Source organism: Saccharibacter floricola DSM 15669 (genome assembly GCF_000378165.1).
GTDB lineage: Bacteria > Pseudomonadota > Alphaproteobacteria > Acetobacterales > Acetobacteraceae > Saccharibacter > Saccharibacter floricola.
In genome coordinates this window covers 1-57671 of the sequence record NZ_KB899336.1, presented here as the reverse complement: position 1 = coordinate 57671, position 57671 = coordinate 1, and the positions used below count along the sequence as shown (strand labels likewise).

At 52.6% G+C, this 57671-nt stretch carries 51 protein-coding genes; 28 read left to right on the top strand and 23 right to left on the bottom strand.

All coding sequences use genetic code 11. The annotated features are described in order from the left end of the window. The first annotated feature begins 127 nt into the window (after positions 1-127). Positions 128-2263, top strand: coding sequence for a ComEC/Rec2 family competence protein (locus F457_RS0104830; RefSeq protein ID WP_018980009.1), 2136 nt, complete (start codon positions 128-130; stop codon positions 2261-2263). A gap of 2 nt (positions 2264-2265) precedes the next feature. Here F457_RS0104830 and nth read toward each other — a convergent pair whose 3' ends face one another. Further along, positions 2266-2925, bottom strand: a complete 660-nt coding sequence (gene nth / locus F457_RS0104825) for an endonuclease III (protein WP_026294203.1) — start codon at positions 2923-2925, stop codon at positions 2266-2268. A gap of 170 nt (positions 2926-3095) precedes the next feature. On the opposite strand from nth, the gene F457_RS0104820 reads away from it, so the two are divergent. Further along, positions 3096-4931 (top strand): ABC transporter ATP-binding protein, encoded by a 1836-nt coding sequence (locus F457_RS0104820; protein ID WP_018980007.1) that lies wholly within the window; start codon positions 3096-3098, stop codon positions 4929-4931. 140 nt (positions 4932-5071) lie between these two features. Continuing rightward, positions 5072-5818, top strand: a complete 747-nt coding sequence (locus tag F457_RS0104815; protein ID WP_018980006.1) for an aspartyl/asparaginyl beta-hydroxylase domain-containing protein — start codon at positions 5072-5074, stop codon at positions 5816-5818. A gap of 38 nt (positions 5819-5856) precedes the next feature. Here F457_RS0104815 and F457_RS0104810 read toward each other — a convergent pair whose 3' ends face one another. Beyond that, complete coding sequence (locus F457_RS0104810; protein ID WP_018980005.1) at positions 5857-6996, bottom strand: type III PLP-dependent enzyme; 1140 nt, start codon at positions 6994-6996, stop codon at positions 5857-5859. Positions 6997-7453: 457 nt separating this feature from the next. On the opposite strand from F457_RS0104810, the gene F457_RS0104805 reads away from it, so the two are divergent. Next, a complete protein-coding gene (locus F457_RS0104805; RefSeq protein WP_018980004.1) occupies positions 7454-8443 on the top strand; it encodes a YihY/virulence factor BrkB family protein in 990 nt (329 codons plus the stop codon). 25 nt (positions 8444-8468) lie between these two features. On the opposite strand, the gene F457_RS12195 is transcribed toward F457_RS0104805, so the two are convergent. Continuing rightward, positions 8469-8903 carry a septal ring lytic transglycosylase RlpA family protein gene (locus F457_RS12195; RefSeq protein ID WP_245539113.1) on the bottom strand — a complete coding sequence of 145 codons (435 nt, stop codon included), beginning with the start codon at positions 8901-8903 and terminating at the stop codon, positions 8469-8471. A gap of 130 nt (positions 8904-9033) precedes the next feature. On the opposite strand from F457_RS12195, the gene aroQ reads away from it, so the two are divergent. From aroQ to accC, 3 genes are read left to right on the top strand one after another with little or no spacing between them, the layout of a single operon-like run. Then, entirely contained in the window at positions 9034-9483 is a 450-nt protein-coding gene (gene aroQ / locus F457_RS0104795; protein WP_026294202.1) for a type II 3-dehydroquinate dehydratase, read from the top strand. Next, positions 9480-9944, top strand: a complete 465-nt coding sequence (locus F457_RS0104790; RefSeq protein WP_018980001.1) for an acetyl-CoA carboxylase biotin carboxyl carrier protein — start codon at positions 9480-9482, stop codon at positions 9942-9944. The genes aroQ and F457_RS0104790 overlap by 4 nt, the downstream gene beginning before the upstream one ends. Further along, positions 9944-11293, top strand: a complete 1350-nt coding sequence (gene accC, locus F457_RS0104785) for an acetyl-CoA carboxylase biotin carboxylase subunit (protein WP_018980000.1) — start codon at positions 9944-9946, stop codon at positions 11291-11293. Before F457_RS0104790 ends, accC begins: the two co-directional genes overlap by 1 nt. Before the next feature lie 39 nt (positions 11294-11332). Here the strand turns inward: accC and ccmB are convergent, their stop codons facing one another. Then, a complete protein-coding gene (gene ccmB / locus F457_RS0104780) occupies positions 11333-11980 on the bottom strand; it encodes a heme exporter protein CcmB (protein ID WP_040920831.1) in 648 nt (215 codons plus the stop codon). 17 nt (positions 11981-11997) lie between these two features. After that, complete coding sequence (gene ccmA, locus F457_RS12190; protein ID WP_018979998.1) at positions 11998-12597, bottom strand: heme ABC exporter ATP-binding protein CcmA; 600 nt, start codon at positions 12595-12597, stop codon at positions 11998-12000. A 162-nt stretch (positions 12598-12759) separates the two neighbouring features. On the opposite strand from ccmA, the gene F457_RS0104770 reads away from it, so the two are divergent. Further along, entirely contained in the window at positions 12760-13509 is a 750-nt protein-coding gene (locus F457_RS0104770; RefSeq protein ID WP_018979997.1) for an amino acid ABC transporter ATP-binding protein, read from the top strand. Beyond that, entirely contained in the window at positions 13506-15080 is a 1575-nt protein-coding gene (locus F457_RS0104765) for an ABC transporter substrate-binding protein/permease (RefSeq protein WP_018979996.1), read from the top strand. The genes F457_RS0104770 and F457_RS0104765 overlap by 4 nt, the downstream gene beginning before the upstream one ends. On the opposite strand, the gene F457_RS12185 is transcribed toward F457_RS0104765, so the two are convergent. Both F457_RS12185 and F457_RS0104755 read right to left on the bottom strand, forming a co-directional pair. Then, a complete protein-coding gene (locus F457_RS12185) occupies positions 15074-15994 on the bottom strand; it encodes a hypothetical protein (RefSeq protein ID WP_018979995.1) in 921 nt (306 codons plus the stop codon). The two genes, F457_RS0104765 and F457_RS12185, sit on opposite strands and share 7 nt — an antisense overlap. Before the next feature lie 10 nt (positions 15995-16004). After that, positions 16005-17288 carry an AAA family ATPase gene (locus tag F457_RS0104755; RefSeq protein ID WP_018979994.1) on the bottom strand — a complete coding sequence of 428 codons (1284 nt, stop codon included), beginning with the start codon at positions 17286-17288 and terminating at the stop codon, positions 16005-16007. A 248-nt stretch (positions 17289-17536) separates the two neighbouring features. Between F457_RS0104755 and rimP the strand changes: the two genes are divergently transcribed. The 9 genes from rimP to F457_RS0104710 all read left to right on the top strand — a co-directional run bounded on the left by rimP (position 17537) and on the right by F457_RS0104710 (position 28742). Beyond that, positions 17537-18172 (top strand): ribosome maturation factor RimP, encoded by a 636-nt coding sequence (gene rimP / locus F457_RS0104750; RefSeq protein WP_018979993.1) that lies wholly within the window; start codon positions 17537-17539, stop codon positions 18170-18172. A gap of 37 nt (positions 18173-18209) precedes the next feature. Then, complete coding sequence (nusA, locus tag F457_RS0104745) at positions 18210-19784, top strand: transcription termination factor NusA (RefSeq protein ID WP_018979992.1); 1575 nt, start codon at positions 18210-18212, stop codon at positions 19782-19784. A gap of 67 nt (positions 19785-19851) precedes the next feature. Beyond that, positions 19852-20421: a DUF448 domain-containing protein gene (locus tag F457_RS12180; RefSeq protein ID WP_245539112.1), complete on the top strand. Its 570-nt coding sequence runs from the start codon at positions 19852-19854 to the stop codon at positions 20419-20421. 15 nt (positions 20422-20436) lie between these two features. Beyond that, positions 20437-23199: a translation initiation factor IF-2 gene (gene infB, locus F457_RS0104735; protein ID WP_018979990.1), complete on the top strand. Its 2763-nt coding sequence runs from the start codon at positions 20437-20439 to the stop codon at positions 23197-23199. Continuing rightward, the gene (rbfA, locus tag F457_RS0104730) at positions 23196-23639 is read left to right on the top strand and encodes a 30S ribosome-binding factor RbfA (protein ID WP_018979989.1); all 444 of its coding nucleotides are present in this window, start codon (positions 23196-23198) and stop codon (positions 23637-23639) included. Before infB ends, rbfA begins: the two co-directional genes overlap by 4 nt. Positions 23640-23648: 9 nt before the next feature. Beyond that, entirely contained in the window at positions 23649-24626 is a 978-nt protein-coding gene (truB, locus tag F457_RS0104725) for a tRNA pseudouridine(55) synthase TruB (protein ID WP_018979988.1), read from the top strand. After that, positions 24610-24879, top strand: a complete 270-nt coding sequence (rpsO, locus tag F457_RS0104720; protein ID WP_018979987.1) for a 30S ribosomal protein S15 — start codon at positions 24610-24612, stop codon at positions 24877-24879. Before truB ends, rpsO begins: the two co-directional genes overlap by 17 nt. A 213-nt stretch (positions 24880-25092) precedes the next feature. After that, positions 25093-27240 (top strand): polyribonucleotide nucleotidyltransferase, encoded by a 2148-nt coding sequence (gene pnp / locus F457_RS0104715; protein ID WP_018979986.1) that lies wholly within the window; start codon positions 25093-25095, stop codon positions 27238-27240. Between the two features lie 74 nt (positions 27241-27314). Further along, entirely contained in the window at positions 27315-28742 is a 1428-nt protein-coding gene (locus F457_RS0104710; protein ID WP_018979985.1) for an NAD(P)H-dependent flavin oxidoreductase, read from the top strand. An 83-nt stretch (positions 28743-28825) separates the two neighbouring features. Here F457_RS0104710 and F457_RS0104705 read toward each other — a convergent pair whose 3' ends face one another. The 4 genes from F457_RS0104705 to F457_RS0104690 all read right to left on the bottom strand — a co-directional run bounded on the left by F457_RS0104705 (position 28826) and on the right by F457_RS0104690 (position 33238). Beyond that, entirely contained in the window at positions 28826-29248 is a 423-nt protein-coding gene (locus tag F457_RS0104705) for a DUF1489 family protein (protein WP_018979984.1), read from the bottom strand. A gap of 12 nt (positions 29249-29260) precedes the next feature. Further along, the gene (hemW, locus tag F457_RS0104700; RefSeq protein WP_018979983.1) at positions 29261-30421 is read right to left on the bottom strand and encodes a radical SAM family heme chaperone HemW; all 1161 of its coding nucleotides are present in this window, start codon (positions 30419-30421) and stop codon (positions 29261-29263) included. A gap of 6 nt (positions 30422-30427) precedes the next feature. Next, the gene (locus F457_RS0104695; protein ID WP_018979982.1) at positions 30428-32401 is read right to left on the bottom strand and encodes a potassium transporter Kup; all 1974 of its coding nucleotides are present in this window, start codon (positions 32399-32401) and stop codon (positions 30428-30430) included. 141 nt (positions 32402-32542) lie between these two features. Continuing rightward, positions 32543-33238, bottom strand: coding sequence for a YggS family pyridoxal phosphate-dependent enzyme (locus F457_RS0104690; RefSeq protein WP_018979981.1), 696 nt, complete (start codon positions 33236-33238; stop codon positions 32543-32545). 54 nt (positions 33239-33292) lie between these two features. Here F457_RS0104690 and F457_RS0104685 point away from each other — a divergent pair, with 54 nt between their 5' ends. Beyond that, on the top strand, positions 33293-34615 hold the full coding sequence (locus tag F457_RS0104685) for an RsmB/NOP family class I SAM-dependent RNA methyltransferase (RefSeq protein WP_018979980.1): 1323 nt from the start codon (positions 33293-33295) through the stop codon (positions 34613-34615). A 47-nt stretch (positions 34616-34662) separates the two neighbouring features. Here the strand turns inward: F457_RS0104685 and F457_RS0104680 are convergent, their stop codons facing one another. Beyond that, positions 34663-35700 (bottom strand): cysteine synthase A, encoded by a 1038-nt coding sequence (locus tag F457_RS0104680; protein ID WP_018979979.1) that lies wholly within the window; start codon positions 35698-35700, stop codon positions 34663-34665. Between the two features lie 64 nt (positions 35701-35764). On the opposite strand from F457_RS0104680, the gene F457_RS0104675 reads away from it, so the two are divergent. Beyond that, on the top strand, positions 35765-36151 hold the full coding sequence (locus F457_RS0104675) for a rhodanese-like domain-containing protein (RefSeq protein ID WP_156809348.1): 387 nt from the start codon (positions 35765-35767) through the stop codon (positions 36149-36151). A 2-nt stretch (positions 36152-36153) separates the two neighbouring features. Here the strand turns inward: F457_RS0104675 and F457_RS0104670 are convergent, their stop codons facing one another. Together F457_RS0104670 and F457_RS0104665 are read right to left on the bottom strand one after the other, a co-directional pair. Continuing rightward, complete coding sequence (locus F457_RS0104670; RefSeq protein ID WP_211209035.1) at positions 36154-37065, bottom strand: DUF2272 domain-containing protein; 912 nt, start codon at positions 37063-37065, stop codon at positions 36154-36156. A 164-nt stretch (positions 37066-37229) separates the two neighbouring features. Continuing rightward, on the bottom strand, positions 37230-38213 hold the full coding sequence (locus F457_RS0104665) for an aldo/keto reductase (protein ID WP_018979976.1): 984 nt from the start codon (positions 38211-38213) through the stop codon (positions 37230-37232). A gap of 163 nt (positions 38214-38376) precedes the next feature. Here F457_RS0104665 and F457_RS0104660 point away from each other — a divergent pair, with 163 nt between their 5' ends. Both F457_RS0104660 and F457_RS0104655 read left to right on the top strand, forming a co-directional pair. Continuing rightward, the gene (locus tag F457_RS0104660) at positions 38377-39384 is read left to right on the top strand and encodes a CobW family GTP-binding protein (protein WP_018979975.1); all 1008 of its coding nucleotides are present in this window, start codon (positions 38377-38379) and stop codon (positions 39382-39384) included. Positions 39385-39395: 11 nt separating this feature from the next. After that, positions 39396-40445: a WD40 repeat domain-containing protein gene (locus F457_RS0104655; protein ID WP_018979974.1), complete on the top strand. Its 1050-nt coding sequence runs from the start codon at positions 39396-39398 to the stop codon at positions 40443-40445. A gap of 59 nt (positions 40446-40504) precedes the next feature. Here F457_RS0104655 and F457_RS0104650 read toward each other — a convergent pair whose 3' ends face one another. The 5 genes from F457_RS0104650 to F457_RS0104630 form a co-directional block, all read right to left on the bottom strand. Continuing rightward, positions 40505-41419, bottom strand: a complete 915-nt coding sequence (locus tag F457_RS0104650) for an SPFH domain-containing protein (RefSeq protein ID WP_018979973.1) — start codon at positions 41417-41419, stop codon at positions 40505-40507. Between the two features lie 22 nt (positions 41420-41441). Then, the gene (locus tag F457_RS12175) at positions 41442-42803 is read right to left on the bottom strand and encodes a chloride channel protein (protein WP_083912717.1); all 1362 of its coding nucleotides are present in this window, start codon (positions 42801-42803) and stop codon (positions 41442-41444) included. A 202-nt stretch (positions 42804-43005) separates the two neighbouring features. Beyond that, the gene (locus F457_RS0104640) at positions 43006-43944 is read right to left on the bottom strand and encodes a cation diffusion facilitator family transporter (RefSeq protein WP_018979971.1); all 939 of its coding nucleotides are present in this window, start codon (positions 43942-43944) and stop codon (positions 43006-43008) included. A 7-nt stretch (positions 43945-43951) separates the two neighbouring features. After that, the gene (locus tag F457_RS0104635; protein ID WP_018979970.1) at positions 43952-45001 is read right to left on the bottom strand and encodes a cation diffusion facilitator family transporter; all 1050 of its coding nucleotides are present in this window, start codon (positions 44999-45001) and stop codon (positions 43952-43954) included. Between the two features lie 125 nt (positions 45002-45126). Next, the gene (locus F457_RS0104630; protein ID WP_018979969.1) at positions 45127-46338 is read right to left on the bottom strand and encodes an alginate lyase family protein; all 1212 of its coding nucleotides are present in this window, start codon (positions 46336-46338) and stop codon (positions 45127-45129) included. 151 nt (positions 46339-46489) lie between these two features. Here F457_RS0104630 and F457_RS0104625 point away from each other — a divergent pair, with 151 nt between their 5' ends. Both F457_RS0104625 and F457_RS0104620 read left to right on the top strand, forming a co-directional pair. Next, positions 46490-47107, top strand: coding sequence for a TIGR00645 family protein (locus F457_RS0104625; RefSeq protein WP_018979968.1), 618 nt, complete (start codon positions 46490-46492; stop codon positions 47105-47107). Further along, positions 47107-48711 carry an NAD(P)/FAD-dependent oxidoreductase gene (locus F457_RS0104620; protein ID WP_018979967.1) on the top strand — a complete coding sequence of 535 codons (1605 nt, stop codon included), beginning with the start codon at positions 47107-47109 and terminating at the stop codon, positions 48709-48711. The genes F457_RS0104625 and F457_RS0104620 overlap by 1 nt, the downstream gene beginning before the upstream one ends. Here the strand turns inward: F457_RS0104620 and F457_RS0104615 are convergent. Both F457_RS0104615 and F457_RS0104610 read right to left on the bottom strand, forming a co-directional pair. After that, on the bottom strand, positions 48708-49553 hold the full coding sequence (locus F457_RS0104615) for a fumarylacetoacetate hydrolase family protein (protein WP_018979966.1): 846 nt from the start codon (positions 49551-49553) through the stop codon (positions 48708-48710). The two genes, F457_RS0104620 and F457_RS0104615, sit on opposite strands and share 4 nt — an antisense overlap. Positions 49554-49570: 17 nt before the next feature. Then, the gene (locus F457_RS0104610; RefSeq protein ID WP_018979965.1) at positions 49571-50788 is read right to left on the bottom strand and encodes an MFS transporter; all 1218 of its coding nucleotides are present in this window, start codon (positions 50786-50788) and stop codon (positions 49571-49573) included. A 264-nt stretch (positions 50789-51052) separates the two neighbouring features. Here F457_RS0104610 and hemA point away from each other — a divergent pair, with 264 nt between their 5' ends. Next, positions 51053-52258: a 5-aminolevulinate synthase gene (gene hemA, locus F457_RS0104605; protein ID WP_018979964.1), complete on the top strand. Its 1206-nt coding sequence runs from the start codon at positions 51053-51055 to the stop codon at positions 52256-52258. 30 nt (positions 52259-52288) lie between these two features. On the opposite strand, the gene F457_RS0104600 is transcribed toward hemA, so the two are convergent. Both F457_RS0104600 and F457_RS0104595 read right to left on the bottom strand, forming a co-directional pair. Further along, entirely contained in the window at positions 52289-53989 is a 1701-nt protein-coding gene (locus F457_RS0104600) for a ShlB/FhaC/HecB family hemolysin secretion/activation protein (RefSeq protein WP_018979963.1), read from the bottom strand. A 20-nt stretch (positions 53990-54009) separates the two neighbouring features. After that, the gene (locus F457_RS0104595) at positions 54010-54735 is read right to left on the bottom strand and encodes a hypothetical protein (protein WP_018979962.1); all 726 of its coding nucleotides are present in this window, start codon (positions 54733-54735) and stop codon (positions 54010-54012) included. Between the two features lie 258 nt (positions 54736-54993). Between F457_RS0104595 and F457_RS12170 the strand changes: the two genes are divergently transcribed. The 3 genes from F457_RS12170 to purF all read left to right on the top strand — a co-directional run bounded on the left by F457_RS12170 (position 54994) and on the right by purF (position 57445). Next, a complete protein-coding gene (locus F457_RS12170; protein ID WP_018979961.1) occupies positions 54994-55290 on the top strand; it encodes a hypothetical protein in 297 nt (98 codons plus the stop codon). Positions 55291-55323: 33 nt separating this feature from the next. Continuing rightward, positions 55324-55905: a CvpA family protein gene (locus tag F457_RS0104585; RefSeq protein ID WP_018979960.1), complete on the top strand. Its 582-nt coding sequence runs from the start codon at positions 55324-55326 to the stop codon at positions 55903-55905. Between the two features lie 97 nt (positions 55906-56002). Further along, on the top strand, positions 56003-57445 hold the full coding sequence (purF, locus tag F457_RS0104580; RefSeq protein WP_018979959.1) for an amidophosphoribosyltransferase: 1443 nt from the start codon (positions 56003-56005) through the stop codon (positions 57443-57445). The last annotated feature ends 226 nt before the right edge of the window (positions 57446-57671 follow it).

Here is a 57671-nt window from a genome sequence, read left to right as displayed (position 1 = left end):
GGATTAATGAGTAACTTCCAAGAATAAACAGCGTCACGGTAGGGAATTTTCTCGTTACGTGTACAGTAGTCGCGAGAGATGGTGTGTCTATGAGACATAGAATGATAATGGGTCGTATACTGCGCTGATGGAAAGATGGCGCCAATGGGGTGAGACCGCTTTGGCGCGGCAAGGGCGGCGGCTTTTATGCTGGTTCCCGCTCGGGATGGCACTTGGCATCAGTGCTTATTTTACCCGTCTTCACGAGCCGTCGGGGTTTTGGTGCGTCGTGGTGGTTGTGCTCGGCTTGTGTGGTGCTCTGATCAGTATAGGCGCGTCGCGTTACCCGCTCTGGGGCCTGACGATGCGGGCTGGTGGTGCGGCGCTACTGAGTGTCAGCATGGGTTTTGTGTTAGCCATGATCCAAGCGCATCATCAGCCACAGATGCCTGAGCTCCCTCTTTATGCTGTCTGGACAGAAGGTGACGTGGCGCAGGTCAGTCACGTCCCTGCACGAGATGGGCGGGGTGACCGGGTGCGTCTCGTCCTTCAGCGGGTTCGTTTTGAAAGCCCGTGGTATGAGGGGCAGCCTCCGTTACAACGGGCTGTGCGTGTGACGTTGAAACAAGATGAAACATCGTTCCCTTCAACGGGGGATCATGTGCGTCTTCGGGTGCTTTTCCACACACCGCCTGCGCCGGTATGGCCTTACGGGCGGGATATGCAGCGGGAAGACTGGTTCTCAGGTTTGGCAGGGAGTGGTTCTTCTTTGTCAGCACCCGTGATTCTCTTTCATTCATCCCAGTACACGCTGAATCGTTGGCGAGAAGCGGTAGAAGCGCGGATTATGGCTGTTCTTCCTAATCAGAATGGGGCGATGATTGCCGCCGTTTTGGCTGGGGAAACCGGGGCCGTGGCGCCTCAAACACGGCAAGACTTTGCGGCGAGTGGTTTAGCGCATCTGTTGGCGGTGGCGGGTCTCCATCTGGGTTTGGTCATCGCGTTATGTTTTGCGTCTGTGCGTATGCTCTTGCTGCGTTCTGAACATGCGGCCTTATTCTGGCCTTGTCGAGAAATTGCCTTAGGGGCCGCCTTAGCGGTGGGCGTAGTTTATATCGTGCTGACTGGTTGTCATATACCGGGCCTACGTGCGTTGGCGATGGCTTTTTATGGCGCGCTCGCTTTTCAGTTGGGCCGTCGCATTCTCTCCCTGAGGGCTTTGGCTCTCGTGGCGATAGGGTTGGAGACGGTTCATCCAGCGATCGTGTGGGATGTATCATTTCAAATGTCGATGGCGGCCGTGATGGCCTTGATTGCGGGTTATGATGAGCTGCGGGAACCTTTAGCAAAGCTCAGGCAGCGTTCTTGGTTTTGGGCGCGTTGCGGGGTGCCGATAGGAATGTTGGCGCTCACGTCTATCTTTGCAGGTTGTGCGACGGTACCGGTCAGTATGGCCCATTTTGGAGCGTTTCAACCGTGGTTCGTTGTAGCGAATATGGTAGCTGTTCCTCTCATGGCGGTATGGATTATGCCGTGGGGTGTGGTGGTTCTGTTGCTGCTCCCGTTTGGCTGGGCGGGGCCTGCGCTGCATCTGATGGGATGGGGCGTTGAGGGTGTGCGTTTCTTAGCCTATGTGATGGCCCATATGCCGGGGGCGAGTGTGCCTGTCCCGTCATGGCCGAATTGGGGGCTTTTGCTTGAGATGGTCGGGCTTTCGGTTTTGTGCCTTTGGCGCGGGAGAGCCCGTTTCCTCGGTATTTTCGTGTTGGCGTTGGGTGTTGCGTCTGCGTGGATGGTGCCACGGCCTGTGATGCTGATGGCCCCTGATGGTCAGACGCTTGCGATCCGTACCGAGCATGGATGGATGATGGATCCGCCGACGGCCAATCCCTTTTTGCGTACAACATGGCAGCATGATGTGGGCATTGAGGCGCATCCTTTCCCGACGACATGTCAGCATTCTTTGTGTCGTGTGATGGTCGCCGGGCGGGTCGTCTTGTTGGATATGCGCCCACGTTATGAGGGCGCAACAGCCGTTGGGGGCGGGGTGTTATGCGCTGATGTCGCCCTCGTGGTAAGTCGCTCTGATGGGCAGAGGCTGTGCCCGTCTGTTCCCGTTTTAGACCGTGACTTTGTTTATGATAACGGCGCATGGGCGGTGTATCGGGCCGCTCATGGAGGCTTATCTGTTGTATCTGATCGCAGCGCGCGAGGAGAGCGGCCATGGGTGCCGCCTGTTGGGTCCAATGGTGTGCCGATGATACCGCTCGCTCGGGAAGAATAAACCTAACGTATTTTTTTAGTTGGAGGAGGGGTTAGCGCTTTGTCGGGGTTGAGGCACCATTCCGTGACGGGGCAGTGCCAGCATTCGGGGCTTCGTGCTTTACAGATATAGCGCCCCAGAAGAATGAGCCAATGATGGGAGGGGCGCAGCATCTTTTTGGGAATACGCGCAACGAGCTCTTTTTCAACCACCCGCACGTTTTTCCCCGGAGCGAGGCCCGTGCGATTGCTGAGACGGAAGATGTGGGTATCAACGGCCATCGTGTCTTGGTCAAAAGCGACATTAAGCACGACATTGGCCGTTTTGCGCCCCACGCCTGGGAGAGCTTCAAGAGAGGCGCGGTCAGAAGGAACTTCGCCTTGATGACGGTCGAGGAGCTGTTGGCACAGAAGAGCCACATTATGGGCCTTGGCCCGCCAGAGGCCGATGGTGCGGATATGACGGGCAATGCCTTCTTCCCCAAGAGCTGCCATCGTGCGAGGGTCAGGTGCTTCTTCAAAAAGGCCCTTGGTGGCTTTGTTGACGGATTTATCCGTGGCTTGAGCGGAGAGAACAACGCTGACGAGAAGCTCGAACGTATTACGGAAAATGAGCTCACTTTCTGCATCAGGATAGATGTGGGAGAGCGCCGTCATGAAAGACTTGACAGCTGTGCGGCTCATTATTTTTGGGCCGGTCGTGCGAGCGTTACGGGTTGAAGGCGCCACGATGTCGTCATCTCCATCACAAAAGAAAGCCGAGAGCATTACGGGATGGGCTTATATCATAAAAAATCGACGGCTTTAGGGATGATATGGCATAGAGAAGAGAATGGCCCAGAAAAGGAGTGTTTGTGTCACATACGCCTAATCATTCAGCACAGTTTCGCCAAAAGTCGGATCGTTCTACTGTCTCTTTTGGGGAAACGCTGCGTTTTGTGGTTCAGCGCTGGCTTAATCATCCAGCTCTGCTTAGCCGCACTCTTGGTGGTGTGGCATTGGCAACGCTTGCTGATATTTGCACGCCGCTTTTAGCGGGGCGTTTGGTCGGTGATATTTCCACGCCGGTTCATCAAGCTGAGCCGATGCGGCAGTCGTTGTTGCATGATGCGTTGCTTATGGTCAGCGGATTGCTGGTGTTAGGCCTCGTTGCGGTGATGGGGCGGCGGGTCTCTTACATAGGGATTAGCCGCTTTAGTCTGGCGATTATGCGCAGAACGCTGAGTGAGGCGTTTGCTCGTGTGCAGCGTTTCTCAGCAGATTGGCACGCCAACACCTTTGCAGGCTCAACGGTGCGCCGTCTGACACGCGGTATCTGGGCGATTGATACGTTAGATGACACGCTCCTCCTCCTTATTGTGCCGGAACTCCTCGTCCTCATAGGGACAACATTGGTGCTGATGGTTCGCTCTCCATTGATGGGGTGCGTCTTAGGGGGAGCGGTTGTGTTGTTTGCCTTTGTGTCTGTGCAGCTGGCGTTGCGTTACGTGGCGCCGAGTGCTCGGCTGTCAAACCAATGGGATACGAAAATAGGCGCGGCGCTGGCTGATTCCATCACCTGTAATAGCGTGGTGAAGGCGTTTGGCGCTGAACATCGCGAAGAGCGTCATCTCAGCCGTCTTTCGTTTTTGTGGAGCCGGCGTACATTGTGGAGCTGGGTGCGTGGAACCAATAGCGCGAATTTGCAGGCATCCTACACGCTGATCATGCGTGTCGTGATGATTGGTCTCGCTGTCTTCTTATGGTGGGAGGGTGAGGCTGGCCCGGGGGATGTGGCTTACGTGCTTACGATGATGTTCCTCATCCAAGGGTATTTGCGTGATCTTGGCCAGCAGGTCAGCCAAGTGCAGCGTTCGGTTAATGAGATGGAGGAGCTGGTAGCGCTCTTTCGTCTGACGCCGGGGGTGGAAGATAAGCCGGGGGCGCATCCTCTTCGCATCACGCAAGGTGGCGCGATTACGGTTCAAAATGTGACGTTCCGTTATCCTTCTCAAAAAGACCCGATTTATCGGGGCCTGTCTTTGGATATTCCTGCAGGGTCACGTGTGGCGCTCGTTGGGGCGAGTGGATCGGGGAAAACGACCCTTACTCGGCTTTTGCAACGTCTTTATGACGTGCAGGAGGGCGCGATTTTGATTGATGGGCAGGTCATCGCTGATGTTACGCAAGAAAGCTTGAGGAAACAGATCGCTCTTGTTCCTCAAGAGCCCATTCTGTTTCATCGTTCGCTTGCCGATAATATTGCGTATGGACGCCCAACAGCAAGTCGTGCCGAGATCATAGAAGCCGCGACGTTTGCCAATGCGAGTGCGTTTATTGAGCGCTTGCCTGAAGGGTATGAAACCATGGTGGGAGAGCGTGGCGTTAAGCTCTCTGGTGGGGAGCGCCAGCGTGTCGCGATTGCGCGGGCTTTTCTTACCCAAGCACCGATTATTATTTTTGATGAAGCGACGGCCAGCCTGGATTCAGAGTCTGAAAGCCTCGTGCAAGAGGCCATGAAACGTCTCATGGCGACGCGTACTGTTTTGGTTGTCGCGCATCGTTTGTCCACTGTGCGTGAATTGGATCGTATTCTCGTCTTCCAAAAAGGTGATGTTGTGGAAGATGGAACGCATAGTCAACTCATGTCCCAGCAAGGTGGTATGTACCGCCATTTAGTCGAGTTGCAGTCTCTTGAAGAAGAGAAATGATAAGATATAGAAAATATGCATGTCAGGCATAAGATATATTCCTTAATATAATAATAGAGTTTGTTCTATGATAGGAACCGTTTACGGATGTTAAACATGAATAGATAGTTTTATTGTAGTCCTTCTTAAGGAAGTTGACGATGAGTATAGGAAAAGAGAGTAAGAAAAAACGACCATTATTGGTGCGTATGGGGAAGAAATTACGCCCATTGGTGAATTGGATCATCGCGCGTGATTCATGCGTGCCCAATGAGCCTTTTGTGAAGAAGGATCTCTTCCCATGGGGGGGGGCTTTGGAGAAGGCTTACCCGCTTATTGCAGAAGAGTTTCGTGCTTTGATGGAAGCGCGTGAAAATGTGCCGGCCCTGAGGGAGCTGTCGCCTGATCATCGGCGTATTGCACCCGACCAGCGGTGGAAATCTTTTTTCCTGTTTGGGTATGGACTGAAAGTTCCTGAAAATTGTGCCAAAGCTCCGGTTACCGCTCAGCTTGTTGGCGGTATCCCTGGGTTATGTTCAGCACTTTTTTCTATTTTGGAGCCAGGAGGCGTTATTCCGGCTCATTATGGTGTGACAAAAGGTATGTTGAATTGCCATATGGGCATTGATGTTCCGAAAGATCCAAAAGACTGTTGGATTGAAATCGCCGGTCAGCGTGTTGCATGGAAAAATGGTAAGGCTTTCGTGTTTGACGATACCTATCGCCATCACGTGCGTAACAAGACTGATGAACTACGATGTATTTTATTTATTCAGTTTGAACGCCCTACGCGTGGGCTGGGGCGAATGATGCAAAAGATTTTTTTGAGTGGTGTTCGTCATTCTGCCTTTGTTCAAGATGTGAAGGCGAATATGAAGCGCTGGAACAAACATTTGCCATGCCAGTAAAGAGGCAGCCCCCTCTAAAGTGAGGGGGCTTCTGGGGCTTAAATGTAATATTCGTTCAAAGGAGCGAAGCCATTAAAGCCTGTTGAGCAGTACGTTGAGACATAGGCTCCGGTTGCGAGGATCAAAATTTTATCTCCCGATGCGAGTTCATCGGGGAGCGTCATGCGGTTTTTTTCATACATAACATCAACGCTATCACAGGTAGGGCCGGCGATGATGCAGGGAGACTGGCTGTGTGACGTGTCGTCATGGGGAGTGCGGAAACGATAGCGAATAGCTTCGCCTTCTGTTTCTGCCAGACCGCCGAAACGGCCAATGTCTAGATAGACCCAACGAGGGTCTGTCGGGGCGCCACCGCGGCGGCTTGTCAGGACGACCTCACTGCGGACAACACCAGCATCACCGACGAGGGCACGGCCAGGTTCTAGCATGATACGTGGTCTCTGGTGAGGGAAATGCTCTGATAAAGCCTGATTAATGGCGGTGGAGAAATAGTCTATATCAGGCACGCTTCTTGTGTAATGGCTTGGAAGTCCTCCGCCAATATTGAGCAGATCCAGAGCAAGGCCTTGGCTTTGAAGGCGCTGAAAAAGAGTGGATGCCTGTGCAATGGCCTGCTGATATGCTTCTGCCGATGTTTGTTGGCTGCCGACATGGAAAGAAAGGCCAGTGGCCTTAAGGTTTAGCTGTTCCGCTTGAAGCATCAGCTCATAAGCATGGTCAGTTGTTGTGCCAAACTTATCTGACAAAGGCCAATCCGCTCCTGTGTTGAGGACGGTTAACCGGCAAAAAACACGCGAATTTGGTGCATAACGTGCAATTTTATGAAGCTCTTCTTCACAGTCAAAGGCAAAGAGCGATACGCCAAGCTTGTGGGCTTCGCGCAGAGCATGCGTGTTTTTGACGGTATGACCAAAGGAGAGTTTTTCTGCGCTAATGCCAGCTGCGAGGCATTGCTGTATTTCCCCAAGAGACGCAACGTCGAAAAAAGCCCCGAGCGCGTTAAGGCGCTTTAAGATAGCTGGGGCCGGGTTGGCCTTGATGGCATAATAAATAGACGCACCATCAAAATGATGTTTCATCGTGCTGAACTGTTGCTCAACAGAATCAAGGTCAACGATAAGGCAGGGTGTTGCCGGATCGTTTTGAGTGAGAAAACGAGTTATTTTGGGAGTCATAATACTCACTTCCCAGAATCGTCCTGAAAAACGGGGAAAGGCCCCGCCAGGATGTTGCGAAACGGTCGAACGGACCGGCGAAGTCCTGTCTTAGAGCCTAAGGGTGCTTAGACAGCCTACAGGAGCCAGAACGCTTGACGTCGTTGCGTAACCGCGAGAGGGCCAGTGGCACGTGCGTTGCTGCGTGGAGTGCGTGAAAAGCCTATTCTCGCTAAGAATGCAAGTCTTGTGTAGTTCTTTTGCCATAAATTAAAACGATTTTTCTAAAACGGGGCCTTATTGTTTCTGTGACTGTTGTAACAAAGACCCCTTTTCTGCTCATTAAGTGTGCTTTTCTCGTTTCGAAAGTAAGGGTTTTCTTATCAAAAAATGAGTAATAGAGGAGTTCTGGTGCATTGACGAGAAATGATGGAACTCCAGCACAGAATAAGAGTGTGAACCATAGAGAGGATAATGCGTGTCGAGTGCAAATGACGTAAAACCAGATGCTCCACCACGACCAGCTGGTTGGCGGACTATTTGTCGTCAAATCTTGGTGCATACAGGAGACAGTCAGACGTCATTAAGTGCTGCTGGCTGCGCTTTCTATGCAACATTGTCTCTTTTCCCGGCTATAACGGCGCTTATCTCTGTTTATGGACTGGTGTTTGACATCCATACAGTTGAACCGCAGTTGAATATTTTAAGGAATCTTTTGCCAACATCGGCGTATTCGCTGATCGGTGATCGCATTCATACGCTGGTGATGGAGTCGCACTCCTCATTAACGTTAGGGCTGGTTTTTTCGTTGGCCATTACGATGTGGTCTGCAACGGCGAGTAGCCGGGCGATGCTGTCGGCTTTAAATATTACCTACCATACGAAAGAGACGCGCGGCTTTCTAAGCTTTCAATGTCTTGCTTTTGGCACCACGTTGATGGGTGTTTTAGGGGCTTGCCTCACCTTGGCTTTGATGGTGGCCGCTCCAGCTATTGCAGATTATTTGCCGCATTATCTGGAATATCTGGGAATAGATTTTAATCATATTCCTCCCGGGCTTCACTTTTTGGTGGAGAAGGGAACACCCATGATGGTTCATTGGCTTGCGCCTGCCATTATGCTGCTCTTTGTTTTTACAGCGATGACGGTTCTTTATCGGATTGCTCCCTGTCGTGATTGGACGTTGTGGCGCTTGATTTTCCCAGGTGCTTTGGTCGCCACGCTTCTTTGGGTCGTTACATCGCTCGGCTTTTCTTGGTATGTGGCACATTTTGCAAGCTATAGTGCCACATATGGGCCACTCGGAGCGGTGGCCGCTGTCATGATGTGGCTGTTTGTCAGCGCTTATGTCGTTCTTTTCGGTGGCGTGATTAATTCAGAGCTGGAAGAGCGAGCACGACGGAAATATATCAGGGCCGAAAAGGGGCTCTCTACAGAGGCAGCTTCTGATAAGGACACAGAGACCTAAGGTCTTTCGTGCCTCACTACAGTGCTTAAGAGTGCTTCTCTTTGATAGGGAGGCTAGGCCGTAGAATCGTGAGAGAGACCGGCACGACGCCATGCTTCATCATGCCAAGTTGTTCGGCTGCCCCACGGGAGAGGTCTATAATGCGGTGATGTGTAAAGGGCCCGCGGTCATTGATCGTCACGATAACGGAGCGATGGGTCTTGGGGGACTGAACAAGAACTTTCGTTCCAAAAGGGAGCGTGCGGTGCGCTGCGGTCAGAGCATGATGGTCAAAGCGCTGTCCCTGCGCGGTTCGTTTAGACTGAAAGACGCTCCCCCCATACCAGCTTGCTAAACCTGTCTGAACAGCACGTGCTGTGTGAGTGTTTTGCTGGTGTTGGCTCGCTTGTGCATATCCACTGCCCAAAAAGGCAGAGGCAGGAAGACCAGCAACAAGCAGGGTGTGGGTAAAGCGAACCACGGAAGCACGCCCTTTGGGAGGTCTAAAATGAGCGATCATGGAACAATTATACAACAAAACAGCACTTCTGTCATTTCCGTGTTAGAGTGTATCTTTCCTGAACGTGATGACGATGCTATCAGGTGCACAGATGAAACGACCCCTGATTGTGGTTCTCAATGGACCTAACCTAAATATGCTTGGCCTACGCCAGCCTGACATCTATGGCCATGCCACGCTTGATGATGTTGAGCAGGTGTGTATTCAGGCAGCTGAACGCCTTGATGTGGCGATTGATTTTCGCCAGACCAACGGTGAAGGGGAACTCGTATCATGGGTGCAAGAATGTCGTGGTCGTGCCAGTGGGGTTGTGATTAATCCAGCGGCTTATGGTCATACATCTATCGCATTGCTTGACGCGTTGCATGCGATTGAGTGCCCTGTGATAGAGGTGCATATTTCGAATATCCATCGCCGGGAAGCATTTCGCCATCATAGCTATGTTTCCCAGGCAGCCTGCGGGGTGATCTGTGGGCTGGGAGTGCGTGGTTACGCCCATGCACTTCAGGCGATGGCGGACATAATTGAAGATGAAGGATGAGCCGTATGCTCGTAGATAAGGAGGCTATTCGGGCGTTGGCCGATATCCTAACGGACACTGGCCTGACCGAAATTGAAGTCTCTGAGGCGGATAGCCGCATTCGTGTCGCACGTGAAGTGAGCGTGCAAGCAGCACCGCTCGCTGCGCCAGCGGCGGCTCCTGCCCCAGCACAAGCAGCGGCGCCTGCTGAGAGTGCGGCTCCAGCAGCGGCTGACCCTGCATCACATCCGGGGATGGTTCCTAGCCCAATGGTTGGCGTGGCTTATCTCTCGCCAGATCCGTCTTCTCCGCCTTTCGTTCAGGATGGTGGCAAGGTGACGGAAGGTCAGACGATTATGCTCATTGAAGCTATGAAGACCTTTAACCAGATCAAAGCTCCGCGCTCTGGTACGTTGGTAAAATACTGCGTCAATGCGGGAGAACCGGTCGAATTTGGGGCTCCACTGGCGATTATTGAGTGATGTTTTCTAAGATTCTCATCGCCAATCGTGGCGAGATTGCTCTCCGAATCCTGCGTGCTTGCCGCGAAATGGGGATTCGTACCGTTGCCGTGCATTCCACAGCGGATTCTGACGCGATGCATGTGCGCCTGGCTGATGAAGCGGTGTGCATCGGCCCGCCTAGCTCGCGGGACTCGTATTTGAATGTGCCGGCTATCTTGTCAGCTGCGACAATGACGGGTGCGGATGCGATCCATCCTGGCTACGGCTTTTTGTCGGAAAATGCTGAGTTTGCTGAGACGGTAGAAGCACACGGTATGGCGTTCATTGGTCCGACGGCTGAGCATATTCGGATGATGGGTGATAAGATTACCGCGAAGACGACCATGGAGGACCTCGGCGTGCCGTTGGTGCCAGGGTCGGATGGGGCTCTGGCAGACCTCAATGCGGCTCGCGATGTTGCAGAAAAAGTCGGGTATCCTGTGCTGATTAAGGCCGCTGCTGGTGGTGGTGGCCGTGGCATGAAGGTTGCCCATACGGCGGATGATATCGCTGAAGCATGGAGCGTGGCGCGCACAGAGGCTTTAGCAGCTTTCGGTAATGATGAGGTCTATCTCGAGAAATATCTTGATCGCCCTCGTCATATTGAGCTTCAGGTCATGGGGGATACGCATGGCCAGGTGGTTCATTTCGGAGAGCGTGACTGTTCGTTGCAGCGTCGTCATCAGAAGCTTCTGGAAGAGGCAGGCTCCCCTGTTATTACAGAAGAGCAGCGTAACCAGATTGGCCAGACAGTGACAGAAGCTCTGGCTCGCATGGGCTATCGTAATGCGGGAACGCTGGAATTTCTGTACCAGGATGGGCAGTTCTGCTTCATCGAGATGAATACGCGTCTGCAAGTTGAGCATCCCGTGACGGAGATGATCTGTGGTGTGGATTTGGTGCGTGAGCAAATCTTGGTGGCTGCTGGTGAAAAGTTGAGCTATCGCCAAGAAGATATCGTGCCGCGTGGCCATGCCATTGAATGCCGTATCAATGCTGAGGATCCGCTGACATTTGCGCCAAACCCGGGAACCGTGACCGTGTTTCATGCTCCCGGTGGTCTTGGGGTGCGGATGGATAGTGCTCTTTTTGCTGGCTACAAAATCCCTCCTTATTATGACAGCATGGTCGCTAAGCTGATCGTTCATGCACCAACACGGGCTGAAGCGATTTCTCGTATGAAACGTGCGTTGTTGGAATGCGTGGTTGAAGGGGTCAAAACAGTTATTCCCCTTCACCAGAAGATTTTGGATGATCCTGAATTCCAGGCTGGGGATTATACGATCCACTGGCTCGAAAATTTTGTGGCGCGCCAACAAGACGCGTAACAGCTCAAAGGCCGCTCTTTTATAGGGCGGCCTTTTTTCTTAGCGGCATGCTTCCCGCAGCCCTAAACCTGCCGCAAGGGGGCAGAGGGCGAGAGCGGCCAAAAAGACCCCTCCAAGAAGGCTTAATCCTGCTGATATTGAGTTTCCTAGTTGAACAGAATATGAGCTTGCCGCGCCGAAAATGAGAGAGGGCGTGCTTAAGGGAAGCACGAGCAGTGGCAGTAGAGCCCCGGCCCGGCGTGCTCCAAGCATCATTGCTGCAACCATACCGCCAATGAGGGAAAAGGTTAGACTGCCGAGGGCGAGGCTAATAAGCAGGATAAAAAGCTCTTGTGTGGAGAGGTGAAACATCACGCCGAGCAGAAGGCTGCTGAGTAAGACAGGAAGCCCGCTTGTGAGCCAATGTGTGATCATCTTACTCAGCGCAATCATGGACGTTGGCACAGAGCTCATCATCAAAAGATCAAGAGATCCATCCTCAAAATCAGCTGTGAAGAGCTTTTCAAGAGGCAGTAGACTTGCCAGCAGGGCACAGACCCAAATGATCCCTGGCCCCATATGGTGCAGCAGAAGGGGGGATGGGCCTAAGGCGAGGGGAAACAAACAGCCAGATAAGAGGAAAAAGAGCACAGAGCTCAGCGTGTCAGCACCGCTGCGGCGTGCGAGCAGCAGTTCTCTTTTGAGCATAGTGATGACATGGGGGCTCACCAACAGAACTCCTCGGATTGATGGGGCGTCAGTGTGAGTGTTTTGCCAGTAGGGAGGCAGAGAGGGGTATGAGAGATGACCAAGGCGGCTCCCCCTTGTTGGCAATGGCTTTGGATAAGTGATTCGACTTGGGTGATATGGGTGCCATCCATACTCGTTGTTGGTTCATCGAGCAGCCAAAGGGAGGCGGGATTCAGCAATAGCCTTGCGAAAGCTACTCGGCGTTGTTGTCCAGCGGAAAGATGGCGTGTGGGTGTATCACGCAATTTTTCCAAACCGAGAGCGCACAGGGCATCGGTGAGTTGGGCTTGAGGGGGAGAGGAAAACAGCGTGAGATTTTCGTAGACTGTTAAGGAAAGTTTGAGAGCATTGTGATGGCTCAACCAGCCGATGGCTGTGGGAGTGTCTATAGACCCTTTATCAAGAGGGCATAGTCCGGCAATAGCGCGGAGTAATGTTGATTTTCCAGAGCCATTCTCTCCTGTCACGAGGAGAGCTTCTCCGCTACATAAGGTAAGAGAAATATTATGAAGGACGGTTCTTTCCCCGCGTGAGACGCAAATATTCTTAAGTGATAGAAGAGGGGGTGGGATCATAAGTATGTTATAGAGGTCTGAGCTATAAGGAGAAAAAAGCCTTCTTCTTTAAAAGAAGGCTATGCGTAGGGTGGTGAATATCGTTATGGGAATATCACCATAGAGGCCCTGTGGGTCGTGTGCTTTATCGTGCGGTGAGAAGGAAAGCCAGAACTGACAGATATGGTGCTCCAAGCAAAGGATATACGAAAGTCCTTTGGTGATAATGACATATTACGTGGAATCTCCCTAGAGGTTGAACGTGGCGAGTTGATTTCCATCATTGGCCCTTCTGGCTGCGGTAAATCGACTTTTTTGCGTTGTCTCAATTTTTTAGAACATCCCGATGCGGGGAATGTGCGTATTGAAGATGTGGAGTTGACCAGTCCGCGTCATTGGCACCGGCGCGATGAAGCGCAGGCCCATCGGTTGCGGGCTCATGTTGGGATGGTTTTTCAGTCCTTTAATCTTTTTCCCCATCGCTCCGTGTTGGACAATGTCATGATGGCCCCGGTTCATGTGAAAAAGATGGATCATGAGGCGGCACGTCGTATCGCATGTGAGCTGCTAAAGAAGGTAGGGCTTGGGGCGGTGAAAGATCGTTATCCAGACCGGCTGTCTGGCGGGCAGAAGCAGCGTGCGGCGATTGCGAGGGCTTTGGCCATGCGCCCTTCCGTGATGCTGTATGACGAGCCAACGTCAGCTTTGGATCCGGAGCTTTCTGAGGAAGTGCTTTCCGTCATGCGCGCTCTTGATGAGGAGGGCATGACACAGTTGGTTGTAACGCATGATATGCGCTTTGCGCGCGCTGCGTCAGACCGGGTGCTGTATTTGGAAGAAGGGCAAATTGTGGAAAGTGGTGATCCGGACGTGATGTTTGCTAATCCACGCGAGGCCCGTACAAGACGCTTTCTACGGACATTGCTGTCATGACCCCAACAATAGCGCGCGCTTTAGGGCGGTTCATCGTGTGTGGTCTGCTGGTGCTCGGCAGTGCTGCGTCTGTACTGACATCACGTCCTGCTCAAGCAAGCTCGGCCTTAGTGGTGCCCGGAGCGCAAAATGAGCATGACCTTCCTTGGGCGTCAGATGGGGAAGCGAATGTCCCTTACGTGTTTCATGACCCCGCTCAAGAGGGACGTGTTACGGGATTTGAATATGAGCTGATGGGCGCTATTGCCCAGCATGTGCATCGCCATTCCCGCTTTATCCAAAATGGATGGGACGGCCTTATCCCCGGATTGTCTCGTGGGCTCTATGCCATGGTGATTGATGGCATTGAGATGACGCCGGAGCATAAGGAAGCGGTGCTGTTTAGCCATCCTTATTATGTGACATCTGATCGTATCATGGTGCGGCGTGATCAGCAGGGGTTGGAGAGCCTTGCCGCTCTTAATGGCCATGCAGTGGGGACGATCAAAAATACAGCAGCAGAGCGTCTTTTATTACAGCAAAACAACGTGTTCGTTCGTTCCTATGATGAAGAAACAAACCTTTTTTCAGACCTAAAAAATGGCCGTTTGGATGCGGTTCTGATTGATGAGCCGATTGCTCATTATTACGGTTCAGATGACATGAAGCTTGTGGGGCCGCCGATTGGAACGGTCGCTTATGGCATTGCATTCCCAAAAGACAATCCGGCATTGCGCGACGCGGTGGATCATGCTCTGACCACGTTGCAACATGATGGGACGTTGCACCGCATTTTAGCGCGTTGGAACTTATGGACGCCGCAAATGGCGGCCTATACGGGCGATAAAACGACGCTCGATATTAAGCCCCAGGCATGGGAAGACTACCGCCGTACCATGGAGAGTATGTCGGGGAGCTCTTTTCATGCGATCATGTATCGCTATGTAAGGTTCATTCCTCTGATTGGCCAAGGCGCGGTGATGACCCTAGCGGTTTCGGCTTTGGCGATGATTTTAGCGGTTGCCATGGGGGTCGTTCTCGCTTTGGGGCGGCATTATGGGGCAATTTCTATCAAGATTCTGTGCGGTACTTACGTGGAAATTGTGCGTGGTACACCGCTATTGATCCAAGTACTGTTTATTTTCTATGGGCTTCCCGCTTTTGGGATTCGTTTATCCCCTCTTGTTGCAGGGGTGCTGTCGTTGGGCTTTAATTATGCGGCCTATGAGGCTGAAAATTATCGTGCCGGCTTGCTGTCTGTTCCACGTGGCCAGATGGAAGCAGCGATCGCGCTTAATATGACACATTTTCAGGCGCTGCGCTTGGTCGTCGTGCCGCAAGCCTTTCGTACCGTTGTGCCCGTGATGACCAATGACTTTATCGCGCTTATTAAAGATAGCTCATTGGTCTCTGTTATTACGCTGACAGAGCTAAGCCAGACTTATATTCGCCTTTCCTCCACATATTACGATTATGTGGGGACGGGCTTAATGGTGGGACTGGCTTATTTATTGATTGGCCTCCCCTTTGTCCGCCTTGCGCGTATGGCCGAAAAGCGCCTTGGTCGCGTGGTCGGCCAAGGGCATCATTGAGGGGCCATCGGGTCACGGGTGGCTTCAACGGGCAGGAACTCAATGCTCTTAGGGTCGATGAAGGCTTGAAGCAGTCCTTTCTGCCAATAAGGCGCCCAATGAAGGATTTTATTGATGAATTCTTCAGCGACTGGATTGGCGGCGATCGTCTCTTTGCTCCAAACATCAGGTGGAGCGAGCATTTGATGCGTTTCGCGGTCTAAAGGTGAGAGCAAGACATCTTCAGTGGCTGTTTGGGCAAGTCCGTTTTTGGCGGCACTAATATGACGCCATCCCGTTACGATCATGAGAGGGGGGAGCGGAAAGCCGAGCTGTTGAACATGCGCGACGGCTTCAGCAATCAGCGGATTATTACTGACCATTCCTTTTTCCAGCACGGCATTGGCGACATACACACAATCGGCCATATCGGGTGCCTCTTGGTTGAGGTTCGTGTAATTGCGGTCATCATGGCATGGCGTAAGAAGACTTTCGACTAACTCTGCAGGCACAGGATTTTGGTTGGTTTGAAGGGTAATAAAACCCGTGACGGCGCCATGATCAGTGCGAATGAGGGCGAGGAAAGAGAACGCTGCACGATCGTTGGTTTGTGCGGCAAGTACGGGGTGCCACTGTCCTTCAGGTAACGGAAAGACATGTCCAGCTAATGGCGCACGGTCAGACACGCTTTGTGACGGGTCTAAATAAGCGACCTTGCCGCCTTCAGTGTCACCACCTCCCTCGGGGGGATGTGGGTGTGTTGTGTCTTTGGGTGGGGTAAGGAGAGGCGGCGCTTTGCCGGGTAGCCAGGGGGCGAGGTGTTTTAAGGAGGCAGTTGGCAGAAAAACCGCCATCGTTAAAGAGAGCGCGCTGATGATGAGGCAAGCACGCCAAAGGCCAGCACGATGCCAGAGGTGATAGAGGGAGGTCATCATACTCTGATCCTTATAAGCTCGTTTGGCCAAGGCGTGTATCGTGGGTGTCATCACTTTCCACGATAATTCGTCCATCATGGAAGGTGAGTTTAACGCGGCGTTTGCCTTGCTGTTGAGCCGCAATCAGCCCATCACTGATCATATCTTCAACGAAACGCAACAGATCGCGTACCGTGCTGATAACGTGACGTTCCTTATTGAGCGTGATCACGCGTTGCAATGGTGTGGGGTCCACCCCACCAGGAGGGAGGCGAAGGCCATATCCTTCGACCATCTGTTCCATTTCCAAAGCAGCAACGCGTGCCATATCGCGATCGCTCAGCGGGCGGAAGAGGAAGAGACGGTCAAGACGGTTGAGGATATCCGCTGGGAAATCCGCCCGGCGCAGAAGGGCAACGGCATCACTGCGTCTGCGCTCCGTATCGGGTGCAGAGGGTTCTGCACAATGGGAGAGGTCTTGTGCTGCAACAGTAGAGGTGAGGATGAAAATACACCGTTTGATCGAAAATGTTTCATGCGTGGCGTTGTCTTGAAGAGCGCCATCATTCCAAGCGGTGAGGAGCTTTTTCAGCACGGCTGAATGTGCTTTCTCAATATCTTCCAGCACAATAATAGAGGTTGGGTGTGCTTTAACCTGCCGTGTCAAAAGGCCCGGTGTTGCGGCGCCGGTGGGTGTATTAGGCGCCCCCCATAGCAGCGATAATGCATAAGGGCTTGAGAGATCGGTCACATCAAGAGTGAGAAGAGGCCGATCCATATGGCGGGAGAGCTGCTTGGCGAGATATTTCTTCCCGTTGCCAGCAGGCCCTGCGAAGAGGAAAATCCCAACAGGTTTGTCATGCACACGGAGCGCTAAGCGCCTGCGAAGCTGCTGGGCAATATCTGTGCAGATTGCGTCCTGTCCGATCACACGGGCGCGTAAGGACGTTGCCAGCTCTTCTGCATTAAGGGACGATTCGTGCTGGTCACGCACCATGATTTGCTCAAGGTGGCGACGATGCGTGAAAAGAGTGAGGAAAGAGGTCGTTACTGTTTTGCGGCGTTGTAACCCACGCTGGAGCAGACGGTCCGATGAACGGTCATAAAAAACGCCCAAGAGCGTCAAGGCGAACGTCACGACGCCAAGTGGTAGGTATAAAGGGCGCCCAGCATCCAAAAGAAAGGCGGCCCAATGAACGAGCAGGCGCCAAGAAAGATGGAGCATTAGGCTAAGCTGAAGGGCAAGAAGTAACAGAAATGTTACCATCATCAGCGGCATGGCTTTACTGAGTCGGGGAATAAGCGATGTCAGCATGATAAGTGATGGTCCGCCTCTGCATTCGATCCATGATGGGTGGAGAATATCGCATGATGGCATGCAATGTTAGAGTGCAGAAAGGACGATTTTTAGGAAATAAGCGTGGAATCGTGAAAAGTGAGAGCGGTGTGATAGCCTTAAAGAAGGAAAGACTTGCATCCTGTGAGGGCTTTCCGTATCAAGAAGACGTTTCCTTTCACTTCCGCTCTTTTGGGGGGTGGCCCTGACGGGCCGCCTTTTTTGTTTTGGACCAGACTCCTCATTCTTCTGACACAACGCTTCCAGCGAACGGGATTTTACGCTTAAGCGGTCTCGAAACGCGTATTGTAGAGCGGATTGCACCAACCCTTGAAGATATGGGTTTTGAACTGGTGCGCCTCTCTGTTCTCGGTCACGAAACGCCGACTGTTCAGGTCATGGCGGACCGTAGTAACGGTGCTCTTATCACTGTTGATGATTGCGAACAGATCAGTCACGCTGTTGGGGCTGTTTTGGATGTAGACGACCCGATTCCAGGGGCTTGGATGCTGGAAGTCTCCTCTGCTGGAATTGATCGACCCATGACGCGCCCTAAGGATTGGGAGCGTTATGCAGGCCATCTGGTGCGTCTTGAAATGGATGTCGCTATAGATGGTCGGAAGCGTTTTGCTGGGACGGTTCTTGGACTGCGCGGGCAATCAGCTCTTATCCGCTTGGATAATGGAGATGAAGTGCTTCTTCCTTTACTGGATATGCGCAAAGCGCGCCTTGTTTTGACTGATGAGCTGATTGAGGCGAGTGCCGCTCTTGCAGAAGCGTCAGAAGAGGGTGAGGAAGGAAAGAACGGCAAAAAGGGCCGTGTGCCAAAACTAAATCCTAAAAAGCCGGGGAAGAAGAACTGATGATGACCCGTCTGATGCTGGTTGGAGGTCCGATCTAATGGACACGTCTGTTACCCGTCCCGAACTGCTGCTCGTTGCTGATGCAGTATGCCGGGAAAAGAATATTGAGCGCGAGCAGGTTCTGGAAGCAATGGAACAGGCTATCCAGAAGGCTGGGCGGGCTAAATATGGGCATGAAAAAGATATTCGTGCTACGATCGACCGTAAAACAGGCGAAGTACGCCTGAGCCGTTGGACTGAAGCGGTCGAGACGGTTGAAAATGAAGATACACAGATTCCTTTGCATATCGCGCGGAAATTCCAGTCCGATATTCAAGAAGGTGAACATCTGATTGACCCGCTTCCGCCGATTGATTTTGGGCGTATTGCAGCCCAAACGGCGAAGCAGGTGATCGTGCAGCGTGTGCGTGAATATGAACGTAAGCGCCAGTATGATGAGTTTAAGGATCGCGTGGGCGAGATCGTCAACGGCACCGTCAAGCAGACGGAATACGGTAATCTGATGGTTGAAATTGGCCATGCAGAAGGGCTGTTACGCCGTGATGAGCTGATCCCTCGCGAGTCTTTTAGAAATTCCGACCGTATTCGTGCATATATTTACGACGTACGGGATGAGCCACGCGGCCCGCAGATTTTCCTATCACGGTCTCATCCAGGTTTCTTGGCGAAGCTTTTTGTTCAAGAAGTACCAGAGATCTACGATGGGATTATTGAGATTAAGGCTGTCGCACGTGATCCAGGCTCTCGTGCAAAGATGGCTGTTTTGTCTCGTGACACGTCTATTGATCCTGTCGGTGCTTGTGTGGGTATGCGCGGGTCACGCGTTCAGGCTGTTGTGGCGGAGCTTCAGGGTGAGAAGATTGATATCATCCCTTGGAGCCCACAAGCAGCAACCTTTGTGGTGAACGCTTTGGCACCAGCTGAAGTCTCCAAAGTGGTGATGGATGAAGATGCCGGACGTGTCGAAGTGGTGGTGCCAGATGAGCAGCTTTCTTTGGCTATTGGCCGGCGTGGGCAGAATGTGCGTCTTGCCAGCCAGCTGACGCGGTGGGATATTGATATTCTCACTGAAGCTGAAGAATCTGAACGACGTCAGGAGGAGTTCCGCAAGCGGACAGCACTGTTTGTGGATCATCTAGACGTTGATGACGTGATTGCTGGGCTTCTGGTAACAGAGGGCTATCACACGATTGAAGATCTCGCTTATGCCGAGCCACATGAGCTTCATGACATTGAAGGTTTTGATGAAACCGTCGCTGAAGAGCTCATGAATCGTGCCAACGAGTATCTTGAGGGACGTGAGCGTGCTCTTGATGAAGAGCGCAAGACCCTTGGTGTTACCGATGATATCGTGGCTATGGGTGCTTTTTCTCCAAAGATTCTTGTAGAACTTGGTGAAAAAGGCATTAAGACCTTAGATGATTTGGCTGACTTGGCAGGTGATGAGCTTGTTGAGATTCTTGGGAAAGAGCGTCTGAGCGAAGACGAAGCTAATGAAATCATTATGGCTGCACGCGCCCACTGGTTTGAAGGTGACGAATCGGCATCAGCTACAGATGGCGCTTCAGCTCAGAGCGAGACGCCTGAAGGTGGAGAATCGAGCAACGTCTAAGTGTCTTGATATTGATGACGGACCCTCAAGGAAGGGGGGTAAACACACTGTTTCCTTGAGGCGTTGCTTGCTAAGCCGTCGGCATGATCACCCTGAGAATATGCTACGCTTTGTCGTAGCGCCGGGCGGAGACATTGTGCCAGATTTGGCAGCGCGTCTGCCCGGTCGGGGCATGTGGCTCTGTGCTGATCGTGAGGTACTTGGCAATCCACAGCTTTCCCGTGTATTTGCGCGGGGAGCTCGCCGACAGGTAAAACTTCCTGAACATTTGCCCAACCTCGTTACTGAGGGGCTGGCAAAGCGTCTTCAGGATGGTATCAGTCTGGGGCGGCGAGCGGGTGAAGCCGTTTGTGGATTCCAGAAGTGCCGGGAGCGGATCGCTTCTGGTCAGGTTGGGGTTGTGATATGTGCGGCAGACGCCAGTCGGGATGAGCTTTCACGGTTGATGTCTGGGCACCGGGATGTGCCGGTGATTCAGCTAGAGAGCCGGGTGCTCGCTTCAGTCTTCGGACGTGACCATGCAGTTTATGCTGTTATGGCACCGGGGGCATTAGCGCGGCGTCTGATAACGGAATATAAGAGATTGACGGGGGTGATCGAAGGTTCGCTCCCAGGCCCACAGGGCACGGGTCAGTAAGGAACAGGCGGAACTATGAGCGACGGCAACGAGCGCAACCAAGACGGAAACCGGACTGGGGCTCCGAAAGAGGGGGCTCCTAAGAACGGGCAGAATAAAGGTGGGGGCCGCCTCTCTTTACGTCCATCGGGACGAAAAGAGGGGGGGCGCACCGTTGATGCAGGCTCTGTGCGGCAGAGCTTTAGCCACGGGCGATCAAAAGAGGTCCGGGTTGAGGTTCGGAAGCCAAAACGGCATAGCGGGGCTGGTGGTCGCGGTGGACGTGGGCCTATTGGTGCTCGCGGTCTAACGACATCAGAGCTTGAGAAGCGTCAGCGCGTTCTAGAGCAGATGAAGCAGCGGCAGATTGAAGAAGAAGCCGCTAAGCGTGAAGCTGAAAAGATTCGCATTCGCTCCGCTGCGGAAGAAGAAGCGCGCCTAAAAGCTGAGGCCGAGGCTAAGCAGGCGGAGGAGGCGTCCCAGGCGCGTGAAGCGGAAGCCGCTGAGCGTCAGAGCGAAAAGGAAGCTGCTGCTCTTCGACAAGCTGAACAAGCAGAGAAGCGTAAGGTTGCGCCGCCGCCATTGAAGCCAACGTCAACAGGTGGTGTGCAAATTGCTGAGCCAACGCAGCGTTTGCGTCCACTTGCTGAGCGCGCGATTATGCCGAGCCGGCCAGTGACGACACGTTCGAATGCTGCATCTTCGTCGTCCTCTTCTTCTTCCTCGTCGTCCTCTTCTACTTCGTCGTCTCGCAAGAGTGAGACGTTGCATTTGCGTGGTCGCAATGGCGGTGAAGATGATGGGCGCCGGGGTGGCGGTGGCGGCGGTGGTTCGCCACGTCGCTCTTCGCAGCAATCACGTCGTTCGCAGTCACGTCGTGGGGGTGGTAATCAGGATCGCCGTTCTGGTCGTATTGATGTGCGTGCCGCTATTGAAGGCGATGACGGCAAGACACGTTCTTTGGCCTCTGTACGTCGTCAACGTGACCGTGAGCGTCGTCAAGCTGAGCTAGAACGTCTTCGTTCTGACCAAGTGCGCGTTGTGCGTGATGTGACGGTGCCTGAGACGATTTCCGTCGGTGAGCTGGCAAATCGTATGGCGGTTCGTCAGGGTGAAGTGATCAAGACTCTGATGAAAATGGGTGTCATGGCGACAGCTGCCCAGAGCATTGATGCGGATACGGCCGAGCTCGTGGTCAATGAATTCGGTCATCGCGTAAAGCGTGTTTCCGATAGTGATGTTGAGCTGGGTCTTGAAAACATCACAGATCGTGAAGAAGATCTGAAGCCACGCTCTCCTGTTGTGACGGTCATGGGTCATGTTGACCATGGTAAGACCTCTTTGCTGGATGCGCTGCGTACCACAACGGTAACCGATGCTGAAGCAGGGGGCATTACCCAGCATATCGGGGCCTATCAGGTGAGTATGCCGTCATCTGATCGGAAGGTGACTTTCATTGATACGCCAGGCCATGAAGCCTTCACTGCGATGCGTGCGCGTGGTGCTTCCGTCACTGATATTGTTGTGCTGGTTGTTGCGGCCGATGATGGTGTGATGCCGCAGACCATTGAGGCCATTAAGCATGCGAAAGCAGCAAATGTGCCGATGATTGTGGCGATCAACAAGATTGATAAGACAGGGGCAAATCCTGATCGTGTGCGCAATGAGCTTCTTAACCACGAAGTTGTGGTCGAGAGCATGGGCGGCGATACACAGGAAGTTGAAGTGTCTGCGCGCCAGCGTGAGGGCCTAGATGAGCTTCTTGAAGGGATTTCCCTGCAGGCTGAGATCTTGGATCTGAAAGCTAATCCGAACCGTCCGGCACAGGGTGCTGTGGTGGAAAGCCGTTTGGATCGCGGTCGTGGTTCTGTCGCGACAGTGCTGGTTCAGAAAGGAACGCTCAAGCGCGGTGATATCGTGGTTGCTGGAGCACATTGGGGGCGTGTGCGTGCGCTTCTCGATGATCGTGGTCGTCAAATCCAGAAGGCCGGGCCATCTGTGCCGGTCGAAGTTCTGGGGATGACAGGCGTTCCAGATGCTGGGTCTTTGTTCGTTGTCGTTGAGAACGAAAATCGCGCTCGTGAAATCAGCGAATTCCGTCAGCGGAAGATTCGTGAGAAAGCCACAGCGATGCAGGTAGCTGCTCGTGGAACGCTTGATCAGATGCTGGCTCGCATTCAAGCTGGTGAGCAGAAGGAAGTGGCGCTGCTGATTAAGGCAGACGTTCAAGGCTCTTCTGAAGCGCTGGCTGCTACTGTGGAAAAGCTGTCGCATGAGGAAGTGGCTGTGCGTGTGTTGAGCACGAGTGTTGGTCAGATTACCGAAAGTGACGTGCAGCTTGCTAAAGCGTCCAATGCAGTGATTGTTGCCTTCAATGTGCGTGCAACGACGCAGGCTCGTGGTCTTGCGCAGCGTGACGGTGTGGATATCCGCTACTACTCCATTATTTATCAGGTTGCTGATGATGTGGAGAAACTGGTCAAGGGTAAGATTGCACCGAAACATCGCGAGAAGTTCTTGGGCTATGCCGAGATTCGCCAGGTCTTCAGCATTACGCGCGTTGGCAAGGTGGCTGGTTGTTACGTGACCGAAGGTGTGGTCAAGCGCGGCTGTGGCGTGCGCTTGCTGCGTGATAACGTGGTGATCCATGAAGGCGATCTGAGCCAGCTGAAACGCTTTAAGGATGATGTCCGTGAAGTGGCGCGTGGCTATGAATGTGGTCTCTCCTTCGCTGGTTATAACGACCTGCGTGAGGGTGATATGGTTGAGTGCTATGAAATGGAAGAGATTCCGGTTTGACGCAGCGTTCTCCCTTTGATGTCGTTGGGCCTGCTGTAGATCCTGCAGAAGGGCCCAGCACGCGCCAGCTCCGTGTTGCTGAAGAGGTTCGTCATGTTTTGGCGGATCTCTTCACGCGTACCGAGTTTCGTGATCCTGAACTTTATGGTGTTAGTGTTACGGTCACTGAGGTGCGTGTTTCACCGGATTTCCGCCATGCGACGGTCTTTGTCACGCGTTTAGGGCGCGATGATGTTCATGTCGTGCTTCCAGCGTTGAAACGGGTTTCATCCTTCTTACGCAGAGGGCTTTCGCGGAAACTCCGTTTGAGAACCGTGCCTGAGTTGCATTTCCAGCCTGATGTTTCTCTTGATCATGCGATGGAAGTCGAACATCTCTTGCATACGCCGGAAGTGCAGCGTGACTTGAAGTCTGACTCTACGTCCGACCCAGAGGACTAATCGCGCGGAATGGCACGAAAACGCGGACAAGAGATTAATGGTTGGCTGGTGCTGGATAAACCGCTTGGGCCAACCTCTACGTCCATGGTGAATAAGGTTCGTTGGGCCTTTGATGCGCGCAAAGCAGGACATGGGGGGACGTTAGATCCCCTAGCGTCCGGTGTGTTGCCGATTGCTTTTGGGCGTGCGACCAGTACAATTCCTTATATTATGGATGCCACAAAGCGCTATCGTTTTACGTTGTGCTTTGGTGAGAGCCGTACAACAGATGACCGAGAAGGTGATGTTCTGGCACGGTCATCGCATCGTCCAACGGATGAGATGATTCGCTCTATCCTTCCTGCCTTGTGTGGTGGGGTGGTGATGCAAGTGCCGCCTGTTTTTTCAGCGCTTCGCGTTGGGGGGCAGCGTGCGTATGATCTTGCACGTCGGGGACGCCCTCCAGAACTCCCCCCACGGCCTGCTCGTATCGATTCGATAACACTGATCGACCGTCCCGATCAGGATCATGCTGTTTTTGAGGTTCAATCGGGAAAAGGAGTGTATATGCGCTCTTTAGCCCGTGATATTGCCCTTGCCTGTGGCACTGTTGGCCATATTAGCGTGCTCAGACGCACGAAATGTGGCCCATTTGATTTGTCTCATGCTTACTCAATTGAGCAGATAGCACTGGACAAATCGGCAGAAACTAGAGACAAGGCGGATGCTCTTCCGGCTCCTTTGTTGGATGTAGCGACCGCGCTGGCCGACATCCCGGCGCTGGCCGTGACAACCGCAGGGGGGAGGGCACTCATTTACGGGCAGACAGTTTCTGTCAGCCATCATGTTGTGTCCGCATCAGGGCGCTTAGAGGATCATCCTCTTTGGCGTGTGTTGATCGGGGAGCATGTGATTGGCCTTTGCCGGCTCGAAGAGGGGCGTTTGAAGGCTGTTCGCATGTTAGAAAACCATTTATTTTTTGGAGAGAAAGATGTCGATTACTCCTGAGCGTCGCGCTGAAGTTATCGCTGAGTACCGTCTTGCTGAAGGTGACACAGGGTCACCAGAAGTGCAGGTGGCTCTGATTACTGAGCGTGTTGCAAACCTGACTGAGCATCTCAAGACACATAAGAAGGACTTCCACTCTCGTCGTGGTCTTCTGATGCTTGTTGGTCGCCGTCGTGGCCTTTTGGACTATCTGAAAGGTAAAAGCGAAGAGCGTTACCAGACATTGATTAAGCGCCTCGGCCTCCGCCGTTGATGCTGGTCTGGGAAGTATCTTAGGATACTTCCCATGTCTTTTAGGTCGTTGAGACGCAGTGCCAGAGCAACGATGGTTCGGCGTTTCAGGCCACATGGTGTCATAGCGGGATTGTCCGTTATCATCGCCATGCCGTCCGAAGCGCTGCTTTTTGTATCTGGCTTACCGTGACGACCGCCTCATTGTTGATCCTTGTTATAAGGAAGTAGAAGTATGTTCGATTATTTTCGTAAAGAAATTGAGTGGGCTGGTCGTCCGCTTATCCTAGAAACCGGTAAGGTTGCCCGTCAGGCTGATGGGGCAGTGATGGTCACCTACGGTGAAACCGTGGTTCTGTGTACAGCTGTTGGTGCAAAGACTGTAAAAGCTGGTCAGGATTTTTTCCCGCTTACGGTGAACTATCAGGAAAAATCTTACGCTGCAGGTAAGATCCCAGGTGGGTTCTTCAAGCGTGAAGGGCGTCCGTCTGAGGCGGAAGTGCTGACAGCTCGTCTGATTGACCGCCCCATTCGCCCGCTGTTCCCAGAAGGGTTCCGTAATGAGGTTCAGGTCGTCGCGACGGTTCTGAGCCATGATATGGAAAATGATCCCGCTCTGGTAGCGATGATTGGGTGCTCTGCAGCGTTGACATTGTCGGGTATTCCTTTCTTCGGCCCTGTTGGGGCTGCGCGCATTGGGAAGATTGACGACAAACTGGTTGTCAACCCAACGCTGGGTGAGATGAAGGAGAGCGCGCTGGATCTCTTCGTTGCTGGGACGTCTGAAGGCGTTCTGATGGTGGAGTCAGAAGCTGAAGAGCTGCCAGAAACGGAAATGCTTGATGCCGTAATGATGGGGCATACGGCCTTCCAGCCGGTTATTGATGCGATCATCTCTCTTGCAGAGCATGCAGCACGTCATCCGTGGGATCTTCCAGAGACGTCTAAAGAAGAGATTTCTCTGCGTAAGCGGGTTGATAAAGTTGGCAACAAGCTGATGGCTGAGGCGTATAAAGAGCGCCGCAAGCAAGCGCGTGTTGAAAAAGTCGCAGAAGCGCGTGAGCAGATTGCTGAGATTCTGGAAGAAGAAGGCTTCGATCCAGAAATGGCTAAGCCAATGATCAAGGAGCTTGAGGCACAGGTTGTGCGTGGAGCGATCTTGAAGACTGGCACGCGTATTGATGGCCGTGACCTTAAGACGGTTCGTCCGATTGTTGCTGAAGCGGGTATTCTGCCACGCACGCATGGTTCTGCCTTGTTTACACGTGGTGAAACGCAGGCATTGGTCGTTGCTACCCTAGGTACAGGGCAGGACGAGCAGGTTGTTGATGCGCTGGGTGGTGAATATCGTTCACGCTTTATGCTGCATTATAACTTCCCTCCTTTCTCTGTGGGGGAATGCGGTCGTATGGGCTCCCCAGGTCGTCGTGAGATTGGCCATGGGAAGTTGGCGTGGCGTGCGCTTAATCCGCTTCTTCCTTCCAAAGAAGAGTTCCCTTACACGATGCGCGTTGTCTCTGAGATCACGGAGAGTAACGGCTCTTCTTCCATGGCGACCGTTTGCGGCACCTCCTTGTCCTTGATGGATGCTGGTGTGCCATTGCCACGCCCAGTCGCAGGGATTGCGATGGGGTTGATCAAGGAAGAGCGTGGTTACGCTGTGTTGACCGATATTCTTGGTGATGAAGATCATCTCGGGGATATGGACTTTAAGGTAGCGGGGACATCTGAAGGTGTGACCGCTCTGCAGATGGATATTAAGATTACATCCATCACGCCAGAAATTATGCAGATTGCTCTGGAGCAAGCTCGTGAAGGGCGTCTACACATTCTGGACAAGATGAGCGCTGCTCTGTCAGAGGGACGTTCGGATGTTTCTGGGAATGCTCCGAAGATCACCACCATCACGGTGGCTAAAGAGAAGATCCGTGATGTGATCGGCTCGGGTGGTAAGGTCATCCGCGAGATCGTGGAATATTCCGGTGCGAAGGTAGATATTGGCGATGATGGCACCGTCACGATCGCTGCTTCCAATGATGAACAAGCTCAGAAGGCCATTAGCCGGATTGAGGGGATCACTGCTGAACCAGAGTTGGGCCGTATCTATGATGGTAAGGTTGTCAAGACGGCTGATTTCGGCGCATTTGTGAATTTCCTTGGCCCGCGTGACGGCTTGGTGCATATTTCCGAACTCGCTGTAGGCCGCGTCGGCCGCACGACTGATGTGGTGAAGCAGGGCGATGCTGTGAAGGTTAAGGTCATTGGCTTTGATGATCGCGGTAAGGTAAAATTGTCCATGCGGGTTGTTGATCAGGCAACTGGTAACGACATTACGGATGAGGTTGGTGCAAAGCCAGGTCGTCCTCGTCGCGACGCTGAATAAAACCTCACGGGGGGAGGTTTTGGTGAGCCTCTTCCCATTTTTTACTGACTGAGTTGTGGAGACATCGAGCCTCTATGAAGTCGATCAATGCCATCCATTTGTCTGGTCGGGATGCGCTTCCTCTGATCGAGGGAGGGAAGGGGGTCTCTGTTTCGACAGGGGTTTCCGCAGGCCACTGGGCTGCTGCCGGAGGGGTTGGCACAATTTCCGCTGTTAATGCGGATAGTTATGATGCTGATGGAAACCCGATTCCACAGATTTATAGTGGTAGAACCCGCCGTGATAAGCAAGAAGAACTCATTCGCTATGCGATTGAGGGTGGGATTGCTCAAGCGCGTATTGCCCACGAGATTTCAGGCGGCCGAGGCCGTATTCATGCTAATTTCATGTGGGAAATGGGGGCAGCAGAAGAAGTCGTTAAGGGAATTCTTGAGGGAGCTCCCGGACTTATTCATGGCCTGACATGTGGGGCGGGAATGCCCTATCGTTTGTCAGAAATTGCGGCGCAATTTGGCGTTTATTATTACCCGATTATCTCTTCAGCTCGTGCATTTAATGCGCTTTGGCGGCGGTCTTACTCACGCACTCCTGATTTGTTGGGTGGTGTGGTGTACGAGGATCCGTGGCGTGCTGGTGGGCATAATGGCCTGTCTAACACGGAAGATCCGTTTAAGCCTGAACAGCCTTATGAACGGGTTGTGGCTTTACGCCGTGTTATGCGCAGCTTTGGTCTTCATGACGTGCCGATCATTATGGCTGGTGGTGTATGGCATCTTGAGGATTGGTCAGATTGGTTGGATAATCCCGACATCGGGCCGATTGCCTTTCAGTTTGGGACACGGCCATTACTGACAAAAGAAAGCCCTGTGCCAGAGGCGTGGAAGCGGCGTTTGCTCACCCTGAAAAAGGGTGATGTGTTCCTCAATCGCTTTTCCCCGACAGGCTTTTATTCGTCTGCGGTGAATAATAGTTTTCTCCAAGAGCTACGGGCGCGTTCAGAGCGACAGGTGCCTTATCGCTCAGAGTATGGAGAAGGGTTTGAGGCTCCTTGTGCGGTTGGGGCACGGGGGCGTCAGGTCTTCTTAAAAGCAGATGATAGAGAGCGTGTTGAGCAATGGTGCCAGGCAGGCTTTACAGAAGCGCTGCGGACGCCAGACGACACACTTGTTTTTGTTACGCCTGAACAGGCGCGACAGATTGTGAGTGACCAAGCTGGATGCATGGGGTGTTTGTCACAATGTCGTTTCTCAAACTGGTCGCAAAAAGGGCCGACTTATACGACAGGACAGCGAGCTGATCCACGTTCTTTCTGCATTCAAAAAACTCTTCAGGAAGTGTCGCATGTTGGGGACATGAGCAAGGAAGAGGAAGATGCGTTGATAGAGCGTAATCTTCTTTTTGGTGGAACGAGTGCGTGGCGTTTCCGGGAGGATCCCTTCTACGCGAATGGGCATATTCCAACTGTTAAGGAGCTCGTTGATCGGATTATGACAGGGCGCTAAGTTTGCTTTTGCCATAACAGCAATAAAAAGGGCTATGATATGGGAACATGTCATGGCCCTTTTTCCCGGAAGAGTCAAAAATTTTAGAGAAGGCCGAGCTCTGTTAAGCGTGCACGCAAAGTGGGCGGAAGATTCGCTGTGCCATCATTGTGCTGCTGGCCACCTTTAAGGTCTGCTGGGGCGTCTTCTGGTTTCAGGTAACGCCACCCTTGGAAAGGGCGCATAGGGCGAGGCTGGACGGCAATAACATCATCAGAAACGAGAATGAGCGTACCTTGATGGCCATCTGGGCGTGTGTAGTGGTCAAAACCAATGACGGGTTGGCGACAGGTAATAAGCCCATTCATGACGCGGTAGATTGACCCCCCATCCAAGATTTCAGCCGTGCGCTTGGGTTTTGTGCGTGTTTGCACATAAACATGACCGTTTATGCGTTCGGTTTTCGTCCATTCTCTGAGGATGTCAGGGGAGGCACACCCAACGGCGAGCTTGATCATATGGAGCATAAGCGAGCCTTTTTAGAGAACTAATCGGGCTAGAAGGGCTTCCAACCGTAAAAGCCCTTCTTCTGTTGCCCGAAGAGAGTGCCGATCATTGAGAAGATACCCTTCTTCAAGACATGCTTGAAGGATCATGGGGTCTAAGCAGCTTTTAAGTGTTTTTCCCGTGCGGCGAAAGAAATGCGCGGCGTTGATACCATCGCGTAAACGTAGCCCCATCAGGAGCGCTTCGCGGCCACGCATATCAGCGGTTAGGGGTTTTTCTGAGCGCATCCCATGACCATGCTCTTCTACAAGGCTTGCCCAAGGCTCTGGAGCGCGATGGCAACGCCCTTCATAGAGGGTATCACCAAAGGTGAGGCGGCTATGGGCACCGGGGCCGATCCCGAGATAATCACCATAGGTCCAGTAGGTGAGGTTATGCCGGCTTTCAGAGCCTCGTTGAGCGTAATTAGAAATTTCGTAGCGCTCTAACCCATAGCGAGCGGCTTCTTCTGCTGTTTGGAGATAGAGCCGTGCTGCGAGTTCATCATCGGGCAAGGTGATCTCACCCCGACGGAAGAGCGCTTCAAAAGACGTGCCCGGTTCAATCGTGAGCTGATAGAGCGAGAGATGATCGGCGGCGAGGTCAAGGGCTTCTCTGAGCTCTGCGTGCCAATCGTCTAACGTTTGCTGCGGCCGAGCATAAATAAGGTCGAACGAGAGGCGTGGAAAAAGGGAACGGCTTAGCTCCAGTGCGTTTCGTGCTTGATGGCTATTATGTTGTCGGCCTAATTTTTGGAGGGCGTCATCACGGAGGCTTTGAACGCCCAGTGAGAGGCGATTGATGCCAGCCTGTCGGAAAGCGGCAAAACGAGTTGCTTCCACGCTGGTTGGATTGGCCTCAAGTGTAATTTCGAGGTCATTAACGCAGGAAAAATGGCGGCGGGCATCGTCAATAAGGGCCGATGCCGTCTCAGGTGCCATTAAAGAGGGCGTTCCACCGCCAAAGAAGATGGAGCCGAGCTGGCGTCGTTCTTCTTGGTTAAGGCGTTCTGCCTGATAGGCGAGTTCTCGGCGGAGTGCCCGTGCAAAACGCTCTTGCGGGATCGTGTCCCGCACATGCGAGTTAAAATCGCAATAAGGGCATTTTGCTAGGCAGAACGGCCAGTGGATATAAAGAGCGAGAGAGCGAGGCACAGTGTATTAAATCGCTACCCTCACCCCAAACTCCATCACGCGCTCTGGCGGGATACGGAAAAACTCCGAGATGGGGGTCGCATTATTAAGGAGGTAAAGAAAGACCCACATCCGCCAAAGCGACATTTTAGGAACTTTAGAGCGGAAGACTAAGTCATGAGACGTAAAGTAGGAGGCCTGAATGGGGTCGAAATTGATCTCATGCAAAGCAGAAAGGGCGAGAGGCAAGTTTGGCATTTCCATAAAGCCGTAACGCACAATGATCCGGTAGATATTAGACGAGAGTTCTTTAACCTCAAGGCGTTTGTCAGGGCGTACATCAGGCTGGTCAAGCGTAAGCACGGTAACGAAGAGCACTTTATCATGCAGCACACGATTATGACGCAGGTTGTGTAATAGAGCACTTGGGATGATCTCAGGATCAGACGTCAGGAAGACGGCTAAGCCCGGCACGCGCGTAATGCGTGATTGTGACAGACGGGCGAGGAATGACGCTACAGGCACGGCATCAGCGCGCTGCCGGCCACGAATAAGCTGACGTCCGCGTTGCCATGTGGTCATGATCAGCGTACTGGCGCAGGCGATCGTTAATGGCACCCAGCCACCATCGGGGATTTTGAGCACATTGGCGGCAAAGAAAATGCCATCCAAAATAAAGAAGAAGCCAAAAACGAGGCCTGTTGACCATGCGCTCCAGTTAAAGACGCGGCGAAACACAACCATCGCCAGTACACAGGTGCAGAGGAATGTGCCCGTTACAGCGATACCGTAGGCTGAGGCCAGAGCTGCGGAAGATTGAAAAGAGAGCACCAAGATGATGGCGCCGAACGCCAATATCCAGTTTAGAGAAGGGAGATAAATCTGTGCTTCTTCATGCGCGTTTGTGTGGATAATGCGTGTGCGAGGCAGATAGCCTAGTTGGATAAGCTGACGGCATAGAGAAAAACTGCCTGAAATGCCGGCTTGGCTGGCAATGATCGTTGCCATTGTCGCTAAAATGAGCAGCGGGATTTGGATCCAAGCTGGGCCGAGATGGTAGAAAGGGTTAGCGAGTGTATGAGGATCAACAATGATCTGTGCGGCTTGTCCAAAATAGTTGAGCGATAACGCTGGAAGGACGAGAAAGCACCAGGCATAGCGGATCGGTGAACGACCAAAATGCCCCATATCGGCATACAGAGCTTCTGCCCCAGTGACTGACAGCACGACAGACCCGAGTGCTAGAAAGGAGAGGGTGCCGTGCGACACGATAAATTGTAGGGCATACCATGGCAAAACAGCCAACAAGATTTTGGGATAGAGCAGAATGCCATGAACGCCCAAAACAGCGATGGTTGTAAACCAAATGAGCATAATGGGGCCGAAAGCGCGGCCAATCTTGCCTGTACCTAACGCTTGTGCGGCAAAAAGGCCGAGGAGGACAACGAGCGCAATAGGGATAATAAAGGGGCTGGCGTTAGGCGCGGCAATTTCAATCCCTTCCACAGCGGAGAGGACGGAAACGGCTGGGGTAATAATGCTATCGCCAAAGAAGAGGCAGGCCCCAGCAATACCAACGAGCCCAAAGACCCAGCGGAAATACGATGATTGGCATACCCGCTGAGCAAGGGACATGAGGGCAATAATGCCGCCTTCTCCATTATGATCGGCTCGCATGACTAACAGGACGTATTTGATCGTGACAATCAGCATGAGAGCCCAGAAAATGAGGCTCGCCATACCGATGACTTCCCCGATTTGAGCGGGATGCTCAACAGAACCAACCGTCTTAACCGATGATTGCAGAGCGTAAAGAGGGCTGGTGCCGATATCACCATAGACCACGCCGAGCACACCCAAGAGTGCTCCGATCCCTTTGGGGCGGCCGCCATGACGGTCTGTTTCCTCTTGAGGGGGAAGCTCTGTCGGATGGCCGAGTGCATCCGGATAACGAGCATCGGGAGAAGGATCTTTAAGGGACATGCCGTCCTGTTCAGACATAGGGGAGAAAGTCCTGTTGACTGATGAAGCCCGACTATAGGGTGTGACGGGCAAGATATCCCCTCAAGGGGGCACTTCAGACACGTTTATTCTGGCTTCATGGCAGTATTTGCTAGGAAAATGCAAGTCTCTTACGGTAATTCACCCAGAATGTGAGAAGCCATGAGGCGGGCGTGTGCCAAAAATAGCACTACCAACACGCACATAATGGGCACCAGCAGCGATGGCTTTTTCAAAATCACTGGACATTCCCATAGAAAGAATGGGCAGTCCGTGGCGCTGCGCAAGCTCTGCGAGAGCGCGGAAATGTGGGGTTGGGTCTTCATTGTGCGGCGGAATAGCCATGAGACCTTTAACATGGCTGCCAAAGCGCGTGAGGCTGTCTTCAATAAAGTGATCGGCTTGTGCGAGGGGAACGCCAAATTTTTGCGGCTCGTTGCCCGTATTGACCTGAATAAGCAGCTCGGGAAGGTGTCCTATCTTCTGCGAGGCCTTTTCTAGGGCGGTTGCAAGAGAGGGGCGATCAAGGCTTTCGATACAATCGGCAATCCGACAAGCGTCAACAGCTTTGTTGGTTTGGAGGCCGCCAATAAGATGGAGGCGCAGGTCAGGCCATTTTGCGCGTAGAGCGGGAAATTTTTCGGCGGCTTCTTGGACGCGATTTTCGCCAAAAGTTCGTTGTCCGGTTTCAAGAGCGGCAATCACCGAGTCTTGAGGGTGAAACTTACTCACCGCCACTAAAGAAACGCTGTTTTCTGGGCGGTGAGCAGCTTTTTGGGCATTAATAATGCGTTGTTTAACCGCATGAAGGGCGGAGGAAATGCTCTGTTGGGTCATAACTCTATAGAGAACGTCATTGCGTTCCGCACGACAAGATGCAAATTCAGCTTTATGAGCACATTTTCTTCTTCCCGTTCGGCCTCGCGCCCGCCTCGACCCTCCCGCCGTAAGGGAGGACGCACACCAGCCCCTCGGGCGGCAGACCCTGTCCGCGATCTGGCCTTTGATATTGTATGCGGCGTTGTTGAACATCGCCGCATGTTAGAGACAACGCTAGAGCGGAGCACGGTGAAAGAAAGTCGTGATCGGGCGGCAGGCCATCGTTTAGCGGCGGCGACATTGCGCCATATGGGGAGTATGAGCGAGCTGCTTGGGCCTCTTTTACGGCGAGAACCTCCCGCATCTGTGCGCTGTGCGTTATTGATGGGCGTGGCGCAATTATTGCATTTGGAAACCCCTCCACATGCAGCGGTGGGCACGATTGTGGATCTTTTGCATCGTCGTGGATTAGCGCCTTTTGCAGGACTAGCGAATGCTGTCTTGCGTAAAGTCTCGCGTGAAGGTGAGACGCTGCGTGAAGGGCTGGATGAAGCACGTTTGGATGTTCCGCCGTGGCTTTGGAGAGCATGGGGGCGGCGCGCACGTGCCATCACACGGGGTTTTTACCGTGAGGCGCCACTTGATATAACGGTGAGGTCTTCTGATAATATTCCAGAAGGTGGAGAGATGCTGCCGACAGGGACGGTGCGCTTCCCGAACGGTACGCGCATGGTTGAGCTTCCGGGGTTTGAGGACGGTGCGTTTTGGGCACAGGATGCAGCCGCGGCGATGCCTGTGCGTTTGATGGGTGACCTTCACGGGAAGCAGGTTGTTGATGTCTGCGCAGCTCCTGGTGGGAAAACGGCGCAGCTTGTGTGTGCTGGCGCAGAGGTGACGGCGATTGAGCGTGAGAAAAAGCGCGCACAGCGTTTACAAGAGAATTTGAAACGTCTGTCACTATCGGCTGATATTGTGGTGCAGGATGGTTTGGAGTGGCAACCCACACAGCCTGTGGATGCTGTGTTGCTGGATGCGCCATGTTCTGCAACGGGGACATTGCGCCGTCATCCTGATGTCTTGTGGGTCAAGCGGCCGCGTGACGTTAAAGCCCTTGCAGAAGGGCAGGATGCCTTCATTAAAGCGGCGTATAAGATGCTCAAGCCGGGTGGTACGCTGCTTTATGCTGTGTGCTCTTTACAAGATGAGGAAGGGCCACAGCGTATTGAAGCGGCTCTTGAGCAAGGGGGGTGGACGCTCTCTCCGTTTACGGAAGAAGAGCTTTCCGCTCTGCCACAAGCGCGCACTGAGGAAGGCTATTACCGGACGCATCCGGGCATGTGGTCTGAACGTGGTGGCCTTGATGGCTTTTTTGCCGCCCGTTTGATCAAACAATAACGAGGACTATGGCTGAGGGGGAGATACCCCTCAGCCATGAGCAGGCCTTAGAGCCATGGCGGCGTTGGTAGGCCCTTTCCTTTAAGAAATTCTGTGTTGAATAGCTTGGATTGATACCGTGCGCCACCATCGCACAGGATGGTAACAATTCGGTGGCCAGGGCCAAGGCGCCGTGCTGTGCGAACAGCAGAAGCAATGTTGATCCCACTGGAGCCCCCTACAGACAGGCCTTCATGTGCGGTGAGGTTAAAGACATGCTTCAGAGCTTCAGCATCGGGAATGCGCTCAGCATGGTCTGGGGCGCTGCCGTCTAGGTTAGCGGTAACGCGTGATTGACCGATTCCTTCGGTAATGGACCCACCACTCACGCTGAGGTCATTCTGAGTGACCCAGCCATAAAGCCCAGAACCCTCTGGGTCAGCGAGTACGATTTCGGGCGCTTTGACACCGCTTTGGGTCGCTTGATCACGCAGGCCGAGGGCGATGCCCGCTAAAGTGCCGCCTGTGCCACAAGAGCAGGTAAAGGCATCAATTTTGCCGTCCAGTTGTGACCAAATTTCTGGCGCTGTGCTGTGACGATGCCCTTCGCGATTCGCGGTATTGTCGAATTGGTTAGCCCAAAACCCGCCTGTTTCTTCTGCAAGGCGACGGGATACGTGCACATAATTGCCCGGATCACGGTAGGGCTTTGCTGGAACGAGGCGCAGGTCAGCGCCGATCATACGCAGGAAGTCGAGCTTCTCTTTGCTTTGTGTTTCTGGCACGACAATAACGGCTTTGCAGCCCATGGCTTGGGCGACAAGAGTGAGGCCAATGCCGGTATTGCCAGCTGTGCCTTCCACAACGGTGCCGCCTTCTTTGAGAAGCCCGCGTTTAAAGGCGTCTTCAATGATGGCGAGTGCCGCGCGGTCTTTGACAGAACCGCCAGGGTTCATAAACTCAGCTTTACCGTAAATGTCGCATCCTGTGGCTTCTGATGCTTCACGGAGGCGGATGAGCGGCGTGTTGCCGATCGCCTCAATCATTGAAGCCGCAGGGCGGCCATGACCTACGGTTGTGAGTGAGTGGGTAGAAAAATCTGTCATCGGTCGTGTTTCCTTGCCACAATGGCCTATCGTTAATAATGAACTCTAACGTATGAAGGTCGTGATGAAAAATATACAAGCAAAGAAAGCATGGGAAATCCTGAAAGCAAATCCAAAGGCTGTTCTCGTTGATGTGCGTACACCTCAAGAATGGGCGGCTGTGGGTTTCCCTGATTTGAGCACGCTAGGGCGTGAGGCTGTCGCACTGACATGGTCAGCAGAAGAGCCAGAAGCTTTTCACCAAGCGCTGGACGAAGCTGTGCCAGACAAGACTGCCTCTCTCTTTTTCTTATGCCGCTCGGGCGTACGGTCGCACCATGCGTGTGAGAGTGCTTTTGAAGCTGGGTACCAAAACACAGCGAATATTGCTGATGGCTTTGAAGACCGTCATGGCCCTGGGACAGGGTGGCGGGCGTCTGCCTTGCCTTTTATATTGCGTCCCTTGTCATAACGTTATTGCCCGCTATTAGGCTCTTCTGTTGCGTCGTACTGAGGAGCAAGGATGGCACACCACGGATAGCGCGTATCGTAGCTCGTACCGTCTGGTGTGCTGACGCGCCCGTATGCATCGACAGGCACATGGGTCAGCGCAACGCTATCGTCAATATTGCCGCCTACAATGCTGATTTCACGCCCAAAAGGTGGGGCATTTTGCCCTACAGAGACAACAATGCCGCAATGGGCTGGAAAGGCATATGAGGTTGGAAGCATTCTATAGGTGATGGAACGGCTTCTCCCTCGGCCAACGCAGAGGAGGTCGCCTATTTGTGGGGCATAGGCGGCAGGGTCTTGGGCTGTCAAATTGGGGTTTTGCCGGCTTGCAGCAGCGTTAATATACGTGGCGTGGTTGGGGGAGTAGGTGAAGCGTTCATTCGCACCAGCAACACGCATGACGTAGGAAATAAAGGCTGCTGACCACGCATAATGGCCATCAATATTAGCTGAAAAGAGTCTGCCGTCACCGTCTGTTCGTCCAGTCCAATGACTTTCTGTTTCATAAAGATCTTGGCCGATCCACCAATATTCTCCCACGCGTTGCCAAAGGCCGGGGAGGCGTTCTGGTTTGAGCGCCGGGCTGCTTGGATCAGGGCGGTCATGGGGGTCTTCATCGGCGACGGGTGTGCCAAAGAGGCGCCATTCACGCAGGGCGATGGCGGCGACATCTTGGCGGTTAAAGGGCACAAAATTTCGTGTTGCAAAATCAGGCACGCGGACATTGTACCCCAGCGGGCCAGTCTGGCCATTACTATATTGGGCAAGCGGCGTTTGATGTGGCGCTGTTGAACAGCCAGCTAGGGCAAGGAGGACATAAGTTGTGAGCATTTTACGCTCAAATAGGCGTGATATCGGCACGTTGTCCCTCATTGTCCTAAGCTGTTTCGTTAAAGTGACGGTCTAACAAGGCCGCTAAAGACGCTTTTCGTCAAGTGTCAGTTTTCTAGCCAATAGGAGAGAGAGTGTTTCTTTTGTGATAATGACATAAAAAAAGGGGCGGAGAGACCCGCCCCTTCAGCAGCATATTCCAGTGCTTAATGGCTCTGTGGTGGTGCCATAAATGTTGGGCGGATCGGTGTTGGCACATGACGGGCCAAAATATCATTCACCGCCTTTTTGTCTTCTTCTGTTAGAGACCAGCCAAAGACATCAGCAATCCCGCTAATTTGCTCAGGCTTACGAGCGCCCCAAAGAGCGATCGTTGGGCCTTGGTCGAGCACCCAGCGGATGGCAAAAACCATGAGAGACTTCCCACGGCGATCGGCCACTTCCTTTAGCTCATCAATCGCAGCAAGATAGGCTGGGAAATGCTCTTTTTGGAACTTAGGATCACTGGCGCGCAGATCCGTATCAGGGAATGTGGTGTTCGCGTTCATTTTCCCTGTCAGCATCCCACGGCAGAGCGGGCCATAAGCGAGGAGAACTTCATGGTTCTTCTTTGCGTAAGGAAGAATATCGTCCTCAAGAGCGCGCTCAAAGATGTTGTAAGGGTTCTGCGTGCTGGCGAGCGGGGCAACCTCACGGAAAATATCCATTTGCTCAGGTGAGAAGTTGCTCACGCCCAATGCACGGATTTTTCCTTCTTGATGGAGTTTTTGAAGCTCACGAGCCGATTCATCAATCGGTGTATTGGCATCGGGCCAATGGATCTGCTCGAGATCAATGGTGTCAACGCGCAAACGGCGCAGAGAGTCTTCAACCTCTTTTCGGATACGTGCTGGGGTAGAATTACGGAAAGGCTTGTCATCTTTCCAATCCAAGCCCAGTTTCGTGGCGATACAGGCCTTATTGGGCTTCTCAGCAAGTGCGCGGCCAACGATTTCTTCCGAATGGCCAAAACCATAGACGGGGGCGGTATCAATAAGATCCACCCCTTCATCAAGGGCACGATGAATGGTGCGCACACCATTATCATCATCGGGGCCACCCCACATCCAGCCACCGATGGCCCATGTGCCAAGGGCAACGCGTGAAACAGGTTTTTCAAAACCAGGAATTTGAATGGTGTTTGCGTCCATATATCTTCTCCATAAATGAGAATTTTTCTCCTCCCATATTTGACTCTCTTGATCTCAGATGCAAGCGAAGCCTTTGTGATTTGGGATGAAGACCCTTTATAAGAAAGACATATATTGAGGCGTGGTATGGCCACGTCGTCTGACTGATGCAGGAGTGACGGTAATGACGGCCTCACATGATTCAACGATTCCCGTAACTGTGCTCACCGGTTTTCTTGGTGCGGGGAAGACAACGCTGCTTAATCATATTCTCACGGCTGATCACGGTAAGAAATACGCCGTTGTGGTAAATGAGTTCGGTGAACTCGGGATTGATAACGACCTCGTTGTTGATGCTGATGAAGAAGTTTTTGAGATGAATAACGGCTGTGTCTGTTGCACGGTTCGGGGGGATTTGATCCGTATTCTCACAAGCTTGCTTCGTCGTCGGAAACGCTTTGACGGTATTATTATTGAAACGACAGGTTTGGCAGACCCTGCACCAGTGGCGCAGACGTTCTTTGTGGATGATAATATCCGCCAGAAAGCGCGGTTGGATGCTGTTATTACCGTTGTAGATGCCGCGAATGTGTTGAACACACTCAAAGAAAGTGCCGAGGCTGTTCAGCAGATTGCCTTTGCTGATGTCATTATCCTCAATAAGGGGGATCTGGTAAACGCGGAGCAGGAAAAAACGATCCGCGAAAGAATCCGTTCTATGAATGCGGTTGCGAAGATCTACAAAACCGAGAAGGGGAATGTTGCGCTCAATGATATTCTCGACCAAGGAGGATTTGATCTTGAGCGGGCGCTCACCACCATGCCGGACTTTCTTGGGGACGATGAGGAAGAGCATGGTCATCATCACCACCACCATTATCATGAGCATGATCACGGCATTACGAGTGTGTCTTTTTCCCTCAAAGAACCGCTTGATGAAGGGCGTTTCCAAGCGTGGATTGGCGCTATTTTACAAGAGCAGGGGCCGGACATTCTTCGTGCGAAAGGGATTTTACAGTTTAAAGGGGAAGACAAACGCTTTGCCTTCCAAGCCGTGCATATGATGGCGGACGGGGATTACATTACGCCGTTCAAGGACGGAGAAGAGCGCATGTCGCGCCTTGTCTTCATTGGTCGTCATTTAAATGGCGATGCTTTACGGCGTGGTTTTGAACGCTGTGTGGCGGTGTGATGATGAGTGAGATGACCAAAAGCCTCTTAGAAACACGCGGTGCAGAGCGCTGCTTTGAGGCGCCCATTGTCGGTGTGCAAGTCAGTCGTGATGGTCAGACTCTTGCCGCTTTGACGATCGATGGTGATGCTGTGCTCATGGCCCGCGAGACCATGCGTCAAAGCGATGAATGGCGCGTGGTGTCTGTTCATGATGGCGCGCTCAGCTTTGCCCAAGGCTGCGGTGAAGACAGCTTCCTGAGTGGTGGTGAGGATGGACGCGTGGTCAGTCTTGCGGCTGATGGCACGGCCACGGAGCTGCATAAAGGCCGCGGCTGGATTGATTGTCTTGCGAGTACGTCCACGCATTACGCGTTTTCATGTAAAAAGCAGGTGAGCTTGCGTGAGGCGGGGGGCACAGAAGACCTGAAATCGCTTGAGCATCCTTCTGCCATTAGTGGTTTGGCCTTTGATGCTAAAGGGCGGCGTCTGGCGGCGTCGCACTATAATGGCGTTTCGCTCTGGTTTGTGCAGTCCAAGGATGCGAATGTGCATTCTTTGACATGGAAAGGCAGCCATACCGGGTTGTGTATGCACCCCGGTGGTGAAGCGGTTGTGACCAGTATGCAGGAAAATGAGCTGCATGGTTGGCGTCTCTCCGATGGGCATAATATGCGCATGAGCGGCTATCCACGTAAAATTGGCTCAATGGATTTTACCCGGAAAGGGCGTTGGTTGGCGACATCGGGGGCAGATGCGGCCGTATTGTGGCCCTTCTTTGGTGGTGGTCCGATGGGCAAAGCCCCGATGGAGCTTGCGCGTCTGCCGGGCTTGTTTACGACAGTGGTCAAAACGCATCCAACCGATGATATCGTTGCGATCGGCTTTGAGGACGGAACCGTTCTGTTAGCAGAAGTTGGTGGTGACGAAGGGCGGATTCTGCCGATGTGTAATGGTCAGCGTAGCGGTGGTGTGAACCGTGGCGCCGTGACATCGCTTACATTTACACCCCAAGGTGGGGCGCTCATCTTCGGAACAGAAGAAGGGTATGTCGGTGTGGTGGACTTGTCCGCTCACGGGTAAGAATGAAAACGCTTTCCCCCTGTATGATGAGGGGAGAGCGTTTCAAAAAAGACGGTTTTCTATACGGCCTTTTGTTCGCTTCTAAGTTGTGTTGCGAGGGAAGCAAGCGAGCCTGCATTGCCATTGGTTGTCATGCCGGTGGGGATGAAAATGATCGTCGATTTCCCATCGGCAGATGCGGTAGAGACCATATCTGCCTCAATGGTTTTATGCATCAATGTCATAATCTCATGAGACGAAGCAGAAGGAAGCCCTTCTTGCATAAGCTCAAAGCTTTCCTTGAAGCCTGTCGCAATAGCGAGGCGTTGTTTGGCGATCCCTTGGCCTTGCAGCTCCTTACTTTCACTTTCTGCTTTGGCGAGTCCAACGCGCCGCAGACGTTCTGCTTCTGCCTCAGCCGCGGCGGCTTTCTGGCGTGACAGAGCGGCGATTTGGTTATTCATGGCCGCCATGACATCGGGTGGCGGCATGGGTTGCTCAATCACCACATCATCAATCTGCATGCCGGTTTCGAGGGCATTTTTAGCCTGATCGCCAATAATACGCTGTGAGATCTGGTCTTTTTGCGCGTAGAGGTCTTGTAAAGTCATGGAGTGAATAATCTGGCGCAGCTCATTTTCTACGCGCCAGATGAGCTGACTGACGGGATCAGCCACCTTGTAGGTATAGGCCAGAATGGCTTCATCAGTTGGTTTGACACTGAAGCGAACCACCCATTGAATAGAGAGAAACGCGTCATCCTGTGTTTTTACTTGGCTGTTGCGTTCAATCTGCGTTTGTTTGAGATCCACGCGGTTTACGACCCGGCGGAAAGGCAGCAAGATGCGTAGCCCCGGGTAGAGAGCCCGTTTAATGGGCACACCAAATTGTTCGGTCACGAGAGCCGTTTGTCCGTGGACGACAAAGATATGCTGCCAAATATAAAGCAAAACGCCAAAGGCAATAGCGCAAAGGACAATGAGAAAAGGAACCATAAAGAACCCAGCTTTCAGGATGTTATTCTGGTTTTTTCTTTTGTTTGTAGTCCTCAAAGTTCTTTTTTTGCAATGTTTGTTCTTGTGCATCCATAAAACGGTCTGCCAAGCGACTGTAAAGCGAGTGAGAGCACACCATGCGGGATACACCAAAAGCGAGGAAGGATGTGGCCAGCAGGGCGAGTGTGACTTGCTGGTTATCGCACATTTCCATCACAATCACGGTTGCTGTGAGTGGTGATTGTACAACCCCGCAGAAATACGCGACCATCCCGAGTAGAACAACGGCGCCCGGGGCGGTATGAGGCAGAAATTGGGCGACCCAGCCGCCAATAGATGCACCAATAGACAGGGATGGAGCAAATAGCCCGCCGGGAATGCCGGAGCAATAAGAAATAATCGTTGCAAGATATTTATAGATGAAGAATGACGCGGGGTAATGCTCATGCCCTACAATGATGGAGCGTGCTTGTTCATACCCCGTGCCATAGGTCGCCCCCCCTGAGATGATCCCAATAATCGCGAGGAGGAGGCCACAAAGGGCGGCAAAGCTGATAGGGTGTTCACGTGTGAAACGACCGAACGCGCCGGGCAGTCCTTGTGATGCTTTCATGAGGATAGCGGAAAAGAGACCGCCAGTTAGTCCGCCTAAAATGCCACAAGCCAACACAGCGATCCATGCTGTGCCGATGGGCACATCAACGGTTGTATGGCCAAAATAGGTGTAATTACCGACGAGAGCGATCGCGGTAACACCAGAGAGCACAACCCCTGTCAGCGTGGTGCCAGAGGTGCGTTGCTCAAAAGAATGAGAGAGCTCTTCAATAGCAAAGACAATCCCTGCAAGCGGGGTGTTAAACGCGGCTGAAACTCCGGCTGCGCCACCTGCAAGGATCATTCCACGTTTGGCAGAGATATTGGCATGGCCCATCAAGCGAGAGAAGGCGTGCATAATGGCAGCACCTACTTGCACAGTGGGGCCTTCACGCCCGATGGACGCGCCACAGACAAGACCTAATGTGGTGAGAAGAATTTTCCCAAGAGCTGTGCGTAGGGCTAAAATTCGGTCAACAACACTGAAATTTTCGATATGAAGGGTCGCGATGGCTTGAGGGATACCCGATCCTTGCGCACCTTGGAAGAAAGTGCGTGTTAGCCATGTTGAGAGGGCTAAGCCGGCCGGAGCGACAATGAGCATGATCCAAGGATGCCAGCTCATCAGACGATGGCAAAGGAGGCTGGCTTGGTTTGCCAGGCCCGCAAAACCGACGGCGACGAGGCCAACAATAATCGCAGCAATCCAGCAGAGCACGGAGCGTCGCCACTGGGTCGTTCGAGTGCGGGCTGAGCGTCGTAAGTGCGTAATACGGTTACGCCGCCGCATAGAGTGACGAGAAGGCGAGGGGGAAGAGGCAGAATCGGCCACGGCTCAGCATATCCAGACGAAAAAGAGCAGTATTTAGCGTGCACAGCACCTCTGTTCGCTCCTGCCAGTTAAAAGGCAGGAGGGTCAAGGGGACGTGGCGGTATTTATAACGCGTGCGTGCTTTATAGGATACGAAAACCCTATAGGCTGCCGGCTGGGATTAAGAGGAAAGAACGAGAACGCTGTTTTGACCTGGTTCGTGGCGTTTGGCCATTTTCTCAGGCTCTACATGAATATGGATAGAGGCTTGCCCAAGTTCCTGACGGAAGGCGGCCTCAATACGGTCACAAATATCATGTGCTTCTGTGATCTGCATATGGTTCGGCACGACGAGGTGAAACTCGACAAAGAAGAGAGAGCCGACTTTGCGCATCCGTAAATCATGCGCTTCAAGAGCGCCGGTGCCTGTTTGCGCGATCAGGAGACGGAGTTTTTCCACTAAGTCCGCAGAAGGGACCTCATCCATCAAGCCAGACATGGAGCGGCGCATCATGCAAAAGCCCGTCCAGAGGACATTAAGGGCGACGAGCGCTGAGAGAAGCGGGTCTAGGCCATTCCAATGGACAAACGGGATGAGTGAAACGCCAATAAGCAGGGCCAAGCTTGCCCAAACGTCTGACTGCACATGTTCACCGGCTGAAAGCAGAGCTTGAGAGGTATGGCGCCTCCCGATTGAGATCATGATCCGGGCCCAGACTAAATTGATCACCCCTGCGAGGGCATTGAGAGTCACTCCGAAAAAGGGTGCGTCAATGGGCATCGGGTGGAACGCGTCATGCAAAGCGATGAGGAGAATACCTAAAGCGGCAAGGACGACGAGAACACCTTCAATAACAGCCCATAAATATTCTGCTTTCCCATGTCCATATTGATGATTGTCGTCGGCAGGACGAGCCGCGAAGGAAACAGCCCATAATGTGCCGATGGAGGCGACGACATTCAGGATCGTCTCAATAGCATCAGACAAAAGCGCTCCAGAGCCGGAGACATAATAGGCGCTATATTTAACGGCCAAGACAATGACGCTGACAAAGATCGACAGACGAGCAATGCGTAAGCGGAGGGGAGATGGCGCTGTTGGGGTCAGGGAAGAAGGCATATGTCAGTTACGGATGGGCATGTGTGTGTGGTGCATCTGGCTCAGGAGAAGATGAACAGCTTTCTGTGGCGCAGAGTGACGTGTCGGGTAGAGGGTCTATCTGAAAGGTCGGATGCGCAATAGAGAAACGTTCCTGTAATAGTCGTTGTGCTTCTGTCAAGATTTTCTGTGTTGCTTTTGCCCCTTCCGTAAGGGAGTAGGTTGTCGGGAAAGGGCTGAGCACAAGATGAACGGTGAGGGCTGTTTCTGTTGTGCTGACAGGCCAAATATGGAGATGGTGGCTATCAGCAACCCCGGGAATGTTGCGCAGAGCTTGAGAGACCTCGGCAATATCTGTTCCAGCGGGCACGCCATCAAGGGCAAGGCCGAGTGATTGGTGCAGAAGAGACCATGTGCTCCAAATGATAATAGCCGATACGGCCAAGCTGACCAATGGATCAATGATCGTATAGCCTGTGAGCATAATGAGCCCCCCGGCAATGACCACACTGAGAGCCATCAGCGCATCGGAAGCCATGTGGAGGAAAGCCCCACGCATGTTCAGGTCATGATGAGCCCCGCGCATGAGCAGAAGTGCCGTCCCGCCATTAACGAGGATACCGATGAAGGCCACGATACTGACTGTTTGTCCGTGCACATTTTCAGGGTGGAAGAGCAGGAGGATAGCCTCCCATATAATCCCACCCGTGACGAGAAGGAGAATGATAGCATTGCCGAGCGCGGTTAAAATCGTGGCGCGTTTGAGCCCATAGGTAAATTGCTGAGAGGGTGCACGTTTTGCGAGAGACTGCGCTAGCCATGCTGCGCCCAAGCCCAGCACATCGGAAAGATTATGGCCGGCATCTGCAAGGAGCGAGAGGGAGTGCGCCCATAGTCCCCATGTGACTTCCCCAATGATATAGGCGCTATTGAGCGCAATGCTCAAGACGAAGATGAGCCCGAAGGAGGTTGGGGCATGGTGGTGATGTCCGCCGCCATGGTGATGGGTGTGGTCATGGTCGTGATGATGGGCATCAGGGCCATGGGAGTGGGAACAGGAAGGCTGCTGGCTGGTCATATCCACGCTCTGCTCATGTGAAGACAGTAAGGAAGGCCATTAGGCGGTAGGGGGCTTACCTTTATATAAGGATGACCCTCCTAGAGGAGAACAACCATAAAAGAAAATGATCTTTTCAGATATGATCATTTCTCTAATGCATGGGCGGTCAAAAAGAGGAGCGATCCGTAGCCGAGTTGGTCGAATCCACCGCTATTGGGGCCATACTGCCCACCTCCACCTTCAATGGGGTTTTTCTCATAAATAGATGTAATTTCAGGAGCATTTTGGTGGAGGAGACGCATGTAATGTCCTTCGTACAGAGCCCAAATAGGGCGTAGCAGACCGCGCCCTTTGGGGGCGATATAGGGTTGGGTGACATCACTGTTATGATAGGGGGTATAGGGTACAGACATCCCGCTATTATAGCGTGCAACATAACGTGCTGCAGCGAGAAGACGATTCTGATCAGCTGCAAAAAGGTCATCCCCTTGAATCCAGGCCATCTGGCATAAGGTGCCTGCTAGACCTATTCCCATGAGAGTATGTCCTTGGTCTCGTCCAGCTTCCTGCCATTGGGCGAGGTGCTCTTGAGGGTAAAGCTTCCAAGCGGCTTGATGCAGAGCCCCATTCCCTTGACCGTGAAGGAAATAACCTTTTGCGAGGCGGTAGAGATCAGGATGGTCTGTGTAAATTCCAATGGCCATGAGCGCATTGAGAGTGGCGAGATCCCAATTCGCCCAATAATGATCAATGCTGGCGTGATTATGGGTGTGGAGGAACTCTTTATTCATGGGCACAAACACATGAAGGAGCATGTCCTTGAGTGTTTTCTGATCAGCAGGGGACCAGGCCGGGAAATCTCGTAATGTTTCAGCGGCTATGGCGAGCTGGTATCCGTAGAGCCCTGATGCCAGATATTTATCAGAGGTGCCGCCAATATGGTGCAGATGGCGTGCCCATGCGTTTAGGATGCGTGCCGCTGCTCCTCCTCGGGTTGTGTCTCCTGTGAGACGCCAATCAAGCGCGAGCGCATAGGCTGCGGCAGCATCGTTAAAGAGGGTAGCATAGTTTTCTTTAGGATGATGGGGAGCTGTGCCACGAATAAGAGTGTCAGTCGGGTGGGGGCTATAGGATGGTGCGTCATGTGAATTCTGGCGTAGTATCACAAATGTGCCATACCAAGGTTGTGCTTTCTGGGCGATGAGGCGGCGAATATCTTGGAGGTCTTTAGGAGTGTTTAAAGCTCCTAAATGTCTCATATGCTGATAGGTGTCTGCTTGTGCGTAGAGTGGGCGTGCATGACAGACAACAAGCAGAAGGCCAAGCAAAGCTGGGAAGTTTCGACACAGAAACATAAAGGATCACACAGCGACGGATCAGGTATAGGTTAGCATAGCCAGCCCTTAAGGTTTTTGCCCCTAAAACTCTGTTCATGATGGAGCATGAGAGGGGGTGTTTCGCTTTTTCCTTGATCGTTTTTACAGAGAGCCCCTAAAGAGACATCCTATGACAGAGCCTTCTCATTCTTCTTCCTCATCCGTATCGCCACACATGCCTCCTCAGGAAGAGGCGTCGCATGGGTCATCAATGGGCCGGTTAGAAAATCGGTTTGAGCGCCTCTTCTTTAGCACGCGTTGGCTTGTCGCCCCGATTTATGCCGGCTTGGTTGGTGGATTAGTGGTGGTGTTGGTTAAATTCATGCAGCTTATGGTGCATCTCGTTCTGCATTGTTTAAGCTTGGATTTTGATGACATGTCTGTTGCTGTATTGGACATGATTGATCTCGCCCTCTTGGCAAATCTTGTGCTGATTGTGATGTTCGCAGGCTATGAAAATTACGTCTCACGGCTCGATCTGCGCGATCATGTCGATTACCCGCGTTGGATGGGGCAGGTGACGTTTGGTGATATTAAGGTCAAGCTGATGGCCTCTATTGTGGCCATGTCTGCAATCCATCTTTTGGCTGATTTCCTCCGCCTCAATAGTATGACGAACAGGACACTCGCGTGGAGCGTGGGGATCCATATGGCCTTCGTTGTATCAGGTGTGCTGGTTGCTGTGATGGATAAGATTGCGGAACATAAACCCACACAGGGTGAGACGTCGCACTCGGAGAAACATTGATGATTCGTGTCAGCAACCTTGCTGTACCGCTTGACCATACTGATGAAGCACTGGAGCAGGCCCTAGCCGCGCGTTTAGGCGTGAAGGCTGAGGATGTGCGTGCGTATCATGTCTTTCGTCGTGGGCATGATGCCCGTAAACGTGGGCGGATTCAGCTGGTCTATACGCTTGATTGTGATGTGGCGTCAGAAGAAACGCTCCTTCAGAAACATCAGAAAGACCCTCATATTCGTCCCACTCCCGATATGCGCTGGGCGCCGCCTTCTATCGTGGGGCAGCTTACATCGCGTCCTGTGGTGATTGGTGCTGGGCCGTGCGGACTTTTGGCCGCCCTTGTTCTTGCCCAAGCGGGGCTGAAGCCGATCATTATTGAGCGAGGGCGTGCGGTGCGTAACCGCACAGCAGACACCTTTGCGCTCTGGCGAAAGTCGCTCTTTACCGCAGAGAGTAATGTGCAGTTTGGCGAAGGCGGCGCTGGCACTTTTTCAGACGGTAAGCTGTATTCGGGTGTGTCTGATCCGCGCTTTCTAGGGCGTAAAGTGCTGGAAGAGTTTGTAAAGGCGGGTGCGCCTGAGGAAATTCTCTATCTCTCTAAGCCTCATATTGGCACGTTTCGCCTCGTAACGGTGGTTCAGTCCTTGCGTGCGCAGATTGAGGAGCTGGGCGGTGAGTATCGCTTTGAGACGCGCGTTGAAGGCTTTGACACAGAGGGCGAGGGGGACGAACGGCGTCTTCGTGCGGTGTGCCTCTCAACAGGAGAAACGCTGCCTGCTGATCGTGTGATTTTAGCGGTGGGGCACTCAGCGCGTGATACCTTTGCGATGCTTGATACGCTGGGCGTGGAGATGAAAGCCAAGCCTTTCTCTATTGGGGTGCGCATTGAGCACCCGCAATCTGTGATTGATGTGGCGCGGTTTGGGCCGCAAGCAGGGCATCCTCTCTTAGGCGCTGCGGATTATAAGCTGGTTCATCATGCATCGACAGGGCGTGGTGTGTATTCCTTTTGCATGTGCCCGGGTGGGCAAGTGGTCGCGGCAACGTCAGAGGCCGAGCAGGTCGTGACCAATGGCATGAGCCAGTACTCCCGTGCGGAGCGGAACGCCAATAGCGGCATGGTGGTGGAGGTGCGCCCTGGGGTGGATTATCCCGACCATGCGTTAAGCGGTATTGCCTTCCAGCGACACTGGGAGAAGGCCGCTTTCCAAGCGGGAGGTGGGCGTTACTTTGCACCGGCCCAGCGTGTGGGGGACTTTCTCGCTGGGCGGGCATCCACGCAGTTAGGGAGTGTGGTGCCGTCTTATCAGCCGGGTGTGACACCAACAGATCTTGCGCGTTGCTTGCCTGATTGTGTCGTGGCAAGTTTGCGTGAGGCTCTTCCTCTCTTTGAGCGGAAGATTAAGGGCTATGCGATGGACGATGCCGTGATGACCGGTGTCGAAACGCGCACATCATCTCCCTTGCGGATTTCGCGTGATAAAACGGGCCAAAGTCCTACCTTGCGTGGGCTCTTCCCCGCCGGAGAGGGGGCCGGCTATGCGGGTGGCATTCTCTCTGCGGGGATTGATGGCATTCGCGTTGCGGAGTGGCTGGCGCAGTCTCTTTAACGTGCGGTGCGGATGAGCTTTTGGCGTTGCTCACCAAGCCCTTCAATGCCGAGCCGCACCTCATCGCCTTCCTGCAGCCAAAGTGGTGGTTTATGGCCCATACCAACCCCCGGGGGCGTGCCAGTCGCGATGATATCACCGGGAAGAAGGGTCATATACTGGCTGAGATAGGCGATGATCTGACGGACAGTGAAGATCATGGTTGCTGTTGAGCCCGACTGCCGTCGTGTGCCGTTGACATCTAGCCAGAGCTGGAGGTTCTGCGGGTCTGGGACGTCATCAGCGGTGACGAGGAAAGGGCCAGTGGGGCCGAAGCTGTCACACCCTTTCCCTTTGTCCCATTGTGATGACTGCATTTGGAAACGTCGTTCAGAGATATCATTGAACACGCAATAACCTGCGACATGATCAAGAGCGCTCTCCTCACTGACAAAGCGTGCCGTGCTGCCGATGATAACGCCAAGCTCGACCTCCCAATCCATTTGAGTGGCGTGTGGTGGGATGAGCGTTGGGTCATTGGCTCCGCAGAGTGCGGAGGGCGCTTTCATAAAAACGATGGGTTCTTCTGGGCAGGCGAGCCCCGCTTCGGCTGCGTGGTCGGCATAATTGAGCCCAATGCAGACACATTTAGACACAGAGCTGACGGGAACCCCAAAACGCGGCGTGCCGTGCACGAGAGGAAAAGAGGTTGGGTCTCTTTCAGCGATGCGTGCAAGGGCATGCGGGGCAAGGTTCTCTGGTGATAGATCGTTATACAGACTTGAAAGATCGCGGAGCTGCCCTTCTGGATCAATAAGGCCCGGCTTTTCAGAGTTACGCTCTCCATAGCGGCAGAGTTTCATAACGATGTCCTATCACGTTAGAATGATGGCATTTTCTTTGGCTTATAAGCGGTAATTCCAGCACTAATAGCGCTAGAGCCGAGCACCAGTGCTAATGCCGAGAGAGGCAAGCTGCTGACGGTGGGGCCAAGAGCAGGAATGATTCTTCCTGCAACACCTTGGCCGAGTGAACCGACGGCATAGCTGATTCCCATACCGAAACTGCGATGTTCTGACGAGAAGCGCAAGGAGAGATAATGAGGTACGAGAGCGAAGACGCCAGATGAAGCCGCTCCCATAATAAAGGCTGAGGCGAGAAGCACGCTCCATTGTGGCGCACAGAGGAAAGGCCACGCAATGAGCATTGTGAGGGCAATAGCGACCTGCATAACGCGTGTTTCACCAAAACGTTCCGCTAAAGAGCCGCAGGTTAGCTTCCCTAAAAATGAGCCAACGCAATAAAGTGTAACGGGCCAAAAGATGAGCTGCGGGGAGAGGTGATGGCTCCCGCGTAAAATGGTGGGGTAGAAGGTGTAGATAGCGGCCTTCTGGAATTCTAAAAAGCACATCAGAGTGATGGCCTGAAGCGCACTGCCACTCCATGAAAACGGTGGGGCTTGTGTTTTGGTCTTATGATGTTCAGCACGGCTGGCAAGCCAAACAGGGCTTTCTTTAACGCCGATACGGATAAAGATCGCCAAAAAGGCTGGAATAACGCCGATAAAGAAGAGCACACGCCAGCCATAGTGCGGCAAAATCAGTGCCTGCATTCCCGCTGCTGCAAGGTAGCCGACTTCATAGCCTGACATCATCAATGCAGACGCGCGGGAGCGCAGCGAAGCCGGCACAGTCTCCATGAGCAAAGCGGCTGAGGCTGTCCATTCGCCCCCAAAACCAGCGCCGAAGAGAAATTGCACGACCATCAACAGGATGACGGAATGGGTCATGCCCGTGAGGGTTGAAAAAACAGCAAACCATACGACGCCCAGCATAAAGGCAGGGCGGCGACCAAAACGATCGGCAAACCATCCCCATAGCGTGTTCCCTGTGGCACGCCCTAGGGCTTGGCTGAAGAGAACACCTCCCATGGTTGCCATTGTGCAGCCAAAGTCGCGTGCAATATCGGGCAAGGTGAACATGAGGGTTGTTTGGTCAAAAGCATCCAAAAACCATCCCAGAAAGGAGGCAAGAGTAACCTGCCAAAAGGGAAGAAGGCTTGGGCGGGAGGCCGTTGAGGAAGAGGACGCGGCTGTCATGGCACCTCTGAGAAAGAGACGATCAGATGATGTAGAAGAGGGGGCACATAAAGAGAGAACGTCTTATGGCTCTTGAAAGAGTATGAGATTAGTCCTCTTTTTAGGGTTGTAAACATGATCTGTTAGATTGCAAAGCGAATTCTGTATAAACAGAGATTGCTGCTATAGGGTATATTATAAGCAATACGCTCTTCTTATCCGCCCTCTCAATCTGATCCAGACGGATAAGGATAGCATGAAGAGCGTTAAGGAGATGTGAGCTGTATGAATTACGATACCATGTTCCAAGCGGCTCTTGATGAGCTGCATCGGGATGGAAGTTATCGCTATTTTGCGGAGTTGGAGCGTTATTCAGGGCGTTTCCCTCGGGCGTTTCATCATGGTATCGGGCGTGATGTAACGGTGTGGTGTTCCAATGATTATCTCGGCATGGGGCAACATCCAGACGTCTTGGCGGCTGTGCATAAGGCGTTGGATGAAAATGGTGCGGGCTCGGGGGGAACGCGCAATATTTCCGGGACGAACCATTACCATGTTGCGTTAGAAAAAGAGCTGGCTGCCCTGCATGGCAAAGAAAGCGCGCTTCTTTTTAACTCGGGTTATTTATCGAACTGGGTGGCATTAGGCACGTTAGCCGCGCGGCTAAAGGGGTGCGTGGTGCTGTCTGATGCTCTCAATCATGCCTCAATGATCGAGGGGATCCGTCATTCACGAGCAGAAAAGCGGATCTTCCGTCATAATGATCTGGATGACCTAGAACGTCACCTCAAAGAGCTTCCGGCTGATACGCCTAAAATTATTGCCTTTGAGTCGGTCTATTCGATGGATGGGGACATTGCGCCGATTGAAGAGATTTGCGATCTCGCTGATCGTTACGGGGCGATGACCTATCTTGATGAGGTTCATGCGGTCGGTATGTATGGCGCACAGGGTGGCGGTATTGCTCAAGAGCGTGGGCTTGAGCACCGTTTGACGGTTATCGAAGGGACGCTTGGCAAGGCTTATGGCGTTGTGGGCGGGTATATTGCTGCATCTACGGCCTTGTGCGACTTCGTGCGTTCTTTTGGTTCTGGCTTTATTTTCTCCACCTCTCTTCCCCCTATGGTGGCAGCAGGTGTGCTGGCCAGTGTGCGGCATTTACGCCAGAGCAGTGCAGAGCGTGACGGTCAGAAAAAGGCCGTTGCTTTGCTGCGTGAGAGGTTGGATCGGGCGCATATCCCTTACTTAAAGACGGATACGCATATCGTGCCGGTCATGGTGCGTGATGCCACCTTATGCCGGACGCTTTCTGACGAGCTTCTCAAGCGTTTTGGTCATTATCTGCAACCCATTAACTATCCAACCGTTCCTCAAGGAGAAGAGCGCTTCCGCCTGACGCCGGGGCCGCTTCATACGGAAGAAGAGCTTGATTCCTTGGTAGAGGCACTCTCTACCTTGTGGAAAGAGCACCAATTACCGTTAGCGGCCTAAACGCTTCTGGTAGGTGGGTCGTGGTTGGGGTTAAAAACCCGCCACGATCTGGAAGTCTGTAAACAAACCGCGTCGATTAGCTAGGTCATTGGTATGAATGCGGCGCAACCGATAGCCGGCATCGAAGGTGACATTAAGATAGCGGTTGAGGGCACTGTTTAGGTCAACGCCAAGGCTCGAGAGCGTGGCGGCCCGTGCGCCATTGCCGACATGTTTGACCTGACGATTATCAGCCCAATCCCAGAAGAAGCCGATCTTGTGACTGTCTTCAATTTGTGGAATTGACGTGATTTTTCCTAGCGAGAAGCTGGGAAGATAGATTTCTTCGCTGAAGCTGTTGCCGTTGCTTCCAAAAGACGTATTGGCAAAATAGCCACGAGCATTGCCAAGGCCACCAATCATCAATTGCTCACTATAGAGCAGGTTTTTAGATGCCCGTTGAAAGGTCACACGTGTCGTTGAAGACAAACCATAAGGCAGGGACTGGTTGCGTGTGAGGGCAAGGCGGTCATACACATATTGGGGTGTGGCAGATGGGAAAATGTCCCTATAATGTTTGCGAGAATCAAGGGCAGTGAAACCGCCGGGCCCGTAGAAGAATTGGTTATTAATTTGCGTTTGCCCCCACGGGTCTTGCAAAGAGCCATTATACCCAAAGACAAATTGATTCACGTCGGCTCGGGCACTAGAGCGCGGTGGAATATCGAGATCTTTATAATACTCAAATGAGCTTGATCGTTTCCAATCATACCCAATTTGAAAAGTTCCATCGATTCCGAGATATTTTGTTAGCGTGATATGGTTGATCATATGCAACCAGCGGATGGATAGCTGCTGTCCACCACCGCGATTGTTGATTTGTTGGTCGTTTGAAGTTGGTACGGAGATGGCGTAATTGCCAAAAATTTGAAGGGCGTTGCGGGATGTTAGCGGAATAGTCCAACTGGCAGAATGGTTGTTAAAGCGGCCCATCATCGTTCGGTTGAACTGATACGTCACGATATGGCCAAGGCCAAACGCATTGCCCCACGAGGCTCCGACATACCAGTTAAGGCGCCCTAAGGTTCGGTCAGCTTGGTTATTGACGGCCGCATAAGCATAGACAGGGAAACGGTCAGACACGTGAAGATCTACGTCAGTCACGCCCGGCTTATCGCTGGGGCGATAGACCATATCTACCGTATGGAAGGGGTTGAGGTTGAGCCAGTCTAGGTCTGTCTGTAGGGCTGTGAGGGCCATCGTTTGCCCGGGTGTCAGGCCACTATCACGACGGATTTGCCAGGCAGGCGTCCAATTATTGCCATGGACGGAAATATGCCCAAGCCGGTATTCTGTGACATCCAGATGCAGCACGCCGGCATGCACGCGCTGCGGTGGCACGTTGATGCTGATAAAGGCGCGGTCATGCTCACGAAAGAAAATAGCAATGGCCCCTGTGAGCTCATGCATTTTCTGGAAAGTGAGCGGTTTGCCGATAAAGGGTTGAATAATTTTGTAGAGCGATGGGGCTTGCGTGAGGTTAAGTCCCTCTGCTGACAAAGGCTGCTGCCCTGTTTGCTGGCCCGTATCGCCTGTAGGCTGTAGCACAACAGCACGTAGCGCTGGCAAAGCGACAGCATCGGACTTATCGGCCGCATGCGCTGTAGAGACCCCTGCGATGGATAAAAGCCCCACACATCCGTAGCGTAAGACTGAGAGAGGCCGTGACGTTTTATAAGAACGTGGCGACATAAACGGATCGTGCTCAACTCTCATGGTGTTGGTTGTGCAGGGGAGGATGGCTGTGCGGAGACTGTTGTGCTGGTGAGCTGAACGTCTCCTCCTTGAAGAGGGTGTGCGGTATCAGCGTCCTGTAAGGCGGCACGGTTTCCAGCAAGGGTAAAAATATTACCATCAGCAGAGGCTAGGGCAGAGGCAGCATCCATCGTAAGAGCCCTGTCGCTCGTACTGGCGCTTTTACAGGGTGATGGCAGTACGTAGAGCCCCGTAGGCGCAAAAGAGGCGCTTAAGGTAGCACGGCGGATAGTATGCGGGTGGTCAGAAAGGTCAAAAGCAGGAGCGGGCTGATCACTGACGCCAATGACGACCGTCTCAAACCCTTTACCGCGGTGCCCTAATGCAAAACGATATTTTGCATGAGAGGCTGGGGCTGCTTTGTTGAGAGGGGCCTGACAGCCTGGATTGACGATGAGGCCATTGGGGGCTGTGACTGTTCCATTAGAGGCAACATGGTAGATTTCACCCGTCGCTGTCGTTTGGCTTTTGATGCGAGAATGTCGGTTGCCGACAACACTATCAAGCATTGTATTGGCTGTTGTTGCGCTTCGTGCCCCGGGAGAATAGCCAGCAGCAGCTTCGCTTTGTCCATAAGCAGGCCTTGTTGCGAGTCCTGTGAAGGAAAGGCAAACGATGAGAAGAAAGCCCCCTAACATGACAAAAGGAGCAAAAGCGTTACTGATGACAGGGCGGTGCAGCATGGCAGGCTCTCATGGAAGTGCAATGAGGTACAAAGGAGCGCGACATTATAGAGGGTCTATGTAACCGATAAGACGTTAGAGAAATACTATCATTCTTTAATAAAAGAAAATAATTCCCTCATCAGAGTCGGCGTATCTTGCTCTTGTTATGCAAAGACGTGGCGTTTTTATGGTCAACAGGGAGGGTGACATGTTTTTAACGTTTGAACGCTGCTTATTGCCTTGTTTCATGGGGCAAGACGATCCATCATTGTAAGAATGACGGTAGCAACAGACAAAAATGCGGCTAAAAAAGCCCCAAAAGACGGGCCTGAAGAGTTTGCTGAGCAGGCTATGGATTGCCTCCTAGCCCTGTTACGTGACGATTCTTCGTCTTTAGCGCGTGATAGTGCAGATTTTTTAGTACAAATTGAACATGTATGGGCGCAACGTGATGTCTCCTCACGGGACGTATGGCATGAATTGATGGCGCGCATGGATCTGTCTGAAGAGCTGCTCCGTCGTGGGATCCGTGCACGAAAGGGGGGGCGGTATCGGTCAACGAAACTGCCTTAGAAGGATGTGTCACTATGAGAGGAAGTCCCATTGATGACCGGGGGCGACAATGGGGCGGCAGCGATAGCGCCAATAGCGCACCATATTCAGTCTCTGGGGGCTGCAGATGGTGTGCTATTGGCCGTTTTGGGCCTGTCTATGTTGGTTGGTCTGTGGCGCGGTTTTTCGCGTGAGACGGGAAATGTCCTCGTTTGGGCAGGGGCGATATGGCTGACTATCCGCTTTAATGCTGATGTGATCGCTATGATAGAACGTAACGTGGCGCCCAATTTGGGTGATAATCCGTTGTTCGTCTGGGGCGGACGTGGTGTCTTTTTCATCCTCACCTTAGCGTGTTTACAGCTCATTTCGCAGCAGGTTATTCGACTTACTCGTCATGCCTTATCGAGAGGAATCGACGCGGTCTTTGGGGCAGTCTTTGGAATAATCCGCGGATATGTCTTGCTTGTTGTTTTTTTTATGGCGATCGGATGGGTAGCGCCTAATTGGCTTGGAACCCTTGTGCAGGGGAGCCTTGGCGCCCCATATGTTATGCGTGGTGTTGGGGCTGTAGAGGCGTATATGCCGTCTTCTATGCGTCAAGACCTTGCTTTTGGGACAACAAGTAGCCATTGAAGGGGAGCTCTTGCCGACGTGGTAGGTTTCCCCTTCTGCTCGGTGTTGTTGGTGTCTCTTCTATAGGTGCGGGATTTTCCCGGCGGGTTTACCCTTAATGATGTCTTTGCCTGAGTCTTCCAGTCGTCCTTACGAGGAATGCGGTGTTTTTGGTGTGTGGGGGGTGCCAGATGCGGCGGCTCTTACAGCCCTTGGTCTGCATGCCTTGCAGCATCGCGGTCAGGAATCTGCGGGAATTGTAAGTTTTGATGGAAACGCATTCCATCAGCATAAAGGGCTTGGCCTTGTAGGTGAGGTGTTTGCCGACGGTGATGTTATGTCGGCTCTCCCAGGGCATGTCGCGATCGGTCATAATCGCTATGCAACGGCTGGCGGGACGCATGTGCGCAATGTGCAGCCTCTTTATGCAGATTATGCTTTTGGAGGGTTGGCCGTTGCCCATAACGGCAACCTGACCAATGCTAAAACACTACGCCAGGCTCTTGTTCGGCGCGGGTGTATTTTCCATTCAGCTATGGATACTGAGGTTTTTGTCCATCTGATTGCGATCTCCCTTTATAATACGGTGATTGATCGACTGATGGATGCGGCTAAGCAAGTCAAAGGGGCTTATTCGCTTATTACGTTGACACCCGATGATGGGATGATTGGCTTGCGTGATCCGCTTGGTGTGCGTCCGCTCGTTTTGGGGCGTATGCCTGGGTATGAAGAAGACAATGGTGGCTGGGTGCTCGCAAGTGAGACTTGTGCACTTGATATCATTGATGCTGAGTATGTCCGTGATGTTGAGCCCGGAGAAATCGTTGTTATTAACGCGGATGGTGTTAAATCACTAAAGCCTTTTGGTGACAAAGGACGGCGTTTTTGCGTCTTTGAGTATATTTACTTTGCTCGTCCTGATTCCATTTTGGAAGGTAAGTCTGTTTACGACGCTAGAACTCAGATTGGTCGTGAGCTCGCCCGTGAGAGTGCGATTGACGCTGATGTTATCGTGCCTGTTCCTGATTCCGGGGTGCCTTCAGCGCTTGGTTATGCAGCGGAAAGTGGGATTCCTTTTGAACTAGGGATTATCCGCAATCATTATGTTGGGCGTACTTTTATTGAGCCTACCGATCAGATCCGTAATTTGGGTGTGCGGATGAAACATTCAGCCAACCGCTCTGTGCTAGAAGGGCGGCGTGTGGTTTTGGTGGATGATTCGATTGTACGTGGCACAACATCCCGTAAAATTGTGGATATGGTACGTGCGGCAGGTGCGAAAGAAGTGCATATGCGCATTACGTCTCCGCCAACAAAGCATTCTTGTTTTTATGGTATTGATACACCTGAAGAAAGTAAGCTTCTTGCTGCGCAGCATAGTCTTGAGGATATGCGTAAAGCGATTGGCGTCGATACCTTAGCTTTTGTCAGTTTTGATGGTCTTTACCAGGCTCTAGGCTATAGTGATCGAAATGATGGCGGACGTAATTACTGTGATGCTTGTTTTTCAGGAGAGTATCCTATCACTCTAGTTGATAAAATGGGAAAACTTGTTCAATAGTCTGTCATATTTGTATTTTTATACCTTAATAATGCAATCCTATTCTATGGAATAGAATATTTCTGCATGAAATTTATCTTTCATTTAGATAAGGGTTGCATTCCTTAAAATTTTTTTTTACTTTTCCTATGCAAAGTGGCCAAAGTGGCCAAAGTGGCCAAAGTGGCCAAAGTGGCCAAAGTGGCCAAAGTGGCCAAAGTGGCCAAAGTGGCCAAAGTGGCCAAAG

Coding starts and splice junctions, on each gene's coding strand:
- F457_RS0104595 (WP_018979962.1), bottom strand. CDS start 54,735: ATGCTGCACCGCCCTGTCATCAGTAACGCTTTTGCTCCTTTTGTCATG.
- F457_RS12185 (WP_018979995.1), bottom strand. CDS start 15,994: ATGATGACCTCCCTCTATCACCTCTGGCATCGTGCTGGCCTTTGGCGT.
- ccmA (WP_018979998.1), bottom strand. CDS start 12,597: ATGATCCCACCCCCTCTTCTATCACTTAAGAATATTTGCGTCTCACGC.
- F457_RS0104655 (WP_018979974.1), top strand. CDS start 39,396: ATGACCAAAAGCCTCTTAGAAACACGCGGTGCAGAGCGCTGCTTTGAG.
- F457_RS0104685 (WP_018979980.1), top strand. CDS start 33,293: ATGAGCACATTTTCTTCTTCCCGTTCGGCCTCGCGCCCGCCTCGACCC.
- F457_RS0104815 (WP_018980006.1), top strand. CDS start 5,072: ATGAGTATAGGAAAAGAGAGTAAGAAAAAACGACCATTATTGGTGCGT.
- F457_RS0104630 (WP_018979969.1), bottom strand. CDS start 46,338: ATGTTTCTGTGTCGAAACTTCCCAGCTTTGCTTGGCCTTCTGCTTGTT.
- F457_RS0104790 (WP_018980001.1), top strand. CDS start 9,480: ATGAGCCGTATGCTCGTAGATAAGGAGGCTATTCGGGCGTTGGCCGAT.
- F457_RS0104615 (WP_018979966.1), bottom strand. CDS start 49,553: ATGAAACTCTGCCGCTATGGAGAGCGTAACTCTGAAAAGCCGGGCCTT.
- pnp (WP_018979986.1), top strand. CDS start 25,093: ATGTTCGATTATTTTCGTAAAGAAATTGAGTGGGCTGGTCGTCCGCTT.
- truB (WP_018979988.1), top strand. CDS start 23,649: ATGGCACGAAAACGCGGACAAGAGATTAATGGTTGGCTGGTGCTGGAT.
- F457_RS0104770 (WP_018979997.1), top strand. CDS start 12,760: ATGGTGCTCCAAGCAAAGGATATACGAAAGTCCTTTGGTGATAATGAC.
- F457_RS0104810 (WP_018980005.1), bottom strand. CDS start 6,996: ATGACTCCCAAAATAACTCGTTTTCTCACTCAAAACGATCCGGCAACA.
- F457_RS0104675 (WP_156809348.1), top strand. CDS start 35,765: ATGAAAAATATACAAGCAAAGAAAGCATGGGAAATCCTGAAAGCAAAT.
- F457_RS0104650 (WP_018979973.1), bottom strand. CDS start 41,419: ATGGTTCCTTTTCTCATTGTCCTTTGCGCTATTGCCTTTGGCGTTTTG.
- aroQ (WP_026294202.1), top strand. CDS start 9,034: ATGAAACGACCCCTGATTGTGGTTCTCAATGGACCTAACCTAAATATG.
- nusA (WP_018979992.1), top strand. CDS start 18,210: ATGGACACGTCTGTTACCCGTCCCGAACTGCTGCTCGTTGCTGATGCA.
- accC (WP_018980000.1), top strand. CDS start 9,944: ATGTTTTCTAAGATTCTCATCGCCAATCGTGGCGAGATTGCTCTCCGA.
- F457_RS0104670 (WP_211209035.1), bottom strand. CDS start 37,065: ATGAGGGACAACGTGCCGATATCACGCCTATTTGAGCGTAAAATGCTC.
- F457_RS0104830 (WP_018980009.1), top strand. CDS start 128: ATGGAAAGATGGCGCCAATGGGGTGAGACCGCTTTGGCGCGGCAAGGG.
- F457_RS0104640 (WP_018979971.1), bottom strand. CDS start 43,944: ATGCCTTCTTCCCTGACCCCAACAGCGCCATCTCCCCTCCGCTTACGC.
- purF (WP_018979959.1), top strand. CDS start 56,003: ATGATGTCTTTGCCTGAGTCTTCCAGTCGTCCTTACGAGGAATGCGGT.
- F457_RS0104690 (WP_018979981.1), bottom strand. CDS start 33,238: ATGACCCAACAGAGCATTTCCTCCGCCCTTCATGCGGTTAAACAACGC.
- F457_RS0104765 (WP_018979996.1), top strand. CDS start 13,506: ATGACCCCAACAATAGCGCGCGCTTTAGGGCGGTTCATCGTGTGTGGT.
- F457_RS0104680 (WP_018979979.1), bottom strand. CDS start 35,700: ATGACAGATTTTTCTACCCACTCACTCACAACCGTAGGTCATGGCCGC.
- F457_RS0104620 (WP_018979967.1), top strand. CDS start 47,107: ATGATTCGTGTCAGCAACCTTGCTGTACCGCTTGACCATACTGATGAA.
- F457_RS0104695 (WP_018979982.1), bottom strand. CDS start 32,401: ATGTCTGAACAGGACGGCATGTCCCTTAAAGATCCTTCTCCCGATGCT.
- F457_RS0104665 (WP_018979976.1), bottom strand. CDS start 38,213: ATGGACGCAAACACCATTCAAATTCCTGGTTTTGAAAAACCTGTTTCA.
- infB (WP_018979990.1), top strand. CDS start 20,437: ATGAGCGACGGCAACGAGCGCAACCAAGACGGAAACCGGACTGGGGCT.
- hemA (WP_018979964.1), top strand. CDS start 51,053: ATGAATTACGATACCATGTTCCAAGCGGCTCTTGATGAGCTGCATCGG.
- F457_RS0104755 (WP_018979994.1), bottom strand. CDS start 17,288: ATGCTGACATCGCTTATTCCCCGACTCAGTAAAGCCATGCCGCTGATG.
- F457_RS0104610 (WP_018979965.1), bottom strand. CDS start 50,788: ATGACAGCCGCGTCCTCTTCCTCAACGGCCTCCCGCCCAAGCCTTCTT.
- F457_RS0104635 (WP_018979970.1), bottom strand. CDS start 45,001: ATGACCAGCCAGCAGCCTTCCTGTTCCCACTCCCATGGCCCTGATGCC.
- F457_RS0104625 (WP_018979968.1), top strand. CDS start 46,490: ATGACAGAGCCTTCTCATTCTTCTTCCTCATCCGTATCGCCACACATG.
- rpsO (WP_018979987.1), top strand. CDS start 24,610: ATGTCGATTACTCCTGAGCGTCGCGCTGAAGTTATCGCTGAGTACCGT.
- F457_RS0104710 (WP_018979985.1), top strand. CDS start 27,315: ATGAAGTCGATCAATGCCATCCATTTGTCTGGTCGGGATGCGCTTCCT.
- F457_RS0104600 (WP_018979963.1), bottom strand. CDS start 53,989: ATGTCGCCACGTTCTTATAAAACGTCACGGCCTCTCTCAGTCTTACGC.
- F457_RS12170 (WP_018979961.1), top strand. CDS start 54,994: ATGACGGTAGCAACAGACAAAAATGCGGCTAAAAAAGCCCCAAAAGAC.
- F457_RS0104585 (WP_018979960.1), top strand. CDS start 55,324: ATGACCGGGGGCGACAATGGGGCGGCAGCGATAGCGCCAATAGCGCAC.
- F457_RS0104705 (WP_018979984.1), bottom strand. CDS start 29,248: ATGCTCCATATGATCAAGCTCGCCGTTGGGTGTGCCTCCCCTGACATC.
- nth (WP_026294203.1), bottom strand. CDS start 2,925: ATGAGCCGCACAGCTGTCAAGTCTTTCATGACGGCGCTCTCCCACATC.
- F457_RS0104660 (WP_018979975.1), top strand. CDS start 38,377: ATGACGGCCTCACATGATTCAACGATTCCCGTAACTGTGCTCACCGGT.
- F457_RS12175 (WP_083912717.1), bottom strand. CDS start 42,803: ATGCGGCGGCGTAACCGTATTACGCACTTACGACGCTCAGCCCGCACT.
- ccmB (WP_040920831.1), bottom strand. CDS start 11,980: ATGCTCAAAAGAGAACTGCTGCTCGCACGCCGCAGCGGTGCTGACACG.